This is a genomic window from Pantoea sp. UYEF8, assembly GCF_040546285.1.
Lineage (GTDB): Bacteria > Pseudomonadota > Gammaproteobacteria > Enterobacterales > Enterobacteriaceae > Pantoea > Pantoea brenneri.
The window spans coordinates 1-57,179 of record NZ_JBEPNM010000012.1 but is presented as its reverse complement, the minus strand read 5'-3'; the positions used below and the strand labels follow the sequence as shown (position 1 = coordinate 57,179).

General features: G+C 56.1%; 55 protein-coding genes, 1 other RNA gene and 1 pseudogene (1 of these 57 running past the window's edge). 30 read left to right on the top strand and 27 right to left on the bottom strand.

The features are described 5' to 3' along the window. Together tamB and ABIB18_RS19215 are read left to right on the top strand one after the other, a co-directional pair. On the top strand, positions 1-180 hold the 3' end of the coding sequence (gene tamB / locus ABIB18_RS19220) for an autotransporter assembly complex protein TamB (RefSeq protein ID WP_089561914.1). The gene continues 3,591 nt to the left of window position 1, outside the view; 180 of the gene's 3,771 nt are visible here — the last part of the coding sequence; the start codon falls outside the window, past its left edge; its stop codon occupies positions 178-180. A gap of 2 nt (positions 181-182) precedes the next feature. Further along, positions 183-536: a gamma-glutamylcyclotransferase family protein gene (locus tag ABIB18_RS19215; RefSeq protein ID WP_031376400.1), complete on the top strand. Its 354-nt coding sequence runs from the start codon at positions 183-185 to the stop codon at positions 534-536. 59 nt (positions 537-595) lie between these two features. On the opposite strand, the gene ppa is transcribed toward ABIB18_RS19215, so the two are convergent. The 3 genes from ppa to ABIB18_RS19200 all read right to left on the bottom strand — a co-directional run bounded on the left by ppa (position 596) and on the right by ABIB18_RS19200 (position 2,150). Beyond that, on the bottom strand, positions 596-1,126 hold the full coding sequence (gene ppa, locus ABIB18_RS19210) for an inorganic diphosphatase (RefSeq protein ID WP_031376399.1): 531 nt from the start codon (positions 1,124-1,126) through the stop codon (positions 596-598). 100 nt (positions 1,127-1,226) lie between these two features. Continuing rightward, positions 1,227-1,676, bottom strand: coding sequence for a DUF441 domain-containing protein (locus ABIB18_RS19205; protein WP_031376398.1), 450 nt, complete (start codon positions 1,674-1,676; stop codon positions 1,227-1,229). A 63-nt stretch (positions 1,677-1,739) separates the two neighbouring features. Next, the gene (locus ABIB18_RS19200) at positions 1,740-2,150 is read right to left on the bottom strand and encodes a lysozyme inhibitor LprI family protein (RefSeq protein WP_031376397.1); all 411 of its coding nucleotides are present in this window, start codon (positions 2,148-2,150) and stop codon (positions 1,740-1,742) included. A gap of 171 nt (positions 2,151-2,321) precedes the next feature. Here ABIB18_RS19200 and ABIB18_RS19195 point away from each other — a divergent pair, with 171 nt between their 5' ends. Then, positions 2,322-3,881, top strand: coding sequence for a methyl-accepting chemotaxis protein (locus tag ABIB18_RS19195; protein WP_031376396.1), 1,560 nt, complete (start codon positions 2,322-2,324; stop codon positions 3,879-3,881). A gap of 220 nt (positions 3,882-4,101) precedes the next feature. Here the strand turns inward: ABIB18_RS19195 and fbp are convergent, their stop codons facing one another. After that, positions 4,102-5,109 carry a class 1 fructose-bisphosphatase gene (gene fbp / locus ABIB18_RS19190; RefSeq protein WP_031376395.1) on the bottom strand — a complete coding sequence of 336 codons (1,008 nt, stop codon included), beginning with the start codon at positions 5,107-5,109 and terminating at the stop codon, positions 4,102-4,104. A gap of 168 nt (positions 5,110-5,277) precedes the next feature. Between fbp and mpl the strand changes: the two genes are divergently transcribed. Then, positions 5,278-6,630, top strand: a complete 1,353-nt coding sequence (gene mpl / locus ABIB18_RS19185) for a UDP-N-acetylmuramate:L-alanyl-gamma-D-glutamyl-meso-diaminopimelate ligase (RefSeq protein ID WP_031376394.1) — start codon at positions 5,278-5,280, stop codon at positions 6,628-6,630. Between the two features lie 482 nt (positions 6,631-7,112). On the opposite strand, the gene yjgA is transcribed toward mpl, so the two are convergent. Continuing rightward, on the bottom strand, positions 7,113-7,655 hold the full coding sequence (gene yjgA, locus ABIB18_RS19180; protein WP_031376393.1) for a ribosome biogenesis factor YjgA: 543 nt from the start codon (positions 7,653-7,655) through the stop codon (positions 7,113-7,115). A gap of 114 nt (positions 7,656-7,769) precedes the next feature. Here yjgA and pmbA point away from each other — a divergent pair, with 114 nt between their 5' ends. The 11 genes from pmbA (at position 7,770) to ABIB18_RS19125 (ending at position 17,482) form a co-directional block, all read left to right on the top strand. Continuing rightward, on the top strand, positions 7,770-9,110 hold the full coding sequence (pmbA, locus tag ABIB18_RS19175) for a metalloprotease PmbA (RefSeq protein WP_031376392.1): 1,341 nt from the start codon (positions 7,770-7,772) through the stop codon (positions 9,108-9,110). Positions 9,111-9,177: 67 nt separating this feature from the next. Then, entirely contained in the window at positions 9,178-9,564 is a 387-nt protein-coding gene (gene cybC / locus ABIB18_RS19170; protein ID WP_031376391.1) for a cytochrome b562, read from the top strand. Between the two features lie 295 nt (positions 9,565-9,859). Further along, positions 9,860-10,195: a glycine dehydrogenase gene (locus tag ABIB18_RS19165; RefSeq protein ID WP_031376390.1), complete on the top strand. Its 336-nt coding sequence runs from the start codon at positions 9,860-9,862 to the stop codon at positions 10,193-10,195. A gap of 7 nt (positions 10,196-10,202) precedes the next feature. Further along, entirely contained in the window at positions 10,203-10,565 is a 363-nt protein-coding gene (locus tag ABIB18_RS19160) for an SFCGS family glycine-rich protein (RefSeq protein ID WP_089561919.1), read from the top strand. 2 nt (positions 10,566-10,567) lie between these two features. Then, positions 10,568-10,867: a DUF4312 family protein gene (locus ABIB18_RS19155; RefSeq protein WP_031376388.1), complete on the top strand. Its 300-nt coding sequence runs from the start codon at positions 10,568-10,570 to the stop codon at positions 10,865-10,867. 131 nt (positions 10,868-10,998) lie between these two features. Continuing rightward, positions 10,999-11,775: a DUF4311 domain-containing protein gene (locus ABIB18_RS19150; protein WP_031376387.1), complete on the top strand. Its 777-nt coding sequence runs from the start codon at positions 10,999-11,001 to the stop codon at positions 11,773-11,775. A 12-nt stretch (positions 11,776-11,787) separates the two neighbouring features. Continuing rightward, on the top strand, positions 11,788-12,429 hold the full coding sequence (locus ABIB18_RS19145; RefSeq protein WP_031376386.1) for a DUF4310 family protein: 642 nt from the start codon (positions 11,788-11,790) through the stop codon (positions 12,427-12,429). A 43-nt stretch (positions 12,430-12,472) separates the two neighbouring features. Beyond that, a complete protein-coding gene (locus ABIB18_RS19140) occupies positions 12,473-13,603 on the top strand; it encodes an amidohydrolase/deacetylase family metallohydrolase (protein WP_354475274.1) in 1,131 nt (376 codons plus the stop codon). Then, positions 13,587-14,708, top strand: a complete 1,122-nt coding sequence (locus ABIB18_RS19135) for a DgaE family pyridoxal phosphate-dependent ammonia lyase (RefSeq protein WP_354475273.1) — start codon at positions 13,587-13,589, stop codon at positions 14,706-14,708. The genes ABIB18_RS19140 and ABIB18_RS19135 overlap by 17 nt, the downstream gene beginning before the upstream one ends. Then, positions 14,705-15,445, top strand: coding sequence for a 2-dehydro-3-deoxy-phosphogluconate aldolase (dagF, locus tag ABIB18_RS19130; protein ID WP_031376384.1), 741 nt, complete (start codon positions 14,705-14,707; stop codon positions 15,443-15,445). Before ABIB18_RS19135 ends, dagF begins: the two co-directional genes overlap by 4 nt. 126 nt (positions 15,446-15,571) lie before the next feature. Then, complete coding sequence (locus tag ABIB18_RS19125; protein WP_031376383.1) at positions 15,572-17,482, top strand: BglG family transcription antiterminator; 1,911 nt, start codon at positions 15,572-15,574, stop codon at positions 17,480-17,482. 37 nt (positions 17,483-17,519) lie between these two features. On the opposite strand, the gene ABIB18_RS19120 is transcribed toward ABIB18_RS19125, so the two are convergent. Continuing rightward, entirely contained in the window at positions 17,520-18,419 is a 900-nt protein-coding gene (locus ABIB18_RS19120; RefSeq protein ID WP_031376382.1) for a LysR family transcriptional regulator, read from the bottom strand. Positions 18,420-18,548: 129 nt separating this feature from the next. Between ABIB18_RS19120 and ABIB18_RS19115 the strand changes: the two genes are divergently transcribed. After that, positions 18,549-19,253, top strand: a complete 705-nt coding sequence (locus tag ABIB18_RS19115; protein ID WP_354475270.1) for a pirin family protein — start codon at positions 18,549-18,551, stop codon at positions 19,251-19,253. Between the two features lie 53 nt (positions 19,254-19,306). Here ABIB18_RS19115 and dolP read toward each other — a convergent pair whose 3' ends face one another. The 4 genes from dolP to ABIB18_RS19095 are packed head-to-tail and all read right to left on the bottom strand — an operon-like array spanning position 19,307 to position 22,915. Beyond that, entirely contained in the window at positions 19,307-19,879 is a 573-nt protein-coding gene (dolP, locus tag ABIB18_RS19110; RefSeq protein ID WP_031376380.1) for a division/outer membrane stress-associated lipid-binding lipoprotein, read from the bottom strand. A gap of 14 nt (positions 19,880-19,893) precedes the next feature. Then, positions 19,894-20,481: a DnaA initiator-associating protein DiaA gene (gene diaA, locus ABIB18_RS19105; protein WP_031376379.1), complete on the bottom strand. Its 588-nt coding sequence runs from the start codon at positions 20,479-20,481 to the stop codon at positions 19,894-19,896. A 14-nt stretch (positions 20,482-20,495) separates the two neighbouring features. After that, a complete protein-coding gene (locus ABIB18_RS19100; protein WP_031376378.1) occupies positions 20,496-20,891 on the bottom strand; it encodes a YraN family protein in 396 nt (131 codons plus the stop codon). Beyond that, entirely contained in the window at positions 20,849-22,915 is a 2,067-nt protein-coding gene (locus tag ABIB18_RS19095) for a penicillin-binding protein activator (RefSeq protein WP_069729049.1), read from the bottom strand. Before ABIB18_RS19095 ends, ABIB18_RS19100 begins: the two co-directional genes overlap by 43 nt. Before the next feature lie 62 nt (positions 22,916-22,977). On the opposite strand from ABIB18_RS19095, the gene rsmI reads away from it, so the two are divergent. Together rsmI and rnpB are read left to right on the top strand one after the other, a co-directional pair. Continuing rightward, positions 22,978-23,841, top strand: a complete 864-nt coding sequence (gene rsmI / locus ABIB18_RS19090; protein WP_031377220.1) for a 16S rRNA (cytidine(1402)-2'-O)-methyltransferase — start codon at positions 22,978-22,980, stop codon at positions 23,839-23,841. A gap of 33 nt (positions 23,842-23,874) precedes the next feature. Further along, positions 23,875-24,253: RNase P RNA component class A (rnpB, locus tag ABIB18_RS19085), an RNA gene on the top strand. A gap of 218 nt (positions 24,254-24,471) precedes the next feature. On the opposite strand, the gene ABIB18_RS19080 is transcribed toward rnpB, so the two are convergent. The 10 genes from ABIB18_RS19080 to ABIB18_RS19035 all read right to left on the bottom strand — a co-directional run bounded on the left by ABIB18_RS19080 (position 24,472) and on the right by ABIB18_RS19035 (position 31,241). Then, positions 24,472-25,446, bottom strand: a complete 975-nt coding sequence (locus ABIB18_RS19080; protein ID WP_046289265.1) for a glutathione S-transferase family protein — start codon at positions 25,444-25,446, stop codon at positions 24,472-24,474. Positions 25,447-25,521: 75 nt separating this feature from the next. Then, a complete protein-coding gene (locus ABIB18_RS19075) occupies positions 25,522-25,935 on the bottom strand; it encodes a DoxX family protein (protein WP_069729050.1) in 414 nt (137 codons plus the stop codon). Positions 25,936-26,137: 202 nt separating this feature from the next. Next, entirely contained in the window at positions 26,138-26,422 is a 285-nt protein-coding gene (locus ABIB18_RS19070; RefSeq protein WP_031377218.1) for a YqjK-like family protein, read from the bottom strand. After that, the gene (locus tag ABIB18_RS19065; protein ID WP_031377217.1) at positions 26,422-26,817 is read right to left on the bottom strand and encodes a phage holin family protein; all 396 of its coding nucleotides are present in this window, start codon (positions 26,815-26,817) and stop codon (positions 26,422-26,424) included. The genes ABIB18_RS19070 and ABIB18_RS19065 overlap by 1 nt, the downstream gene beginning before the upstream one ends. Before the next feature lie 2 nt (positions 26,818-26,819). Continuing rightward, a complete protein-coding gene (locus ABIB18_RS19060; RefSeq protein ID WP_031377216.1) occupies positions 26,820-27,125 on the bottom strand; it encodes an ElaB/YgaM/YqjD family protein in 306 nt (101 codons plus the stop codon). 35 nt (positions 27,126-27,160) lie between these two features. After that, positions 27,161-27,535: a DUF1090 domain-containing protein gene (locus tag ABIB18_RS19055; protein WP_069729051.1), complete on the bottom strand. Its 375-nt coding sequence runs from the start codon at positions 27,533-27,535 to the stop codon at positions 27,161-27,163. 196 nt (positions 27,536-27,731) lie between these two features. Beyond that, a complete protein-coding gene (gene mzrA / locus ABIB18_RS19050) occupies positions 27,732-28,079 on the bottom strand; it encodes an EnvZ/OmpR regulon moderator MzrA (protein ID WP_354475265.1) in 348 nt (115 codons plus the stop codon). Further along, complete coding sequence (locus ABIB18_RS19045; RefSeq protein WP_031377213.1) at positions 28,079-28,753, bottom strand: DedA family protein; 675 nt, start codon at positions 28,751-28,753, stop codon at positions 28,079-28,081. Before ABIB18_RS19045 ends, mzrA begins: the two co-directional genes overlap by 1 nt. A gap of 321 nt (positions 28,754-29,074) precedes the next feature. Beyond that, positions 29,075-29,851: a transcriptional regulator ExuR gene (gene exuR / locus ABIB18_RS19040; RefSeq protein ID WP_031377212.1), complete on the bottom strand. Its 777-nt coding sequence runs from the start codon at positions 29,849-29,851 to the stop codon at positions 29,075-29,077. 85 nt (positions 29,852-29,936) lie between these two features. Further along, entirely contained in the window at positions 29,937-31,241 is a 1,305-nt protein-coding gene (locus ABIB18_RS19035; RefSeq protein WP_031377211.1) for an MFS transporter, read from the bottom strand. A 397-nt stretch (positions 31,242-31,638) separates the two neighbouring features. On the opposite strand from ABIB18_RS19035, the gene uxaC reads away from it, so the two are divergent. The 3 genes from uxaC to ABIB18_RS19020 are packed head-to-tail and all read left to right on the top strand — an operon-like array spanning position 31,639 to position 36,000. Further along, positions 31,639-33,054, top strand: coding sequence for a glucuronate isomerase (gene uxaC, locus ABIB18_RS19030; protein ID WP_069729053.1), 1,416 nt, complete (start codon positions 31,639-31,641; stop codon positions 33,052-33,054). Positions 33,055-33,056: 2 nt separating this feature from the next. Further along, entirely contained in the window at positions 33,057-34,505 is a 1,449-nt protein-coding gene (locus tag ABIB18_RS19025) for a tagaturonate reductase (RefSeq protein ID WP_354475262.1), read from the top strand. A 4-nt stretch (positions 34,506-34,509) separates the two neighbouring features. Further along, positions 34,510-36,000, top strand: coding sequence for a UxaA family hydrolase (locus tag ABIB18_RS19020; protein ID WP_069729055.1), 1,491 nt, complete (start codon positions 34,510-34,512; stop codon positions 35,998-36,000). 283 nt (positions 36,001-36,283) lie between these two features. Here ABIB18_RS19020 and sstT read toward each other — a convergent pair whose 3' ends face one another. The 3 genes from sstT to ABIB18_RS19005 all read right to left on the bottom strand — a co-directional run bounded on the left by sstT (position 36,284) and on the right by ABIB18_RS19005 (position 39,963). Further along, a complete protein-coding gene (sstT, locus tag ABIB18_RS19015; protein WP_031377208.1) occupies positions 36,284-37,516 on the bottom strand; it encodes a serine/threonine transporter SstT in 1,233 nt (410 codons plus the stop codon). Between the two features lie 235 nt (positions 37,517-37,751). Beyond that, a complete protein-coding gene (locus tag ABIB18_RS19010; RefSeq protein ID WP_031377207.1) occupies positions 37,752-38,720 on the bottom strand; it encodes a TerC family protein in 969 nt (322 codons plus the stop codon). Between the two features lie 256 nt (positions 38,721-38,976). Continuing rightward, positions 38,977-39,963 carry a Gfo/Idh/MocA family protein gene (locus tag ABIB18_RS19005; protein ID WP_031377206.1) on the bottom strand — a complete coding sequence of 329 codons (987 nt, stop codon included), beginning with the start codon at positions 39,961-39,963 and terminating at the stop codon, positions 38,977-38,979. A 146-nt stretch (positions 39,964-40,109) separates the two neighbouring features. Here ABIB18_RS19005 and ABIB18_RS19000 point away from each other — a divergent pair, with 146 nt between their 5' ends. Beyond that, entirely contained in the window at positions 40,110-41,798 is a 1,689-nt protein-coding gene (locus ABIB18_RS19000) for a chloride channel protein (protein WP_031377205.1), read from the top strand. Here the strand turns inward: ABIB18_RS19000 and ABIB18_RS18995 are convergent. Further along, a complete protein-coding gene (locus ABIB18_RS18995) occupies positions 41,795-42,298 on the bottom strand; it encodes a M48 metallopeptidase family protein (protein WP_046289263.1) in 504 nt (167 codons plus the stop codon). The genes ABIB18_RS19000 and ABIB18_RS18995 overlap by 4 nt on opposite strands. Before the next feature lie 82 nt (positions 42,299-42,380). Between ABIB18_RS18995 and rlmG the strand changes: the two genes are divergently transcribed. Continuing rightward, positions 42,381-43,499 carry a 23S rRNA (guanine(1835)-N(2))-methyltransferase RlmG gene (gene rlmG, locus ABIB18_RS18990; protein WP_354475258.1) on the top strand — a complete coding sequence of 373 codons (1,119 nt, stop codon included), beginning with the start codon at positions 42,381-42,383 and terminating at the stop codon, positions 43,497-43,499. On the opposite strand, the gene ABIB18_RS18985 is transcribed toward rlmG, so the two are convergent. Continuing rightward, positions 43,500-45,521, bottom strand: coding sequence for an oxidoreductase (locus ABIB18_RS18985; protein WP_279810041.1), 2,022 nt, complete (start codon positions 45,519-45,521; stop codon positions 43,500-43,502). Positions 45,522-45,671: 150 nt separating this feature from the next. Beyond that, a pseudogene (locus tag ABIB18_RS18980) lies at positions 45,672-46,379 on the bottom strand (purine nucleoside phosphorylase YfiH/LACC1 family protein). A 108-nt stretch (positions 46,380-46,487) separates the two neighbouring features. On the opposite strand from ABIB18_RS18980, the gene ABIB18_RS18975 reads away from it, so the two are divergent. From ABIB18_RS18975 to ABIB18_RS18960, 4 genes are all read left to right on the top strand, one after another. After that, entirely contained in the window at positions 46,488-47,297 is an 810-nt protein-coding gene (locus ABIB18_RS18975; RefSeq protein ID WP_354475331.1) for a 5'-nucleotidase, lipoprotein e(P4) family, read from the top strand. A gap of 581 nt (positions 47,298-47,878) precedes the next feature. Further along, positions 47,879-48,514 carry a carbonic anhydrase gene (locus tag ABIB18_RS18970; RefSeq protein WP_354475256.1) on the top strand — a complete coding sequence of 212 codons (636 nt, stop codon included), beginning with the start codon at positions 47,879-47,881 and terminating at the stop codon, positions 48,512-48,514. Further along, positions 48,511-49,986 carry a SulP family inorganic anion transporter gene (locus ABIB18_RS18965; RefSeq protein ID WP_089561928.1) on the top strand — a complete coding sequence of 492 codons (1,476 nt, stop codon included), beginning with the start codon at positions 48,511-48,513 and terminating at the stop codon, positions 49,984-49,986. The genes ABIB18_RS18970 and ABIB18_RS18965 overlap by 4 nt, the downstream gene beginning before the upstream one ends. A gap of 277 nt (positions 49,987-50,263) precedes the next feature. Continuing rightward, positions 50,264-51,685 (top strand): GGDEF domain-containing protein, encoded by a 1,422-nt coding sequence (locus ABIB18_RS18960; protein ID WP_069729063.1) that lies wholly within the window; start codon positions 50,264-50,266, stop codon positions 51,683-51,685. A 20-nt stretch (positions 51,686-51,705) separates the two neighbouring features. Here ABIB18_RS18960 and ddlA read toward each other — a convergent pair whose 3' ends face one another. Next, a complete protein-coding gene (ddlA, locus tag ABIB18_RS18955; RefSeq protein ID WP_279810043.1) occupies positions 51,706-52,803 on the bottom strand; it encodes a D-alanine--D-alanine ligase in 1,098 nt (365 codons plus the stop codon). Positions 52,804-53,698: 895 nt separating this feature from the next. Here ddlA and ABIB18_RS18950 point away from each other — a divergent pair. From ABIB18_RS18950 to ABIB18_RS18940, 3 genes are all read left to right on the top strand, one after another. Further along, positions 53,699-55,030 (top strand): gluconate:H+ symporter, encoded by a 1,332-nt coding sequence (locus ABIB18_RS18950; RefSeq protein ID WP_354475253.1) that lies wholly within the window; start codon positions 53,699-53,701, stop codon positions 55,028-55,030. Positions 55,031-55,521: 491 nt separating this feature from the next. Then, a complete protein-coding gene (gene fliB / locus ABIB18_RS18945) occupies positions 55,522-56,739 on the top strand; it encodes a flagellin lysine-N-methylase (protein ID WP_354475251.1) in 1,218 nt (405 codons plus the stop codon). Between the two features lie 377 nt (positions 56,740-57,116). Then, positions 57,117-57,179 (top strand): hypothetical protein (locus ABIB18_RS18940; RefSeq protein WP_223226699.1); only part of this gene is annotated, 63 nt, incomplete at its 3' end.

The window sequence follows — 57,179 nt, the reverse complement described above, 5'->3', positions numbered from 1 at the left end:
AGCCAGCAGGTGCAGGTCAGCGGCTATGTACTACCGGGTCTGCAGGTAAAATACGGTGTTGGCATATTTGATTCACTGGCGACGTTAACCTTGCGTTACCGCCTGATGCCTAAACTCTATCTGGAAGCCGTGTCCGGTGTGGATCAGGCTCTCGATTTGCTCTATCAGTTTGAGTTTTAGCAATGCGAATAATTGTCTACGGCAGTTTACGGCGCAAACAGGGAAACAGTCACTGGATGACGAATGCGCAATGGCTGGGTGATTTCCAGATTGAGGGCTTTGAGCTCTACAGTCTGGGACATTATCCCGGCGTGATTGAAGGCAATGGAGCGGTGCAGTGTGAAGTGTACCGCATTGATGCCTCCACCCTTGGCGAGCTGGATGCGTTACGCACCAAGGGAGGGGAGTACAAACGTCATCTGATTCAGACGCCGTTTGGCAGCGCATGGCTTTATGTTTATCAACGCTCAGTGGCAGGACGCCAGCGTATCATGAGCGGGGACTGGCTAAAGCGTGATGAAGAGCCAGAGGCCTGAACAAAAACACCGTCCAGTTGGACGGTGTTTTTTTTTCGACTTATCGGCTGACAGCAGAATTACTTCTTCTGTGCGCGCTCGTAAGAGGAGATGATTTCGGCTTTAGCAGCTTCGGCATTATCCCAGCCATCCACTTTCACCCATTTGCCTTTTTCCAGATCTTTGTAATGTTCAAAGAAGTGGGTGATCTGTGCGCGCAGCAGTTCTGGCAGGTCGTTCACATCTTTAATGTGATCGTACTCTTTAGAGAGTTTGGTGTGCGGAACCGCAACCAGTTTGGCATCTTCGCCAGACTCGTCGGTCATTTTCAGCACGCCAACCGGACGGCAGCGGATCACAGAACCTGGCTCCAGCGGGTATGGCGTTGGGACCAGCACGTCAACCGGATCACCATCCAGTGACAGGGTGTGGTTGATGTAGCCGTAGTTGCACGGATAGAACATGGCGGTAGACATGAAGCGGTCTACAAACAGGGCACCAGACTCTTTATCAACTTCATATTTGATCGGATCGGCATTGGCCGGGATCTCAATGATTACGTAGATATCTTCTGGCAGGTCTTTACCTGCTGGCACCTGGTTCAAACTCATCGGGCATTCCTTCAGTAGTCGTATGTTGAGTGTCGGCTATTATAGCCAACTGACTCTGAAAGTATGCCCTCTTTTTGGCGTTTCGGAATGCACCCTAACGCTACTTTGCCGCGACAAACAGCGAAACAATCCCGGCTGCAATCAGCGGTCCGACCGGCACGCCGCGGAAAAACGCCACGCCAATCACCGTACCAATCAATAACCCGCCAATGACCGAGGGCTGAACGCTCATAAAGTTAACGCCGCGACCGCCCAGCCAGGCGACAAAAATGCCGACCAGAATCGCCACGATCGACTTCCAGTTGGCAAAGGATTTGAGCAAGGTTGAGGCGGGCAGCGATCCGCTGGCCAGCGGCGCCATCACCGCCACGGTCAGGATAATGATGCCTAAGGTAATGCCCTGCTTCTCTACATAGGGGAAAAATTGCGCCAGCGGCGTAATCTTGATCGCCAGCAGCACCAGAATGGAGATGGTGACGGCGTTGTTGTGAACGAAATAACTCAGAATGGCGAGGCAGATCAGAATAATGGTCGAGGCATAAGCAGCCATGGTTTCTCCCTGAAAATGAATGGATGCGCTGAGGACTTCAGCCAGCGCATAAACGGGTGGTAATCAACAATCATCCGGATTAGCGCAGCTGCCGGTGCTCAGCGATTGCAACATCAGCGCCTGGTTACGCACCAGGCTGACGCTCTGCGCACTCAGCGCCACGCTGCCGAGCGTGCCCTGCGCGCTGAGCTGACTGCGGCTGGCCGCCAGCCAGCTGTCGCGGTAGCTGAGCCAGGCACGCTGGGCCTGACGCAAGCTGTTTTTAGGCTCGCCGGTTAACCGGTTCATCAGTTTGCCATACTGATTATTCATCTCCTGATCCCAGGCTTTACTGGCTGCGGCATAACACTGATTCATCGCAAGGGTGGTCGATGCGCCGTTCAGGCAGTGCGCCAGAGCGGCATCCGCCGGCCGATCCTGCGCCATTGCCACGTCGCTGGCCAACAGCAGGGCCAGAAGCCATCCTGTTTTCATTATTCTTCCCCGGGTAACTGATAAGCGGCGTCCAGCTTGATAGATGTCTCCGTGATGATCAAGTCGATAACCATTCATTAAGGTTAAAGTTTAGCGGAGTGATGGCCGATACCTGTTCCGTTTTAGGGCCGCTGGAAATTTCGCCTTTTCTCATACACGGAAACTATCAAGATGAAACAGTTATCACTTCGCACGGGGTTGCTGGCATTGCTGGCATTTATGACACTGCTGCTGTTGGCGGTGAGTTTTATGGGTATCGTGGCAATTAACAAAGGGAACCGGTCGCTGGATGTGATTAATCGCATTCAGGGAGTTGAGCTGAACAGCCTGTATCAGAGCAACGCGGATTTAATGCGCGCCCGCGCCAACGCGGCGCTGGCGGTGAGAAAAATTGAAATTGGTTTGCTGGAAGAGGGGGCCGGCGTCACTAAGCTGGCACAGGCCGATGTGCTGACATCACAGCAGAACCTGAAGCGTTTTATTGATGCGGGCACGGTCACGGCACACGGCAAAAAGCTGGCGGATGCGGTGGCAGGCAGCTACAAAGCCTATCTTGAGCAGGGCATCCGGCCAATGATGAGCGCGCTGGATAAGCAATATACCGACGAATATTACCAGCTGCTGGAGGGCAACCTGGCCTCACTGGCTGCCCGCTACAGCAAAGCGGTGGATGATTTCGGCCAGTACGCCAATCAGGTAACCGCCGCGCAGCTGGCTCAGGCGGCCTATAACGAAACCAAAATGAAAGTTCTGATCGCCGTCGCGGTGGTGCTGACGCTGCTGTTGCTGGTACTCGCCTGGCAGCTGCTGCGCCGGATGCTGCTTCAGCCGCTTAACAACGCCATTGTGCATCTCGAACAGGTTGCCGCTGGCGACTTATCACAAACCCTGCCGGCAGCCGGTAACAATGAACTGGGACGGCTCAACCATGCGCTGGCAGAGATGCAGCAGGCGTTGCGCGCCTCGGTCAGCCAGGTGCGGGAAGCCAGCCTGCAAATCGACATCGGCAGCCGTGAACTGGCCGCGGGCAACGTCAATCTGTCGCAGCGCACCGAAGAGTCCGCAGCCTCGCTGGAGCAGACTGCAGCCAGCATGGAGCAGTTAACCGCAACGGTGCGGCTCAATGCCAGCAACGCGCAGCAGGCACATCAGCTGGCGAATGCGGTGTCAGATACCGCCGATCGCGGCGCTGAAGTGGTGTGCTACGTGATGGAGAAAATGCATGAGATCACCGACAGCGCCAATCGCATCGGCGACATTCTCAGCGTAATCGACGGTATCGCCTTCCAGACCAATATCCTGGCACTTAATGCAGCGGTTGAAGCGGCGCGCGCCGGTGAACAGGGCCGCGGTTTCGCGGTGGTTGCCAATGAAGTGCGCACCCTGGCGCAGCGCAGCGCCAACGCCGCCAAAGAGATCCGTACGCTGATCGGGGATTCGCAGACGCGGGTCAAAGAGGGCAGCGAGATGGCGACGCGTGCCGGGGAAACCATGGATGAAATTTCAGGTGAGGTGATGCGCGTCACCGCGCTGATGAAAGAGATCTCAATGGCCTCTGACGAGCAGAGCCGCGGCATTGAGCAGGTCAACCTGGCAGTAACGCAGATGGATGAAGCCGCACAGCAGAACGCCGCGCTGGTGGAGCAGGCAACTGCGGCGACCCAGTCGCTGGAGGCCCAGTCCGGTCAGCTACAGGCGACCATGGCGCAGTTCCGCTTGCAGCCGGCCTGAAAGCAAAAAAAAGGGCGCGATATTCGCGCCCTCAGACAGCAGACCAACTCAATGTGATGGGAGCACTCGTCAGTAGCAAAGCATCGCGGGCCACGGATGGCACACGCTGAGCAGCCACGGATGGCATTTTTGCGTCTTTGCGGAGGACGTTTGCTCCCTGAGCCAGGGCCTGTTTAATAACGTCAGGGCGCGATATTCGCGCCCTTTGATTGTCGCCAGATTAGCCCTGGCGGCAATCCGGGAATTCGCCCAGGAAACGCTCAACGTCGTTGACCATCGCCTCGTTACCGCAGTAAAACGGGCAGCGCTGATGCAGCGTGACCGGCGGGATATCCAGAATACGTTTCTGACCATCGCTGGCCTTACCGCCTGCCTGCTCCGCGAGGAATGCCATCGGGTTGCACTCATACAGCAGACGCAGCTTACCTTGCGGATGGCTGGCGGTGCTTGGGTAGAGATAGATGCCGCCCTTCAGCAGGTTACGGTGGAAATCGGCCACCAGCGATCCGATATAGCGGGAAGTGTAAGGACGGTGCGTAGCAATATCCTCTTCCTGACAGAACTTCAGGTATTTCTTCACGCCCTGCGGGAAACGAATGTAGTTACCTTCGTTAATCGAATAGGTATAACCGGTTTCCGGGTAGGTCATGCGCTCGTGGCTCAGGCAGAAAACGCCCAGCGACGGATCGTAGGTGAACGCATGCACGCCTGCACCGGTGGTGTAGACCATCATGGTTGACGAACCGTACACCACGTAACCGGCAGCGACCTGCTTGTTGCCCGGCTGCATAAAGTCAGCTTCGACAACCGGCGTACCCGGCTCACTGACGCGGCGATAGATAGAAAAGATAGTACCGACAGAAACGTTAACGTCGATGTTCGACGACCCATCCAGCGGATCCATCAACACCACGTACTTACCGTTTTCCTCACCTTCAAAGATAACGAACTCGTCCTCTTCTTCAGACGCGATACCGGCGACGATGCCACGGGCTTTCAATGCCGCTTTCAGTTTTTCGTTGGCGAACAGATCCAATTTCATCTGCTGCTCACCCTGAACATTCTCAACCCCACTGGCACCGAGAATATCCACTAAACCGGCTTTGTTAATGTCGCGGTGGATAATTTTGGCACCCAGCTTGATGGCTGAAATCAGCGCCGTCAGTTCACCTGTGGCGTGCGGAAAGTCGTGTTGCTTCTCGACGATAAATTCGCCTAACGTTTTCATAACACATTCCCTGAATCTTCGATGGAGTGGCAGCATGCGTAACAGTCTGCCAACGTATGCGTACGCAGTTTAGCCGATTGAACTTCAAAAACCATAGTCCTAATCCGTTTCTTCCGTCTGCGAGCAGCGTTACACTGTGCGCCGAACTTTTGAGTAATGGATCTCGTTATGCGCATTCACATCCTTGGGATTTGTGGCACGTTTATGGGCGGTCTGGCGATGCTGGCCCGTTCGCTTGGCCATCAGGTGACCGGTTCGGACGCCAACGTTTACCCGCCAATGAGCACGCTGCTTGAGCAGCAAGGCATTGAATTGACAGAAGGTTATGACGCAAGCCAGCTCGACCCGGCACCGGACTTAGTGATCATCGGTAATGCGATGACGCGTGGCAATCCTTGTGTGGAAGCCGTTCTGGAACGCAACATTCCTTACCTCTCTGGCCCGCAGTGGCTGCACGACTTCGTGCTACGCGATCGCTGGGTACTGGCCGTGGCGGGAACCCACGGCAAAACCACCACAGCCGGCATGGCAGCGTGGATTCTGGAGGCCTGCGGGCTGGAACCAGGCTTCATTATTGGTGGTGTGCCAGGAAACTTCGACGTCTCGGCAAAATTAGGAAAAAGTCCATTCTTCGTGATCGAAGCGGATGAGTACGATTGCGCGTTTTTTGATAAGCGCTCCAAGTTTGTCCATTACTGCCCGCGCACGCTGATCCTCAATAATCTTGAATTCGATCATGCGGATATTTTTGACGATCTGCGGGCGATCCAGAAGCAGTTCCATCATCTGATCCGGATCGTGCCGGGGCAGGGTAAGATCCTGCTGCCCGAAAACGATCACAACCTCAGGCAGGTGATGGCGATGGGCTGCTGGAGCGAGCAGGAGAGTATCGGCGAACACGGCCGCTGGCAGGCGAAAAAACTCACGGCGGATGCGTCGCACTGGGAAGTGTGGCTTGATGGCGCCAGAGTGGGCGAGGTGAACTGGGCGCTGGTCGGTGAGCACAACATGCACAACGGACTGATGGCGATCGCCGCAGCGCGGCATGTCGGCGTGAAGCCGGAAGATGCCGGCCAGGCGCTGAACAGCTTCATCAACGCGCGTCGCCGGCTGGAGCTGCGCGGCGAGGTCAACGGCATCAAAGTGTATGACGATTTCGCGCATCACCCGACCGCGATTCTGGCGACCCTGGCTGCGCTGCGTAGCAAAGTGGGCGGAACGGCACGAATTCTGGCGGTGCTGGAGCCACGATCAAACACCATGAAAATGGGCGTGAATAAAAACGAACTGGCACCGTCGCTGGCGCGTGCTGACGAAGTTTTCCTGTTCCAGCCGCACCACATCCCGTGGCAGGTTTCAGACGTGGCTGACGCCTGTATGCAGCCGGCGCACACCACCGCGGATATCGATACGCTGGTCTCGATGATTACCAAAGCGGCGCAGCCGGGCGATTCGATTCTGGTGATGAGCAACGGCGGATTCGGCGGCATTCATCAGAAGCTGCTCGATAAACTGGCTTAACAGAACAAGCGCCCGCCGGGGCGCTTTTTTTTACCTTAACCTGACACCGGCCCGCATTTTATTTCCCGCCAGACTTCGCCGCTCCTGACTTCACACGCCACGGCATCCTTAACGTATCACCGTGCAGCGACAGAAACCTTATCACCGCGCGCGGTGAATAGCCTCCTGAGCTGAAGCAAATGCGCGTGATGTGGCGTCTGTCGTGAGAATGATCGGCAGCGAACTGCCTGAAAGCGCGCCGGGGCGGGATAAATAAGCGGGCCGACAAAGACAATGCCCGATCGTTTACTCACCCGTAGCCTGAGCATGCAGAGAATGGCCGTGCATCCTGGGGTCTGGAAGCGCGCGTCGGACTGCGGCAGAGGATTGGAGATAATCGCGGATGTCCGGCCGCTGCCGGTAAACGCCGGCTGTGATGGCACAGCGGCATCGGGTCGCGTAACGCTGCCTGCAGGCGGGCAAACTGCCCGCCCCGACATCGCTTAGCTTTCGGCCAGCTCGCGCAGATACTGGAAGATCTGTCGCGCAGATTTCGGCGGCTTGTTGCCCGCTTTCTCTTTCTGCGCATTGCGGATCATGCTGCGCAGTTGCTGACGATCGGCCTGAGGATAAAGGGCGATCACATCCGTCATGGCGTCATCGCCCTGTTCAATCAGGCGGTCACGCAACATCTCCAGCTTATGGAACAGCGCAACCTGCTGGTTGTGGCGGTTCTTCAGCTTATCCAGCGCCTGGCGGATTGGCTCGACGTCCATGCTGCGCATGATTTTACCAATCAGCTGCAACTGGCGACGGCGACCCTCTTTCTTAATACGCTGCGCGAGTTCGATTTCGGCACGCAGGCGCTCATCCAGCGGGATCTTATCAAGGGCATTTTTGCCCAGGTCGACCAGTTCGGCACCCAGGCGTTTCAGCTCTTCAGCGTCGCGCTTTATTTCGCTCTTACTGACCCAGATAATCTCTTCATCTTCTTCTTCATGATTATCTGGCACATCGTCGAGCCACTCATCGGGCTGTTTGGTCATTAGTGGACTCCCAAAAAAAGAGGCTAATCCTACCAGTTTATCGGGTGACTGCGAAATTGTTCTCTGACTCTGATAGACTCAAATCATACATACATAAGATTAGACGGCAGGTCGATGAACGTATCTACTCAGGTTGCAGAACAGCGAAAAGTGTTAGAGCAGGCGATTGCGCAGGCGCTCGAACTGGCTAAAGCAAGCACTGACAGCGCGGAAGTGGCGGTCAGTAAAACCACTGGCATCGGCGTCAGCACCCGCTACGGTGAAGTGGAAAACGTCGAATTCAACAGCGACGGCGCGCTTGGCATCACCGTTTATCATCAGAATCGTAAAGGCAGCGCCTCGTCGACCGATCTCAGCCCGGACGCGATTAAACGCACCGTGCAGGCGGCAATCGATATTGCGCGTTATACCTCGCCCGATCCGTTTGCCGGTCCGGCGGATGCTGACCTGCTGGCGTACGACGCGCCCGATCTGGATCTCTATCATCCGTGGGAGATCGATGCCGATCGCGCGATTGAGCTGGCGGCACAGGCGGAACAGGCGGCGTTGCGGGCAGACAAACGCATCATCAATACCGAAGGCGGCAGCTTCAACAGCCACGTCGGTATCAAAGTCTTTGGTAACAGCCACGGCATGTTGCAGAGCTATTGCTCCAGCCGTCACTCGCTCTCCAGCAGCGTGATTGCCGAGCAGGATGGCAACATGGAGCGCGATTACGCTTACACCATTGGCCGCGCATTTGAAGATTTGCAGAGTCCGGAGTGGGTGGGCGCGGAATGTGCGCGTCGCACGCTGTCGCGTCTGGCACCGCGTAAGCTTTCCACCATGAAGGCGCCGGTGATTTTTGCCGCTGAAGTGGCAACCGGTCTGTTCGGCCATCTGGTCGGGGCGATCAGCGGCAGCAGCGTCTACCGCAAATCGACCTTCCTGCTCGATTCAATGGGACAGCAGATCCTGCCAGAGTGGCTGACGATTAACGAACAGCCGCACCTGCTGAAAGGTCTGGCGTCGACGCCGTTCGACAGCGAAGGCGTGCGGACCCAGGCGCGCGACATCATTAAAGATGGCGTGCTGCAAACCTGGTTAATGACCAGCTACTCCGCCCGAAAACTTGGCCTGACCAGCACCGGCCATGCCGGTGGCATCCATAACTGGCGCATCGCCGGTCAGGGCCACAGCTTTGACGACCTGCTGAAGCAGATGGGGACCGGCTTAGTGGTCACCGAACTGATGGGGCAGGGCGTCAGCGCCATTACCGGCGATTACTCGCGCGGTGCGGCCGGTTTCTGGGTCGAGAACGGCGAAATTCAGTATCCCGTCAGTGAGATCACCATCGCCGGCAATCTGCGAGAGATGTGGCGCAACATGGTGACCGTCGGTGATGACATCGAAACCCGCAGCAACATCCAGTGCGGTTCGGTGTTACTGCCTGAAATGAAGATAGCGGGACAATAAGAAAGATGGATTCTGAAAGCAGCCTGATGGCTGCTTTTTTTTCATCACAATAAGAAAGGAAAGAGCGATGCGTAAGCATGTGATTGCAATGTTGTCTGCTTCTCTGTTGTTCTCCAGCGTCAGCCTCTATGCAGCCGATCTGGAACAGGATATGGATACGCTGAATGCCAACCTGAAGATCGTCAAGAAAACCGACGATGCGCAGGAGATGCAGCAGGCGCTGACCAAAATGCGTGCCGCGGCGCAGGATGCGCGTAAGGGTACGCCGGACAAGCTGGAAGGCCAGCCGGCTGACAGCGCACAGGTTAAAGATTTTCACGCCGGTATCGACTCGCTGATTGCACAGATTGATGTGGTCAGTACGCTGGCAAAAGCCAATAACGTCGACGGTGCGAAACGCGAAGCGGCGAAGTTTGACGACATCCGCAACGCTAACCATAAGAAATTCCGTTAACGCCCGCGCCGGTCACCCCCGACCGGCGATTTTTATCATCACTTCTGCTTATTACTCACCGTTTTACCGCTCACCTCGCTGAACGTCACCGCACAGCCTGCGCGCATCCTGATGACATTACACACATTTAACGCATTCTGGGCGCTGAGTCGCATTAAACGTGCAGCCTGCGATCTGGCGCACGCTCTTCACCTCGATTTCCGCTTGGTGCTGGAAATGTTGCGTCTCCACAGAGATCGCTATCAGGGGTAATTTATTTTCAACGCGAATTATCCGGTCTAACAGGAGTAGCAAGGTGAGCAATAACGGCGTTCCGGTGCAAGACGCGCCACCGGAGAAAGTGCAGCAGCTGGCAGACAGGGTAATGGCGCAGATTGCGACGATCTACCAGCAGCACGGCATTGTGCCGAATGCGGTCCAGCAGCAGATGCTGGTGTCACATGTCGGTGCGATGGCATCCCGCTCCCTGAGCGGTGAGCCGCTGCCAGAAGTGGAAGCCGAGCTGTTTGAGGATATCCCGCCGGAAACGCTGCAGCTGGCGCAGCAGGTAGTGGATCTGTTTGGCAATCTGCCACGCGAAGAAGCATGGCTGCTCTCGGTGCATATCGAAGTCGCCCGATCAAACAACTGAAGAGGACGTGAACATGGTAACCGTAGTGATTGGCGATCGTTTAGGTAAAGGGCAGAAAGTTGCGGCAGGTATCGAGAAAGCCGGTGGACGCGCGGTGGTGGTACCCGGCGTGGCGGCAGACATGAAGCTTGGCGACGTGATGAAGGCGGAAAATGCCGATTTCGGTATCTCCTTCTGCGGCAGCGGCGGCGCAGGCGCCATCACCGCACAGAACAAATATGGCTACAAGGCGAAACACGGGATGCGGTCGATCGATGAAGGCGTCACTGCCATCAACGAAGGCGCTACCGTACTGGGTTTCGGTTTCATGGATAAAGAAGAGCTGGGCGAACGGCTGGTGCAGGCCTGGAACAAGAAGTACGGCAGCTGATCATGAAACAACAATACGTTACGCAGGTGACGGTAGAGGGAAAAGGCGACAGCAAAGCGAAAGCCTTTGCGGATGCCCTGAGTCGCGTACAGAACCAGGTTCTGCGCGCGACGCAAAAAATTCTGCTGCGGATAGAGCCCGAGGATGTCCGGGTGCTGAACGCACGGGAGAGCGTCAAAACCGAAAAATTTCTGTTCTTCTTTTTGGCGCGCCAACGGCGGACCTACAGCGTAGAGCTGGAGATCACCGTCAGCGTCACCGTTTTCGACACCGAACAGGTCACGTTCACGGTGACACCTTAAAAACAGTGCCCTTTCATGTCAGAAAGCCGGTTGCCCGACGGCGCGCTGGCCGCAGCTTCGCGGCGGTCAAGGCTACGGCCAGGCGACGGCTGACGCGTGATGGGTAAAAACGACAACAAAGGTACAACAACATGTTTTTAATCATTTTGTTTAAGTCGTTGATCATTGGCGGGCTGGTGGGTGTCGGCGTCGGTGCCGGCGCTGCGCGGATGTTTCACGCGCCGACCACCCAGGGGATGGGCGCCTTTCGTACATTGGGCGAACTCAACTCGTGCGAAGGCGATCCAGCCTCTCACTTCTCCTTTGGTCTTGGCTTCTTCTTTAACGCCTGGGCATCTTCTGTTGCAGCCGGTTCGTTCACGCAGGATGTGGATCACCGCATCATTCCAAACTGGGGCGCCGCGGCGCTGATGATCAAAAACCGCAATGTGGCTGAAACGCTGCACGACCCGAAAAAAATGGCTATCGCCTGCGGCATCATCGGCATGATCGTGGTGGCCTTCCTCAACTCTACTGCCTCAGCCGTACCGGCCGCGCTGCAGGTCACCGCGGTGAAGGTGCTGGTGCCAGCGGCTAACCTGCTGGTCAATACCGTAATGCCGGTGATCTTCTGGCTGGCGGCGATTGATGCGGGCCGCAAATCGGGCTTCTGGGCCACCATTTTTGGCGGCCTGGCGCAGCTGATTATGGGTAACGCCGTGCCGGGACTGGTGCTGGGTATTTTGATCGGCAAAGGCGTGGAAGAGAGCGGCTGGAACAAGGTCACCAAAGTGATGATGACCGCCATCGTGTTGCTGTTTGTCCTCAGCGGTTTCTTCCGCGGCTTCGACATGAAGCTGTTGCAGTCCTTCCAGCTCGGCATTCCTGGCTGGCTCGAGATGATTCATAACTCAGTAAGCGGCAAATAAGAGGCGATGCTGATGAACGAAAATAAAGGCTTCTGGTACGCCGACTGGTCTTTCCCGATCTTTGTTGGCCTGCTCTCATCCGGCGTGTTTGCCGGGACACACATGTACTACCTGTATGGCATTGGCGCTTTCAACGAGGTGGCGTTTGTCTCGATGCTGCGTGCTGGCATGGAGACCGGCGTCTACGGCGCGGTCGCCGCATTCGGTGCCAGCTTTCTGTTCGCCCGCATTATTGAAGGATCGCTGGTCGGTATTCTCGATATCGGCGGCGCGATTCAGACCGGCGTCGGGCTGGGCGTTCCGGCGCTGTTGCTGGGTGCCGGCATCATCTTCCCGGTCGCGAACTTTGCCGCCTCGCTGGTCACCGGTCTGGTCATCGGTGTGGCGATTGGCTACCTGATTATTCTGGCGCGTAAATTCACCATCAATCAGAGCGACTCCACCTACGGGGCCGACGTGATGATGGGGGCCGGTAACACCTCGGGCCGCTTCCTTGGGCCGTTGATCATTCTGTCAGCGATGGCCGCCTCCATTCCGATCGGCCTCGGTTCGCTGCTGGGCGCGTTACTGTTCTACCTGTGGAACAAGCCCATTACCGGCGGCGCTATTCTCGGTGCGATGATCCTTGGTGCGATTTTCCCGATTGCGCTCTGATGTCACCGGCGGTCCGGCAGCGGGCCGCCGCTAAGGAGTCACCATGTTCGACTTAATTATTCGCCGTGCACGCCTCAGCGATGAGCAGGTGGTGGATATTGCCTTGCAGGACGGCAAAATCGCCGCCATCGGCGAGGTAAAGGGCCAGGCGCACAGCGAGCGCGATCTGGCTGGCCGCTGCTACCTCAGCGCCGGCTGGATCGATTCCCACGTTCACTGCTACCCGAAATCCCCGATTTATCATGATGAGGCGGATGCAATCGGCGTCAGTCATGGCGTCACCAGCGTGGTGGATGCCGGCAGCACCGGCGCGCAGCACATTGATGATTTCTATCAGCTGACGCGCACGGCTCAGACCCAGGTTTATGCGCTGATCAACATCGCCCGCACCGGCATTGTCACCCAGAATGAACTGGCTGACATGACGCAGATTGACGGGCAGGCGGTGGTAGAGGCGGTGGCCCGACTGCCCGATTTTATCGTTGGCCTTAAGGCGCGCATCAGCAGCAGCGTAGTGGGCAAAAACGGTGTTCAGCCGCTGGTAAAAGCCAAAGCGATCCAGCAGGCAGCAGGCGGCCTGCCGCTGATGGTTCACATCGGTAACAATCCGCCCGATCTGGCGCAGATTGCCGATTTGCTGACCTCCGGCGACATCATTACCCACTGTTTTAACGGCAAACCCAACCGCATTCTGACGCCGCAGGGTGAACTGAAGGCCGCGGTAAAGCAGGCTATCGCTCGTGGCGTCAGGCTGGATGTCGGCCACGGCAGCGCCAGCTTCAGCTTTGAGGTCGCCCGCGTGGCCATCGCTCAGGGCATTCTGCCTGACACCATCAGCTCCGACATCTATTGCCGCAACCGGCTGGCGGGTCCGGTACACAACCTGGCGCACGTGATGTCGAAATTTTTCAGCGTCGGCATGACGCTGCCGCAGGTGATTAACTGCGTCACGGCCCATGCGGCGGACGCGCTGCGCCTGACGCGTAAAGGCCGGCTGGAGGTAGGTTACGACGCCGACCTGACCATTTTTACCGTCAAACAGCAGACCCGACCGTTTATCGATTCAGAAGGTGAACAGGTGGCGGGTGAGCAGCATCTGGTCCCGCTGGCGGCAGTGGTCGCCGGTCAGTGGATCGCGACAGAAGAAGGAGCAGCAAATGAGCTCGGTATATGAAAAGTATGGCCTGAAGCCGGTGATTAACGCCTCTGGCCGTATGACGATTCTTGGGGTTTCAACCCCGACCTCTGATGTGATCGATACGGTAAAATATGGACTCGATCACTACTTCGAAATGAAGGACCTGGTGGATAAGACCGGTGCCTACATTGCCGGTTTGCTTGGCGTGGAGAATGCGCTGGTGGTTTCCTGCGCCTCAGCCGGCATCGCTCAGAGCGTGGCGGCGGTAATCGTTAAAGATAACCACTGGCTGCTGGATAATCTGCACGCGGCGCCGCTCAGCGTGCCGCATCAGATTGTGGTACCGAAAGGGCATAACGTTAACTACGGTGCACCGGTCGGCAGCATGGTAACGCTGGGCGGCGGACAGCTGGTCGAAGCGGGCTACAGCAATGAGTGTTCGCCAGCACAGCTGGCAGCGGCGATCACCCCACAGACTGCCGCGATCCTCTATGTAAAATCGCATCACTGCGTGCAGAAAAGCCACCTCGACGTGGGGCAGGCGGCGGCAGTGGCGCGTGAACATGGCGTACCGTTGATCGTCGATGCGGCCGCAGAAGAAGATCTGCACTGTTATTACCAGGCGGGTGCGGATCTGGTGATCTACAGCGGTGCAAAAGCGATCGAAGGCCCGACCAGCGGGCTGGTGATTGGCCGTCATGACTATGTTGAGTGGGTGAAACGTCAGACCAACGGCATTGGCCGTGCGATGAAAGTCGGCAAAGAGGGCATTCTTGGCCTGACGCAGGCCATTGAAAACTATCTGACGCAGCCGAAAATCAGCGGCGCGCAGATGGTGGAAAAAATGACGCCGTTTATCAACCAGCTTAACCAACTGAAAGGCGTCACTGCCCGGGTAGTGTGGGATGCGGCGGGACGGGATATCGCCCGTGCCGAGATCGCCTTTGATGAGGCGACGATCCAGCAGCGTACCGGCGATCTGGTGCAGGCGCTGAAAAAGGGTGACACCGCCATCTATTTTCGTGGCTACAAAGCTAACGAAGGGATCATTGAGGCGGACGTGCGTAGCGTCAGCGCCGATCAGTTGCAGACCATTTTTGCCCGTATTCAGGCGCTGTTAACCGGAGAGAAAAACGCATGACGCTGACACCTAATTTTTATCAGGATCGCCTGTGCCTTAACGTGCTGGCAGGATCGAAAGAGAATGCACGCGCCATCTGGCAGGCGGCGGAAGGACACGTGCTGGTCGGCGTTCTGTCAAAAAACTACGCCAGTAATGAGGCAGCGATCGCTGATATGCGGGAATATGCCGCATTGATCGATAATGCGCTGTCGGTCGGCCTGGGAGCGGGCGATCCGGGTCAGTCGCAGATGGTGAGTGAGATCTCGGCCGTACTGCAACCGCAGCATGTGAACCAGGTGTTCACCGGCGTCGCCACCAGCCGTGCGCTGCTGGGTCAGTCGCAGACGGTGGTCAATGGTCTGATCTCGCCCACCGGCACGCCGGGCAAGGTAAAAATCTCCACCGGACCCCGCAGCGCAAAAAGCGACGACGCGATCGTTCCGATCGGCACCGCCATCGCCATGCTGCAGGACATGGGTGGCAGCTCGGTGAAGTACTTCCCGATGGGCGGCCTGCAGACGATTGATGAATATCGTGCGGTGGCGGAAGCCTGCGCCAGACAGGATTTCTGGCTGGAGCCAACCGGTGGTATCGATCTGGATAACGTTGAGCAGATCATTCGTATCGCGCTGGAGGCGGGCGTCAGTAAAGTGATCCCGCACGTCTACAGTTCGATCATTGATAAAGCCAGCGGTGAAACCCGTATTGAAGATGTGCAGCAACTGCTGGCAATCTGTAAAAAGCTGCTGGCCTGAGGATCTTTGCCAGACGCCCGCCGCTAACCGGGTGGGCGTCAGACAACATGGACGTTGCCCCACGATCCCCGTAGGCTGACCGCTGAATCCCGGCTTTTTTCCAACCGCAGCAACAGGTAAACCATCGTGAGATTTCCCAATCAGCGCCTTGCGCAACTGTTTGATGCCCTGCAAAACGAAACGCTGCCCCAGGATGAACTGGCGCGGCGTTTTGCCGTGTCGACGCGCACCGTACGCACCGATATCACCGCGCTGAATGCGCTGCTGGCGCAGCACGGCGCGCAGTTTATCCTGAACCGCGGCGCAGGTTACCAGTTGAAGATTGAGGATGCTCAGCGTTTCCAGCACCTGCAACAGCAGACCGCATCGCCGCTGCGGGTGCCGCGTACTTCGCCGGATCGTGTGCGCTATTTACTGACCCGGTTTCTCACCGCGGCCTATTCGATCAAGCTTGAGGAGCTGGCGGAAGAGTGGTTCGTCAGCCGCGCCACGTTACAAAATGATATGGCGGAAGTGCGGGAGTGGCTGGGTCGCTATCACCTGACGATCGAGAGCAAACCGCACTACGGCATGAAGCTGTTTGGCAGCGAAGTGGCGATCCGTACCTGCCTGACCGATCTGCTGTGGGAGATCGATCAGGCGCAGCCGGACAGCCCGCTGCTGACGATCGAAGCGTTAAACAGCGGCATGCTCGATACGCTGCGTCCGCTGTTGCAAAGCTGCTTTGCCCAACACAACATCCGCATCAGTGATGAAGGCGAACGTTACCTGCGGCTCTACTGTGCCGTGGCGGTTCGGCGCATCAGTGAGGGCTATCCGCTCAACGATCCCGGCGCTGAAGAGATTGGCGACGAGGTGCGGGAAGCGGCGCACCAGCTGATTAACCTGATGCGGCCGCTGGTAAGCAAACCGATCTCGCCCGCTGAGGAGAACTGGCTGCGGGTGAATATCGCCGCGCGCCGTATCCAGGCGATCGCCCCCAGCGCCATCAATGCCGATGATGCCGACGCCCTGGTCGATTATCTGCTGAGTTTTATCAATACCCATTACAACTTCAACCTGCAAAACGACCAGCAGCTGCGTGCCGATCTGCTCACCCATATCAAAACCATGATCACCCGGGTGCGCTATCAGATTCACATTCCTAATCCGCTGCTGAGCAACATCAAACAGCACTATCCGATGGCCTATGACGTCACGCTGGCGGCGGTAACCAGCTGGGGCAAATATACTCCTTACGTAATCAGCGAAAACGAAATCGGCTTTCTGGTGCTGCATATCGGCGTCGGGCTGGAGCGGCATTATGATGTCGGCTATCAGCGCCATCCGCAGGTGCTGCTGGTGTGCGACAGTGGTAATTCAACCTTACGCATGATCGAGGCGATGCTGCTACGCAGGTATCCGCAGCTGCAGGTGACGGCGCGATTGTCGCAGCGGGAATATGAGGCGCGCAGCCGGATTGATGAGGATTTCGTCATCTCAACCATTCGCCTCAGCGAAAAAGAGAAGCCGGTGGTGGTGATGTCGCCGTTCCCGACCGGTTTCCAGCTGGAGCAGATAGGCAAGCTGGTACTGGTGGATCGCACCCGGCCTTACATGTTGGCTAAATTTTTTGATGCTCAGCATTTTCACATTGTTGACCGGCCGATGACGCAGTCTGAACTGTTTCGGCAACTCTGTGACCAGCTGGAAGCGGAAGGGTATGTTGATTCAGCATTTTATCCGTCGGTAGAGGAGCGCGAAGCGATTGTCAGCACCATGCTGGGCGAAGGCATTGCGCTGCCGCACTCGCTGGGGCTGCTGGCGAAGAAAACCGTGGTCTATACCGTGCTGGCACCGCACGGCATTGCCTGGGGAGACGACACCGCCTACGTGATTTTTCTGCTGGCAATCAGCAAAAGTGAATATGAAGAAGCGATGGCGATCTACGATCTGTTCGTGACGTTTCTGCGCGAAAGGGCGATGAGCCGGCTGCGTGACAGTACGGACTTCGCCTGCTTTAAGGCGGTGGCGATCGACTGTCTCAGCCGGTTATAAGAGTGAAGGGATGCTCCCCGGCAGCGCGGGGAGAGAGTCAGTTCTTTTTCGCCAGCAGGCGCGGTATCTCGCGCAGGCACCAGGCTTTGGCTTCACCCATGCTGTCACGACGCCACGCCATAATAATATCCACCTCACGGGTATATTCCGGACTCACCACCCGCAGACGGCCTTCGGCAATATCCTGCTCAACCAGCGAATAGGGCATGGTGGCGACGCCCAGCCCGGCCAGCAAGGCCCGGCGTTTATCTTCCATGCTGCTGACGGTCAGGCGCTGTTGCTTATCCAGCAACTGTACGGTCAGAACCGGGCGCTCACGCGCCGTATCCGCCACTGCAATACCGCGATATTTCACGCGCGTCACTTCAGACTGCGGTTCGGGCTCGTCATGAATCGGGTGGTCGGCGCTGGCGACATAAACACTCATCATGGTGTAAAGCTTGCGGGTGTTGATCTCGGTCGAAGCGCGGAAATGCAGATCGGGGGCAATCACAATGTCGGCCCGTCCCTGTTCCAGCCGTTCCCACGCGCCAGCCAGCACTTCAGTGACCAGCGAAAACTGGGTATTGGCTTTGTCAGCCAGCCGCGTCACCAGCGGAAACAGCGCCTCGGTCGGCACCAGCGCTTCGGTAACGATGGTCAGATGGGTTTCCCAGCCGCGCGCCAGTGCTTCCGCATCGGTGGTCAGCTTATCGGCCGCTTCCAGCAGCACCCGGCCACGCTCCAGCAGCATGCGTCCCACGTTGGTAAACTTGGTGCGGTGGCCGGAACGGTCAAACAGCACCACATCCAGCTCCTCTTCCAGTTTTTGCATGGTGTAGCTGAGAGCGGAGGGCACCCGGCCCAGCTCGTCAGCGGCTGCTGCAAAACTTCCGCGTCGATCAATCGCATCCATAACGCGTAAAGATTCAAGGGTTAACGCACGCTCTTTAGCCATCCCGGTTCTCTGTCAGGAAATTTGAACATGCCAGGCAGATTAACTGGCTAACAATCCGGCGTCCAGACTTTTACCATATGGGCATAAAGTCCGTGGCCGATCCTCGCCATTGGATGCTGGAGGTAAACAATGATAACAACACGCAGTGCGTCCGCTTGTGGTCAGGCCGATTTCGGTTGGTTGCAGGCGCGCTACAGTTTCTCTTTTGGCCACTATTTTGATCCTAAACTGATGGGTTATGCCTCGCTACGGGTACTCAACCAGGAAGTGCTGGCACCGGGCGCCGCTTTTCAGCCGCGCACCTATCCGCAGGTCGATGTGCTGAACATCGTGCTGCAGGGTGAAGCGGAATACCGCGACAGCGAGGGCAACCACATCACCGTACGTGAAGGGGAAGCGCTGCTGCTCTCTGCTCAGCCGGGCGTGAGTTACAGCGAGATCAACCTGAGTAAAGAGCGCCCGCTGACGCGGATGCAACTGTGGCTGGCCGCCTGTCCGGAGCGGGAAAACCCACGGATGCAGAAAATCGCGCTGTCAGAAGGGCAAACCACCCAGTTGCTGGCCTCGCCAGACGGCGCGGACGGCAGTCTGCAACTGCGCCAGCAGGTGTGGATTCATCAGGTGGAACTGGCATCCGGTGAACAGCATTCGATGCAGTTACACGGTCCGCGCGCCTATCTGCAATCGATTCATGGCTCGCTGGACGCTGTCTCTGGTACCGAGTATCAGGAAAAACTCGGCTGTGGTGATGGGGCATTTTTGCAGGAAGAACAGCAGCTCAGGCTGACGGCGAAAACGGCCACCCGGGCGTTAATTATTGATATCCCGGTCTGATGATTCAGCCATAAAAAAAGGCGGCCATGGCCGCCTTTTTGCTGTCTGAGGGTTTACTTCAGCATAGTGAACGCGGTGGTCACGTGCTTAACGCCGCTTACCCGGCTGGCCACATCGGCCGCTGCCTGGGCTTCCTGCGGCGTTACCAGACCCAACAGGAACACTTCGCCATTTTCGGTGGTGACTTTCACATTGGATGATTTCACCTGATCGCTGCCCAGCAGCTGCGAACGGATTTTGGTAGTAATCCAGGTATCCGAAGAGGAGGTTCCCAGCGTCACTTTCTGGCCGATACGAATTTCGTTATAGACCTCGGTTGCGCCATCCACGCCCATGGTGATCTGTTTAGCCCGGTCGGCGATCTCCTGCGAAGGGGCCTGGCCGGTCAGCAGGACTTTGCCCTGATAAGCGGTAGCGATAACGCGGGCATCACTTTTGATTTGTTGATCTTTGGCTAAGGCGTTAGAGACACGTAATTCCAGCGTGCCATCGTCGACCTGGGTGCCGACGGTGCGTGGATCGGTGGCCGTCTTGGTGGCGACAGCGGCGCTGCCGGCAACCACGGCAACACAGCCTTGCAGCAGCATTGCGGTTAACAGGATGGCTACAGCGTTCAATGCTTTCATTGGAGCTCCTTCGGTCATTCCTGGTGTGGAAACAGGGTGTTATCGATCAGATCGCATAAACAGTTGAGGGTCAGCATGTGCATCTCCTGAATACGGGCACTGCGGTGCGACGGGATGCGAATTTCCACATCATGTGGGCCCAGCAGTCCGGCAAGTTCGCCACCATCATACCCGGTAAGCGCAACGATAGTCATATCGCGCGTCACTGCCGCCTCAACGGCTTTAACAATGTCACGGGTATTACCGCGCGTGGAGATGGCCAGCAGTACGTCGCCCGCCTGGCCGAGGGCCCGCACCTGCTTGGCGTAAACCTCGTCATGCAGACGATCGTTGCCAATCGCGGTCAGCATCACATTGTCGGCACTCAACGCCAGCGCCGGCAGGCTGGGGCGCTCAGTTTCGAAACGGTTGATCATGCTGGCGGCAAAGTGCTGAGCATTGGCTGATGAGGCACCATTGCCGCAGCTGAGGATTTTATTGCCGTTCAGTAACGACTGCACCAGCGTCATCGCCGCACGGGAAATGGCATCGGGCAACGCTTCTGCAGCGGCAATCTGGGTTTGGATACTTTCGGTAAAACACGCTTTAATTCTGTCCTGCACACGACCACCTGGTTCTAAACGTCTGCATTAAAGGCATTAGGCAGCCACTCGAGCGCCGTGCCGGTAATGGCGATGATGTCGAAACGGCAATTCACTGTTTCAAAACTGCCGCCGCGTTGTGCCAGCCAGAGAGCGGCAGCACGCAGCAGCTTATGTTGTTTCTCGCGGGTCACGCTGGCGAGGGCGCCACCGTAACGCGCATCGCGCCGGTAGCGAACTTCGACAAACACCCAACAGTGCCCGTCGCGCATAATCAGGTCAAGTTCCCCGCCGCGACAATGGACATTGCTGGCTTCCCATTTAAGGCCTGCCTGCTCCAGATAGCGGCGGGCACGCTGTTCGTGCCCGGCACCAATCTGACGGCGATTTAGTTGGCCGGCGCGATTTCGCCCCGACGATACTGGTTCCATGTCAACTTCCTGTTGATCACACAATCCGCATCGGCGCTGAGCTTGCCGGTATTGCCGTCCAGCGTAAAGCCCGGTGACTGACGCATCTGGTTAAAGTGATTCGCCAGCGTCCAGGCATCAATTCCCATCGCATACAGACGCACCAGCGAATAATCATTGTTAAAGGACTTAGACGCCTGCTGCATCAGACCCGGATTGTTGCCGGAGAGCAGCGGAATATCACTGAACTGCAGGCCATCCATCTCCAGCCGGAAGTCGGCACCGGCACCCGCCTGGGCACTGCGGGAACTGGCATACAGCGCGATGTTGCTGCGGCTACCGGTACGCATGGTGATCATCGGTTTAATCAGCTGCAGCTCGCCTTGTGTTGAGACGATATAGACCGCATCGACCGCGCCGTCACCGCTGGGGCTGGCGACGTCTGGCGTGCTCTGCTGCGGAGCCGGAATGTTCACGCCCGCAATCGAGACGCCCTGCGGCTCGGCAGGTGCGGCGTTAACCGGCGTGCCGGATAAACTGATGCCTGCGCCACTGTTGATGCCCTGTTTCAGCTCAGCGGTGGAACCGAAGCGCTGCTGCAGCACGGTGCTGCCGCCCAGCGTCTGCCACTCCTGAGTAAATGCGTTAGTCACGCGATCGCCCAGTCCACTGCGTGGCACCAGCAACAGCGGCTGACGCTTGCCCTGATCCCAGATATGGTGCGCGGCATCGCGCGCTTCGTCTTCAGGAGAAAGCGCAAAATAACAAATATTCGGATGGTTCTGGATCTTTTCCGGCTCGTTAAGCGCCAGCACATTTAATGGCGTCTGGCTGTTAGCGACCTGCTCAACGTCACTCTTCAGCAGTGGGCCAACCACGATGGTGGCGCCATCCTGCTGTGCCTGCTGCATCACCTGCTGAATCGGCTGGCTGCTGGTGTCGTAGACTTTGATCTGCGCATTGCTGGCCGGTTGTGCGGCGGCTGGCTGCGTCGCCGCGGGTTGGGTTGCAGCAGGCTGTGCGGCGGCCGGCTGTGGCGTTGCCGCATCGGCAGGCTGCGCTTGCGGCGCGCTGATTGGCGCAGCAGAAGGACTGACGACCGCATCAGCAGAGGCGGGCTGTGCACTGGCGGTAGCATCCGCTGTCGCGGGCTGGGTAGCCGCCGGCTGCGGCGCTGGCGTCAGTGCGCCATTTTTGGCGTCATTAAAGCCTTTCTGAATCGCATTGGCGAACACCTGCGCCTGGCCGTTCAGCGGCAGCAACAGCGCAATGATGCTGGTGGAGGCTTTAGTGTAGTTCTGCATCTGACTCAGCTGAGTCGGTAAGGTTTTGGCTGCCGGGTTCTGCGGATAACGGGTCTGCCAGTCTTTAATGGCGGACTTCAGCATCTCAGCATCCTGGGTATTGGCACGCCAGACCGCGAGCAGATCCAGCCAGCCCTGCAAAACATTTTCGTCGGCGTTGATCACCAGATTACTGACTTCCTGCGGTGGCATCTGCGTCAGTGCCTGCCAGGTGGCGTCAATATTACTTTGATGATCCGGGCCTTTCAGCAGCGGCTCCTGCGCAATATAGGTACGCAGCAGCGAGAGCGAAGGGCGGCCCTGGGCGATAGCAATCTGCAAACCGTAATAGCGGGCCAGCTGATCCTGCGACAGCGCGCTGGTTTTCACCTGCTCTAAACGCGACTGCGCCTCTTTGACCTGCTGTTTTGACAGCTGCAACTGCGCCTGCAACAGCAATAGCTCCTGCTGCTGGGTGTCTGAAAGCTGTTGCGGCAGCTGGCTGAGCTGCTGGGTCGCCTCAGGATACTTTCCTTCCTTCAACAGGGCGCGGATTGCAAGTAATTGCCAGTCGGTCTTGCTATCATCGCTGCTCTGCTGCGCTTGTTGCAGATAATAGGCTGAGCTGGCGGTAGCAGGCCCCTGAATATTGACGGTTGAGGTTTGCGGCCCCTGACCGCTACACGCGGCTAAAATCAGCCCGGCAAGAATGACAGGCAGAAAGCGTCCTGCTTTACGACGAACGACTTTTGAAGGAAGCATACTGTATCCAGTGATGTTTTTTTCAAGATGCTCAATATTAAATCGGCAATTCGGATGAAACAATGAAACAACTCGATCGGGCAGAGATTTCTGCCAGCACGCTCTACATCGTTCCAACCCCGATTGGTAATTTGGGTGATATCACCCAGCGGGCGCTGACGGTGCTTTCGAGCGTCGATCTGGTCGCTGCGGAAGATACACGTCATACCGGGCTGTTGCTACAACATTTCGCCATCACTGCGCGACTCTTCGCACTTCACGACCACAACGAGCAACAGAAGGCCGAGCTGCTGCTGACGAAGCTGCAAGAGGGGCAAAGCATAGCCTTAGTTTCCGATGCAGGCACGCCGCTGATTAACGATCCCGGCTACCATCTGGTGCGACGCTGTCGCGAAGCCGGGATTCGGGTGGTGCCGCTGCCAGGCGCCTGTGCCGCTATCGCCGCCCTGAGTGCTGCCGGATTGCCGTCCGATCGTTTCTGTTACGAAGGGTTTCTGCCGGCCAAAACCAAAGGCCGATGCGATACCTTACGTGCGCTGGTGCAGGAGCCACGTACCCTGATCTTCTACGAATCGACCCACCGTCTGCTGGACAGTCTGCAGGACATGGTGACCGAACTGGGCGCGGACCGGTATGTGGTGCTGGCGCGCGAGCTGACCAAAACCTGGGAGTCGATTTACGGTGCGCCGGTCGCCGAGCTGCTGGCGTGGGTGAAAGAGGATGAAAATCGTCGCAAAGGCGAGATGGTGCTGATTGTCGAAGGCCACAAGGCCGACGAAGAGGCGCTACCGCCTGACGCACTGCGCACGCTGGCGCTGTTGCAGAAAGAGTTACCGCTTAAGCGAGCCGCTGCCCTGACCGCTGAGATCCATGGCGTGAAGAAAAATGCGCTCTACAAATATGCGCTGGAGCAGCAAGAGGCGTGACAAATGGCGGCGAATGCCCTATCATCCCGCGCCGAAGCTGACCAGACAGTCGCCGCTTTGTCGTCGTCCTCACTTGTGGGGAGACGGGCAGAGGGGAGGAAAGTCCGGGCTCCATAGGGCAGGGTGCCAGGTAACGCCTGGGAGGCGCAAGCCTACGACCAGTGCAACAGAGAGCAAACCGCCGATGGCCCAGTAATGGGATCAGGTAAGGGTGAAAGGGTGCGGTAAGAGCGCACCGCGCGACTGGCAACAGTTCGTGGCACGGTAAACTCCACCCGGAGCAAGGCCAAATAGGGGTTCACAAGGTACGGCCCGTACTGAACCCGGGTAGGCTGCTTGAGCCAGTGAGTGATTGCTGGCCTAGATGAATGACTGTCCACGACAGAACCCGGCTTAACGGTCAGCTTCGACTACTTCTAAAAACCCCGCTTCGGCGGGGTTTTTGCTTTGCGGACTAAGTGCAGACAGTGCTGAATGACTGTCCACGACGCTTTTTATAAGAGAAGGCGGCTCAACGGTCAGCTTCGACTTGTTACTAAAAACCCCGCTTCGGCGGGGTTTTTGCTTATTAGCCGCTGAGGCATCAGTTCCCACCCGTTGAGATGTGAGTACCGAAAATACCAGACGGAATTAACCGCGGCCGTGCGGCTCATCCCAGTCAAACGCCGGTCCCAGCGAAATCACGCCGTTCGGGTTGATGGTCTTATGGCTGCAATAGTAGTGATGGCGGATATGCGGCAGGTTAACCGTCTCTGCAATGCCGGGCATCTGGTAAATATCGCGCAGGAAACCGCTGAGATTAATGAAATCGCCGATGCGATGACGATCGCATTTAAAATGGGTCACGTAGACCGGATCGAAACGCACCAGCGTGGTCCACAGGCGCAGATCCGCTTCGGTCAGCCGATCGCCAGTCAGGTAGCGGTGCTGACCGAGGATCTGCTCCAGCCGTGACAGCGAATGAAACAGCGCGGTGACCGCTTCATCATAGGCCGACTGGGAGGTGGCGAAGCCCGCCTTGTAGACGCCGTTATTCACCGTGTCGTAAATCCAGCCGTTCAGCTCATCGATTTTTTCACGCAGGGCAGGCGGATAATAGTCACCGGCTCGGGCCCCAACCGCATCAAACGCGCTGTTGAACATCCGGATGATATCGGCCGATTCATTGCTGACGATGGTGTTCTGCTGCTTGTCCCACAATACCGGCACCGTTACGCGGCCGCTGTAGTGTGGATCGGCGTGCAGATAGAGCTGATAGAGAAATTCATTTTGATAGAGCTTATCGCCGGTTGCCTGCTCAAATTCATCATCGAAGGTCCAGCCATTTTCCAGCATCAGCGGATGCACCACTGACACATCAATCATGCTATCCAGCCCTTTAAGCTGACGCATCAGCAGGGTGCGGTGCGCCCATGGGCAGGCCAGCGAAACGTAGAGATGATAACGGTCACGCTCGGCGGTGAATCCCGCTTTGCCGTCCGGGCCGGCGCTGCCATCGGCCGTAACCCAGTTGCGCCAGGCAGAGGCTGAACGCTTGAAGCGTCCACCTGTCGATTTGGTGTCGTACCAGGTGTCATGCCAGACACCGTCAATTAGCTGTCCCATATTGCCTCCAATGCAAACAGGGCGAGGTTATTTCCTCGCCCTGTTAAGTCTGTCTGTGATGATGCTTATCTGAGTTTAGCGTGCAATCGCCGACTGTGGTTTTCTTTTGCTCAGCAGACGGTCGATGCTGTAAGCGCCCGGACCTACCAGACCTAACACCAGGAAGCCGCCGGCAATTGACAGGTTCTTCATGAACATCAACTGGTTGACGCCTTCGGCAAAGTTACTGTGGAACAGAAACGCCGTCAGGATGGTGAAACCGGCAGTAAACAGCGCGGTAAAACGGGTCAGGAAACCGAACAGAATCGCCAGGCCGCCGCCGAATTCGAGCAGGATAACCAGCGGCAGCATCACGCCAGGCACGCCCATCGCTTCCATATATTGCTGGGTCGCCGCATAACCGGTGATTTTGCCCCAGCCCGCGGTAATGAACAGGATTGGCATCAGGATGCGAGCCAGTAACAAACCAGTATCTTCGAATTTTTTCATCATTTACTCCAGCGCTATAAATATTGCAGGACCGTTGCCCGCAGGGTTTATTCCTGCTGAAAGCTGTGCTGCCATTCATTGGGTTGATAGCTGGAGATGATAGTCGCGGCGCGGAAAGGTTGTAAGCGATATAAACTGTCGATGTTTTTCAGAAATTCTGAAGAAGAGAGGCCGGTCTTTTCAGGACCGGCTTTAAGCAGGATTAACGCGGCGGCAAGGCGGATTTGATCATGCGCCAGGTGCTCCAGGCGCCAAACCCGCGTTTTGCCCAGCGTAACAGCATGTTGGGACTGCGAATCGAGTAGATCGCCAGCGCGCTGCTGCCGATCGCCAGATAGCGACGTAAACTGAGGAAAGTAAACCAGCCGCGGTCGTAATGGGCGGTCCCTTCCAGCCAGTCACGACGCGCAGCGCTGAGATCAAGCCGCTGCTGCTGCACATGCTTAAGCAGTTCATGGATGCGTTCTTCACGCTCGCGGCGGCTCATTAACGCTGATCCTCAAGTAAGCTGCGGTCAGTATCCAGCTCTTTGCGCGTGTGGCGCAACAGCGTGGACTGACGCGATTTACGTAGCGTCCAGAGTCCGAGGATAATCGCCAGCAGGAACAGCGCCCCGGTGGTGATACCGATGGCCATCAGGCGATACTGTGCATCCACTGCCCAGATGATCAATACCATCAGACTCATCAGGCCAAAAGCGGTGAACAGCATCGTCAGGCCAACCATCAACAGCAGCTGTATCAGGTTAGCTTTCTCTTCTTCCAGTTCCACCACTGCCAGACGAACGCGCGTCTCAACCATACCAACCAGCGTGGTAACGATACGCTGACCAATGTTAATGACCCCTTTAGCCGGGCCGTGGTTATGCTGTGAATCTGCCATAATTAACGACGCGAAATGAGGATGCCCAGTGCGACGCCAATCGCAGCACCGATACCGACACCATGCCATGGATTTTCACGCACGTAGCCTTCTGCTTTCTGCGCGGCTTCGCGGGTGGTGGCAGCGATGCGTTCGCTTGACTCGCCTAAGCGCTCACGTGAGCTGTCCAGCGCCACACGCGCTTTGTTACGCAGCTTATCCAGCTCGCCTTTGGATTTCTCAGTGCTGCTGCTCAGCACCTCTTCCAGGGTGTCAGCAAGGTTTTTCAGTTCAGCACGCAAATGTTCCGATGATGTGTCTTTAGACATAAAATACTCCTTTAACATCAGTAGATTAATTCCGATTAATAGGGCTCCGCCTGTAACTTCTTCAGCTCCCGGCGCGCGTCATCCAGTTTTTGTTCTCGTTTAGCAATCTTCTCCTTGTCGTGGCCCTCATCACGCTCTTCCCTGAGTTCGTGTTCGCGCTCAGCAACTTTTTGCTTCTGAGCGTTAATTCTTTCCAGATGCGCAGCCTCAAGCTTCTTGTCAGTACAGTCGGCACGCACCTCGGTCAGTGCACGCTCCAGACCGTTGACGCGACGCTGATTGTTATGCTTCTGCGCCATCTCAATCTCACGCTGAATATCCTGCTCTTTCTGCTGACACAGCGATTCAGCCGCCAGCAACGATCCTGACAGTGAAAACAGCGCGATTCCCAGTAATACTTGATATTTCATCAGGCTTTGTACCTTCCGTTGTTACCTGACCCGTCACCACGCCGCGAATCCGCTTGCGCCACGTGCTGAGAATCAACTCTCGGTTAAGCATAGACATCAGCGGTAAAAAGTTCAAAGAACACCGGGAGATAGAGTTCACTTCAGACCGTGCCAGCCTGCGCCACGGTCTGAAGTGTTAACAGCGAGGAAAAGGAGATTACGCCAGCGACAGGCGTTGAGACTGTTCGTGTTGCGCCACAATAAAGCCCTGAGGCAGCAGACGGCGCAGAACTTTTTGCGCCGCCAGACTCTGTTCTTCACTGTCGAAATGAATGATCAGCGCGTCGCCGGCCGGGGTAATGCTCTTAATGCGAATCCCCTGGGCGCTCAGCTGTTGATAAAGGTAGAAGCCGTCGGGCAGGGTAGCACCCGCGTGCGATACGCGAATCTGCACCACCGTTTCATGGCGCATCAGCGTCGGTGCAATGCCAATGGCAATCAGCACAAAAACGCCAGCAATCAGCCACGGTAACCACCGTTTAGGAATAGCCTGTAGCAATTTCATTACTCAGCTTTCCCGTTTTGATCCGCCTGTCGTTTACGCCACAACACCACCAGCGATCCCACCAGGCCAAACACCAGCAGCGCCAGCGGCAGCATCATCAGGAAGAACATCAGTTCGTCCTCATAACGGCGGAAAATCGGCGTTTTGCCCAGTGCAAAGCCCAGCACGGTTAAAATGACTACCCAAAGGAAGGCGCTGACCCAGTTAAAAAACTGAAAGCGGGCATTGCTCAGGCCCGACAATCCGGCAATGGTTGGCAGCAGGGTGCGGACAAAGGCGATAAAGCGGCCAATCAGCAGCGCCGATAAACCGTGCCGGTGAAACAGGCTGTGGGCGCGCAGATGATATTGCGCCGGCAGGTGTGATAACCATTTTTGCACCGTGGGCGTATTGCCGAGCCAGCGCCCCTGAATATAACTCACCCAGCAACCGAGGCTGGCGCCGGTCGTCAGGACCAGAATGGTAAGTGGAAAACTCATGGTGCCTTTAGCAATCAGCACGCCGACCAGAATCAGCAGACTGTCGCCGGGCAAAAAGGCGGCGGGGAGCAGGCCATTTTCCAGAAACAAAATCATAAACAGCACGCCGTAAATGGCCCATACCAGCGTGGGGTCGGAAAGCGTTTCGTAGTCCTGTTGCCACAAGGCATGCAGCAACGCTTGCAAAATATCCATCAATCTTTCCTGAACATCATTGTTAAACATGTCCCACGGGACTTGAGCACAGACTGGCAGTTAGTTGTAAATTTTAGGCGCGCAGCCTGGGCAGGATTTTCCGGATCCTTCCAGAATTGATCGTTAAATCAGCGACTTTATAAACCCCTGTCGCAAAGGGTAAGAAAAGGGCGATAACTGTAACAAAAATCACCCATCCGAAACAGGAAAACTGATCGGTGAACAGGAGTTTTACCTTGTGAAACGGTGTGTAAAAAGGAGCTTTACATGACCTGACACTATTGCAGATTAACTGACCATGCTGAGCGCTTTTCAAACCCGTTAGCGGGCGTTATTTGACCCGTCTGGCAGGATGACCGGATTTTCCCCGAACATGTAACGATCCACGTTAAATTCGAAATCATCCGCCGTGGCATTGAACAGCATCTGTTTAGTATTTTCCAGATGTTGCCACATCGCCAGTTTACTGGCGGCCGGATCTTTGCGCATCAGGGCTTTAAGGATCTGATCGTGGTCATCGCACCAGCTGAGGATGCTGCGCTGGTCGATGTGCTCGTGGAGTTTGAGCCAGTAAGGATTGTGCAGGCGATGCAGCCACATTTTTTCAACGATGGCGGCTAACGCGCTGTTCTGGGTGGACTGGGCAATACGAACGTGGAACTGCATATCCCATTCGGAATCACGGAAATGATCTTCCTGCCGGGCTTTTTCCTGAATCGCCATCAGGTCGATAATATCCTGGCGGGTCACCTGCGTGGCGGCGAACTCGGCCACGTTACTTTCGATCAGCTGACGTGCCTGTAATAACTCGAACGGGCCAAAAGTGGCGAACTCCAGCTGACTGCTGGTCGGTGCAATGCGGTTCTGCTGCTGGCTGGCCATCACGTGGATACCCGAGCCCTTGCGTACCTCAACATAGCCTTCGACTTCCAGCATGATGATCGCTTCACGGACCACGGTGCGACTCACTTCCATCTCTTCAGCAATCAGGCGCTCGGCCGGCAGTTTCTCGCCGATCGGGTAGATTCCGGCTTCAATGCGGCGTTTCAGCTCGCTGGCCAGCTGTTGATAGAGTCGACGGGATTCAGTGAGGTCCATAGCACAGTCCAGGTAGCAAACAGAGAGTTGTTATACCACTTTGCGTCGTGCGAGGAAATGGGCTGGCTTGCGCCAGCCCGAAAGACTAACTGCGAGCCACTGCGGCCTGCGGTGCGGTTACGGTTGGCGTAAGCTCTGAAATCGGTTTGTTTTTCAATACCGTCCAGATCACTACGGCACCCAGCAGGTCGAATACCGCCAGTGCGGCAAACAGCGGACTGAAGCCCAGCGTATCGGCCAGGGCACCCACCACCAGCGCAAACATGGTGCTGGCTGTCCAGGCTGCCATGCCGGTTAAGCCGTTAGCGGTCGCCACTTCATTGCGGCCGAAGACGTCAGAGGAGAGGGTGATCAGGGCGCCAGAAAGTGCCTGATGAGCAAAACCACCGACGCACAGCAGGGCGATGGCCACGTACGGGCTGGTAAACAGGCCGATAGTACCCGGCGCAATCATCAGCACCGCACCCATGGTGACCACCAGTTTACGTGAGACGATCAGATTGACGCCGAACCAGCGCTGAAACAGCGGCGGTAGATATCCGCCAATAATGCAGCCAAAGTCGGCGAATAGCATCGGCATCCAGGCAAACAGCGCAATCTCTTTCAGATTGAAGCCGTAAACCTTAAACATGAACAGCGGGATCCAGGCGTTGAAGGTCCCCCAGGCCGGTTCAGCCAGAAAACGCGGCAGCGCAATGCCCCAGAACTGACGATTGCGGATAATTTCCAGCGCCGACATTTTGCGGGTGTTACCGGTCTGATGCTGCGCTTCCTGACCGGAAATGATGTAGTCGCGCTCTTCATCACTGAGTTTAGTCTGCTGTTTCGGGTGTTTGTAAAACACCAGCCAGCACAGGGCCCACGCCATGCTCAGCACGCCGGTAATGATAAACGCCATCTGCCAGCTGTGGGCCATAATCGCCCACACCACCAGCGGCGGTGCCAGCATCGCCCCGATTGACGAGCCGACGTTGAAATAGCCGACCGCCACCGAGCGCTCTTTGGCCGGGAACCATTCGCTACTGGCTTTCAGACCCGCCGGGATCATCGCCGCTTCTGCCGCACCTACCGCACCGCGAGCCAGCGCAAAACCACCCCAGCTACCGGCCATCGCAGTGGCGGCACAGAAGATAGCCCACAACACAGCAAACACCGCATAACCGACTTTGGTGCCCAGCAGATCGAGCACATAGCCCGCCACAGGCTGCATCAGCGTATAACAGGCTGAATAGGCTGCGACAATGTAGGAGTACTGCTGCGTAGTGATATGCAGTTCAGTTTGTAAGGTGGGGGCCGCCACCGCGATGGTGTTGCGGGTCAGATACCCTAACACCGTGCCGAGAGTCACCAGTCCAATCATGTACCAGCGTAACCCTTTGATTTTACGCATCCTCTACCTCTTCCAGTTCTGTATGCGGTCATGCCGCTGTTGTTATCTGGAGCGGGACAGCTCGTGATGCAGCTCTGCTCACGCCCGCAGGTCCTGTCTGAGCGACCGTTACTGACCTTGCCGTTTGTGAGTCAAAACACCCTCACGATGGAGCGAGAGCCTAACTTGTTATACAACTTTAAAAGTTGAGAGCCATCACAAAAACCCTTTCTGCGCTGTGGGATACTGGAAACCTGCGAAATGACAGCCATTTAGCACGCTACAGGCGACAAAAGTGTCCATAACCGCCGGCAGACAACGTCGTTTATGTGAGCAGGATCGCAAATAAATCCGCAGCGCGCTGAAATTGGTATGATAACTTTGAACCATTAGCGGTTCAGTTGATGAGGAAGTTTCTATGTCGCGTTTTATGACCGAGGATTTTTTGCTGGATAACGAGTTCGCCCGTCGTCTCTATCACGACTATGCGAAGGATCAGCCGATTTTCGACTATCACTGCCATTTGCCGCCGCAGCAGATTGCCGAAAATTATCGCTTCGCTAACCTTTACGATATCTGGCTGAAAGGCGATCACTACAAGTGGCGGGCGATGCGCGCCAACGGCGTACCGGAGGCGTTCTGTACCGGCGGCGCCAGCGATCGTGAAAAGTTTGATGCCTGGGCGCGTACCGTGCCGCATACCATCGGCAACCCGCTCTATCACTGGACTCATCTGGAATTACGCCGGCCTTTCGGGATTACCGATACGCTGCTGTCGGAAAAAACCGCGGATAGCATCTGGCATCGCTGCAACGAACTGCTGGCGCAGGACAGCTTTACCGCGCGCGGCATCATGCAGCAGATGAAGGTGAAAATGGTCGGCACCACCGACGATCCGCTGGACGATCTGCGTCATCATCACGCACTGGCGCAGGACAGCAGCTTTACTGTCAAAGTGCTGCCGAGCTGGCGGCCGGACAAAGCATTCAATATTGAAGCGGAAACCTTCCTGCCGTGGATTGAGACGCTGGAGCAGCTGACCGACATCAGCGTGCAGCGTTTTGACGATCTGCGCAGCGCGCTCTATCAGCGGCTGGATCACTTTGCGGCTCACGGCTGTAAAGTCTCCGATCACGCGCTGGATGTGGTCTGTTATGCCGAAGCGGATGACGCTACGCTGGATGGGATTCTGGCGCGCCGCCGCAGCGGCACGGCACCCAATCCGCAGGAGACCGCCCAGTTCAAAACCGCGGTGCTGGTGTGGCTGGGCAGTGAATATGCCCGTCGCGGCTGGGTGCAGCAGTATCACATTGGCGCGTTACGCAACACCAACCCGCGTCAGTATCAGCTGTTAGGGCCGGATGTGGGCTTCGACTCGATTAACGATCAGCCGCTGGCTGAACCGCTGGCCCGGCTGCTGGGCGCGCAGAATCTCAATAATGCGCTGCCAAAAACCATTCTCTACTGCCTTAATCCGCGCGATAACGAAGTGCTGGCGACCATGGCCGGTAACTTCCAGGGTGAAGGTCAGGCCGGCAAGATGCAATTTGGTTCCGCCTGGTGGTTCAACGATCAGCTTGATGGCATGCAGCGGCAGATGACCCAGCTGGCGCAGATTGGTTTGCTGAGTCGCTTCGTCGGGATGCTGACCGACAGCCGCAGCTTCCTCTCTTACACCCGCCACGAATATTTCCGCCGTCTGCTGTGCCAGATGATCGGTCGCTGGGTGGAGCAGGGCGAGGCGCCAGCGGATGAAGCGCTGTTAGGCGAGATGGTGCAAAACATCTGCTTCAACAATGCCCGTGATTACTTCGGCATTGAGCTGGGAGCTTGATAATGAAAAGGCTCAATCGGCACGACTTCCCGGGTGCGGTTTATCGCGATCGGGTGATCCAGTTTGGTGAAGGAAACTTTCTGCGGGCGTTTATCGACTGGCAGATTGACTGGCTTAACCAGCACCAGGGCACCGATGCCGGGATCGTGGTGGTGCGGCCGCGTAACCGTGAGGTCAGTGACAGCCTGAATCAGCAGGACGGGCTTTACACTACGCTGATTCGTGGCCTGAACGATCAGGGCGAGTCGGTGAGCGAAACCCGGCTGATTCGCAGCCTGAACCGCGAGATCCAGCCTTATCAGCAGTTCGGCGATTTTATGGCGCTGGCGCACAATCCCGATTTGCGCATGGTGTTTTCGAATACCACCGAGGCAGGTATCATTTTTGACAGCAGCGATCGGCTCACCGACCAGCCTGCCAACAGCTTCCCCGGTAAACTGACCCAGCTGCTGTGGGCGCGCTATTGCCACTTCGAAGGCGCCAGTGATAAAGGCTGGCTGGTGGTGCCGTGCGAACTGATTGACCACAACGGCGATACGCTGCGCGATAGGGTGCTGCGCTACGCTGAGCACTGGCAGCTGCCCGCCGAATTTAACCGCTGGATTAACCAGCATTGCGCCTTCTATAACACGCTGGTGGATCGCATCGTCACTGGCTTCCCGGCTGAAAGCGCGCAGATTGAGGCGGCGCTGGGCTATCAGGATCGCTATCTGGTGGCGGGCGAAGTCTACTATCAGTTTGTGATTCAGGGACCGTCGGCGCTGTTTAGCGAGCTGAAACTGGACGCGCTGGCACCTCAGGTGCGGCACGTTGATGACATTGCGCCGTATAAAGCGCAGAAGGTGGCGATCCTCAACGGCGCGCACACCGCGATGGTGCCGGTGGCCTTTCTCGCCGGACTGGAGAGCGTAGGCGAGGCGATGGACGATCCGGCGATTGCCGGCTTCGTGGATGCGTTGCTGCGCGACGAAGTGATCCCGACGCTCGATCTGCCCGCGAACGAACTGCACGCCTTTGCCGACGCGGTACAGCGTCGCTTCCGCAATCCGTTTATTCGCCATGCGCTGTTGTCGATTGCGCTGAACGGCATGACCAAATTCCGCACCCGTCTGCTGACGCCGATGCTGGCTGCACAGCAGCAGAGCGGCGAGTGGCCGACCCGCATCACTTTTGCACTGGCAGCGCTGATCGCTTTTTATCGCGGCGAATCGGCGGATAAAAGCTGGCCGTTGCAGGATGATGCACACTGGTTACAGCGCTACGCCGAAGGCTGGACGGCGCTGCAGGCCGATCAGCTTTCGCCAGAGCAACTGGTGCGCAGCATCCTGAGTGATGCGCAGCACTGGGGCGAAGATTTAACCCAACGGCCCGATCTGGTGGCTGTGGTGACCCGACACCTGCAAAACATCATCGCCCACGGAATGCGTGAGGCGCTGAGTCAACTGAGATAACGCTATGCAAGACGCAATTAAAATACATTCCCGCGACAACGTCGCCGTGGCGTTGCGTGACTTAGACGCCGGCGTCACCACAGAGCTACTGGCGCATTCGGTGGCGCTGCAACAGGCTATCGGGCGCGGGCATAAGTTTGCCCTGCAGCCCATCGCTGAAGGCGAGCTGGTGATCAAATATGGTCTGCCGATCGCCCACGCCACTCAGCCGATTGCTGCCGGAGAGCTGATCCATTCACAGAACGCCCGCACCAACCTCAGCGATCTGGATCACTATCAGTATCAGCCGGACTTCGTGGCCATCCCGCCACAGCCGGGCGATCGTGAGGTGCAGATCTACCGTCGCCCTAACGGTGAGGTCGGTATCCGCAATGAATTGTGGATCCTGCCGACCGTAGGCTGCGTTAACGGCATCGCACGGCAGATCCTGCAACGTTTCCTGAAGGAGACGCAGCAGGCGGAAGATATTGATGGCGTCTTCCTGTTCAGCCATACCTTTGGCTGCTCTCAGCTCGGCCAGGATCACGAAAACACCCGCACCATGCTGCAAAATATGGTGCGTCATCCGAATGCGGGTGCGGTGCTGGTGATTGGTCTGGGCTGCGAAAATAATCAGGTTGATGCATTCCGTGACACCCTCGGCGCGTTTGAAAGCGACCGGGTGGAGTTTATGGTCTGTCAGCAGCACGACGATGAAGTGGAAGCCGGGGTGGAACGTCTGCATGCGTTGTATGAAAAAATGCGGCATGACCAGCGTCAGCCTGGCAAGCTCAGCGAGCTGAAATTTGGTCTCGAGTGCGGCGGGTCGGATGGGTTTTCAGGTATTACCGCCAATCCGCTGCTGGGACGCTTCTCAGACCAGATGATCGCCAATGGCGGCACCACCGTGCTGACCGAGGTGCCGGAGATGTTTGGTGCCGAACGCATTCTGATGAGCCGCTGCCGTGACGAAGCGATTTTCGGCAAAACGGTGGCGATGATTAACGACTTCAAGCAATACTTCATCGATCATCATCAGCCGATCTACGAGAATCCATCGCCGGGTAATAAAGCGGGCGGCATCACGACGCTGGAAGAGAAGTCGCTCGGCTGCACCCAGAAAGCCGGACAAAGCCAGGTGGTTGATGTGCTGAAGTATGGCGAACGGTTAAAAACGCCAGGCCTCAACCTGCTGAGTGCGCCGGGCAACGATGCGGTGGCAACCAGTGCGCTGGCGGGTGCCGGCTGTCACATGGTGCTGTTCAGTACCGGACGCGGCACGCCGTATGGCGGTTTTGTCCCGACGGTGAAGCTGGCGACCAACACGCCGCTGGCCGAGAAAAAACCACACTGGATCGATTTTGATGCCGGACGGCTGATTGATGGCATGAGCATGGATCAAATGCTGGAAGATTTTGTGGATACCATTGTGGCGATTGCCAATGGCAAACCGACCAACAACGAAAAGAATGACTTCCGCGAGCTGGCGATCTTTAAAAGCGGGGTGACGCTGTAAAAAAGCGATCTGCTAAAGTGCGGGTTGCTTGAGATCGTTGCTAAAGTCCGGCTCAGTGGCGGTGAGACTGATCCTGCGAAGGGAACACAGTCCGATCGGAAAGTCGCAAAGGCCGTCATTCATGACACGTTCGGCCCGTGCGATTGCGCACCTCATCCCTGAGGTGCGCCCTGGCCGGGCTAGCGCTTTGCGTTGTTCAAAAACGCGCCCGGCGTTTTTATCCGGGCGGCGGGACGCTTTGCTCTTCGGACTCCGCCACCCGTTCTTTGAGCTATCAGAAAGATTAAGCCCGGCTGGTTTCGCGTTCGGCTTCGGCCTGACAGACCGCGGCAGTAAACAGGATGTCGGTCGAGGAGTTGAGTGCGGTTTCCGCCGAGTCCTGCAGCACGCCGATAATGAAGCCGACCGCGACGACCTGCATCGCCAGATCGTTGGGGATGCCAAACATATTACAGGCCACCGGGATCAGCAGCAGCGAACCGCCCGCCACGCCGGACGCGCCACAGGCACACAGCGAGGCGACCAGGCTGAGCAGAATCGCGGACGGGACGTCAATGTTGATCCCCAGCGTATGCACCGCCGCCAGCGTCAAGACCGTAATGGTGATTGATGCGCCCGCCATACTGATGGTCGCACCCAGCGGAATGGAAACCGAATAGGTATCCTCATCCAGTCCCAGACGTTTCGCCAGCGCCATATTCACCGGAATATTGGCGGCTGAACTGCGGGTGAAGAAGGCGGTGACGCCGCTTTCGCGCAGGCAGGTAAACACCAGCGGATAGGGGTTACGGCGAATTTTAGAGAACACCAGCAGCGGGTTAACCACCAGCGCCATCAGCAACATGCAGCCGATTAACAGCGTCAGCAGATGGGCGTATTGCCACAGTGCGCCAAAGCCGGTAGAGGCAAGAATCGATGCCACCAGACCGAAAATACCGATCGGCGCACAGCGGATAACGCACCGCACCAGCCAGGTCACCGCGTGAGAGGCATCATTCAGTAAGTTGCGGGTGGAGTCACTGCTGTGACGAAACGCCAGTCCGAGACCAATCGCCCAGACCAGAATACCGATATAGTTGGCCTGCATCAGCGCGGTGATCGGGTTCGCCACCATGCTCATCAGCAGACCACGCAACACTTCGGTGATGCCGGACGGTGGCGTGATTTCGGTGCTGCCTACCGCCAGCGTCAGCGTCTGCGGCACCAGATGGCTGAACACCACGGCCACCACGGCGGCGAAAAAGGTACTCAGCAGATAGAGCATGATAATCGGCCGGATATTGCTTTTCTGGCCCTGCTGGTGATTAGCGATTGAGGCGATCACCAGCATCAGTACCAGCAGCGGTGCCACCGCTTTCAGCGCACTGACAAACAGTTCGCCCAGTAGTCCAACGGCCAGCGCCGCATCGCGAGAAATCCAGGCCAGCGCCACACCGGCAACCAGCCCAATCATGATTTGCTTCACCAGGCTGCCTGCGAACAGCGCGCCCAGACGTGAGGAGAGAGTTTTCTGCATAGTGTTTTCTATATTTTGTCGCGGATGTAGTTTTAGCGGCGATGTTTTGCATCGGCTAAAGCGGTTTGCCCGGCGGAGTATAAGGAAAAGATCGGATGAGAAAAGAGATAATTCTGCCAGTGTGGCCGCTGTCGGGTTTTTATTATGCTGGATATGGGAAGTGTGACAGAGGTATGAAATGTCGCTGCACGCAGCTGCAAAATAAAACAGGGGCATCGGCTGCCCCTGCAGGTAATTATGGCGCGATTTTTTTCTGGTCTCTTTTGCGGTTAACCCAGGCATTGATCAGCAGCGTTGACGCCAGGATCAGGCCGACGACGCTGAGCGAGATGCCAACCGGAATATGGTAGAGATCGACAATCAGCATCTTAAAGCCGATGAACACCAGCACGATCGCCAGGCCATATTTCAGCATCGAGAAGCGCTCGGCCACGTTTGCCAGCAGGAAGTACATGGCGCGCAGACCGAGAATTGCGAACAGGTTAGACGTCAGTACGATAAACGGATCCGTGGTTACCGCGAAGATGGCAGGAATACTGTCGACGGCGAAGATAACGTCGCTCAGTTCCACCATAATCAGCACCAGCAGCAGCGGTGTCGCAAACAGCACGCCATTTTTGCGGGTGAAGAACTTCTCACCTTCAAGTGCGTCGGTCATGCGCAGATGGTTACGCAGCCAGCGCACTACCGGCTTGTCGCCGACCGCATGATCGTCCTCTTTCGCCAGCGCCATTTTTACGCCGGTAAACAGCAGGAACGCCCCGAAGACATAGAGGATCCAGCTAAACTGCGTCACCAGCCAGCTGCCCGCAAAGATCATGATGGTACGCAGCACGATGGCGCCTAATACCCCGTAGATCAATACGCGGCGTTGCAGGTTCGCCGGAATCGAGAAGTAGCTGAACAGCATCAGCCAGACGAAGACGTTATCCACCGCCAGCGCTTTTTCCAGCACGTAGCCGGTCAGAAAGGCGAGGGTCTGGGTGTTGGCGACCTCACGTCCGGCGCTGCCTTCCAGATACCACCAGAACGCGGCGCTGAACAGCAGTGAAACCGACACCCAGATCAGCGACCAGACGGCGGCCTGTTTGAAAGTCATGGTCTGCGCGCCGCGGCGTCCCTGCAACAGCAGATCGATGGCCAGCATGATCAGCACCACAACCGCAAAGCTGCCCCAGAGTAATGGCGTACCCACAGTTTGCATATTCGTATCCTGTCTGAAAAATAAAAAAAACGGCTGAAGTCAGAAGACGTCAGCCGCTTATTTTTGGTGTAAGCAAACCTCGCCTTCCGGCAAGGTCTCACTTACAACACAGAATAGATTCCGGGTTGCCTGATGACCGGATGCTTACGCAACGTAGTGACGATCAATCAGCTTACAAGTTACTCCCCTTTGCAGGAGCGTAAGTTACGGCTTAGCCGAACAGGAATCAATCGTTGTTGTTAATATTTAGAAATATTTACACTGCTGGCTGATCGGCCGGAAAAATCACCCCGGTCTGGCGGCGAATTTCGGTCAGCAGCGCGGCGGTAATACGTGAAACCTCCAGTGCCGGATGGTCCACCTGGCGCTGTTCAACCAGCCGGACAAAGGTTTCGGCTTCATACAGCATGGTATTGATATGCTGCGGCTGGCTCAGCGCCTGCTTTTCCGCACCGCGCGGAATAAACGTCAGCTTCTGACACTCGGAGAGTTTCTCAATCACCAGCGCGCCCGCTTCGCCCTGAATTTCACTCGGAAGTGAGGAGTCACTCACCTTAGAGTGCAGGATGGTCACGTCAAAATCGCCGTAGCTCAGTACCACGACACCGTGAGCATCCACGCCGCTTTCCAGCAGGGTGGCGCTGGCCTGCACCCGCTGCGGCGCACCCCACAACGCAACCGCCGACGCCAGGCAGTAATAGCCAATGTCCATAATTGAGCCGTTGGACCAGCGCGGATCGAAGGTGTTGGGGTTCTCGCCGTTGAGATAGCGCGGATAACGTGAGGAGTACTGACAGTAGCTCAGCAACGCTTTACGCAGCCTGCCAACCTCAGGCAGCGCCTGTTGCAGCCGGAGGAAATTAGGCAGGCTGGCGGTTTTAAAGGCCTCAAACAGCACCACCTGATGCTGGCGGGCACAGGCGATCATCGCCTCCACCTCCTGCAGATTAGAGGCCAGCGGTTTCTCACAAATCACATGTTTGCCGTGCGATAAAAACAGCAACGCCTGCTGACAATGCAGGGCATTAGGGCTGGCAAGATAGACCGCATCAATCTGCGGACTGGCGGCCAGCGCCTCCAGCGAGGTAAAGGTCTGCTCGCAGGGATAATCGTGGCTGAACGCCTCGGCCTGCTGCTGACTGCGTGAATAGACCGCACACAGTTTCATCGCCCCGGTTTCATGGGCGGCATCAATAAACTGGCGTGTAATCCAATTTGTTCCCACAATGGCAAAACGAATCACGTCATCTCTCCGGCAGAAGTAAAGCGGCAGAGTAACATCTCTCCGGCCGGGTGCAATGGGGCCAGCCGGGCAGGCATTGATCCTGCGATCCGCATTCCAATAATATGATGACGCGATGATTTTCAGGGATAAACCAGGGAGCGCAGGTGAAAGCAAGCAAGCACGCATTAAACTGGACCACCTTACTGATTGCCATTCCGGTCGGATGCGCGGCCTCGCTGGTGACGCTGGCGTTTCGTGGCGTTATCGAGCTTATTAACCATCTGCTGTTCGCCAGCGGCGGCGAAATTACCGAGTCGGTACACCTCTGGCCGTGGATTTTCTGGCCGCTGCTGGTGGGCGGCGGCGGGGTGCTGGCGGGTTATTTTCTGCGCTACGCTGTAGCAATCGAGCAGCAACAGACGGTTAAAACCGACTACCTTGAGGTGATAAATGCCCGTCTCGATGCCGTTCCGACCAAAACCTCGCTTTTTCGCGCGTTATCTTCCATTGCCAGTATCGGCAGCGGCGCGTCGATAGGGAAAGAAGGGCCGATGGTGCAGCTATCGGCACTGTGCGGCAGCGCGATTGGCCGGCTGTTACCGGCGTCGCTTAACCTGAAAAACAGTGACGTGGTGGCCATGGCAGCGGCGGCAGGTCTGTCGTCGGTCTATCACGCGCCGCTGGCGTCAGCGATTTTTGTGGCGGAGATTGCCTTTGGTATTTCAGCGCTGCAGCGGCTGATACCGCTGATTATCGCCTCGGCCGTGGCGGTGATGACCATGTGGTCGCTGGGTTTTCGCAATGCGCTTTATCCGCTGGCAGAAGCCAGTTTCCAGATGGATCTCAGCAGCCTGTTGATGACGGTGGTGATCGGTTTGGTTGCCGGTCTGGCCGGCTGGCTGCTGATTAAGCTGATTGCCCGCAGCAAGCTGCTGTTCAGCCGGGTGGCGTCGCTGCCGCTGCGGCTCGGCGCGGGCGGCGTCGCGGTCGGTTTACTGGCGCTGATTTCCACCGACATTCTCGGTAACGGCTACGAGGTGATCGTTAAGGTGATGGCGGGCCACTATCTGCTGCCAGGCCTGCTGCTGTTGCTGGTGCTGAAGACGCTCGCCACCAGCCTGTCGGTCGGATCGAATGCGGTCGGCGGTCTGTTTACTCCGTCGTTGCTGATTGGCGCGCTGCTGGGGGTGATTATCGCCAGCGTCGGGGCGGCGCTGCATTTGCCGCTCGGCAATGCGCTGCTTTATGCCGCGATTGGCATGGCGGCGGTGCTGGCTGCCGTCAGTCAGGCACCGTTAATGGCGATGCTGATGGTGCTGGAGATGACGCTCAACAGCAGCCTGCTGTTCCCGCTGATGATCGCCTCGGTGCTGGCGTCGATGGTGGTCTACCGGCTGCAATCGACCAGCACCTACCCGGTAGTGAGTCATCACTTCAACCGGTCCGAAGCCAAATACGATTTCGATAATATGCGCATCGCTGAGCTGATCATTGCCGGTGCGGCGTTGCAGCCCCACGAGTCGGTCGGCCAGGCGCTGGCGGTCAGTTCGCTGAAGCGAGAACGCTACGTCTATGTGATCAATGACGTCGGGGCGTTTCTGGGCGTGGTATCGATCCATGAGATTTCACGGCGGGTACTGGCGCAGGAGATCACGCTCGACTCACCGGTGCAGTGCGTGATGGATGACGAGTTTCCGGTGGTTTATCAGAACCAGAGTATGCGTGAGGGCTGGGAAGCGTTTGCGGCGGTGACGCTGGAGCGGTTGCCGGTGCTGAACAATCCGCAGGAACGGCGCTTTCTCGGGGCGCTGACCAAAACCAGCCTGATCCAGAAAGCGCAGGAGTTTCTTTAAGCCGCGTTGCCGCGCATCGCCTGATCGGTCATCCACAGGCGGGCATCAAACTCAAGCTGGTGGTAATCCGGCTCCATATGGCAGCAGAGCTGGTAGAACGCTTTGTCGTGATCCTTCTCTTTCAGGTGCGCCAGCTCATGCACCACGATCATCCGCAGAAAGGGTTCCGGCGCGAGGCGGAAAAAGGTCGAAATACGGATTTCGGCCTTGGCCTTCAGGTTGCCGCCCTGCACCCGCGAAATGGCGGTATGCAAACCCAGCGCGTGCTTCATTACCTTAATCTTGTTATCCCAGATCACTTTACTGATCGGCGGCGCGTTGCGCATGTAGCGGTTTTTTAGCGCCAGCGTGTAGTCGTACAGCGCTTTATCGCTCATCACGTCGTGCGTGTCGGGATAACGTTGCTGCAGAAACGCGCCTAAACGCTGATGGGTGATCAACGTCTGAACCTGCTCAAGAATGGGGGCAGGATAACCCTGCAGGTAGATCAGTGAGGACATTAGGGATTCCCGGCGAAAGACAGTATACTGCGCCCCCTTTTTGGGGCGAAAATCAATCAAAGTGTACCACGCCGGAGAATTCATGAACCAACTTGAACTGAACGATCGCACACTGATCCTGCATCGTTTCCCGCAGATGCGTGACGAAAGTCCATTACAAGCCTGGGATGCGGCTGATGAATATCTGTTGCAGCAGACGCTGCCCGATGGCCCGGTGCTGGTGGTTAACGACAGCTTTGGTGCGTTAACCTGCGCGCTCAATCCGCGTACCGTCTGGCACATCAGCGACTCCTGGCTGAGCCAGCAGGCGACACGTCAGAACCTGGCGTTAAACGCGCTGGATGACGGCGAAGTCCATTTCCTCGATAGCCTGGCTGCGCTGCCAGCCGCTCCGGCCGCGGTGCTGATCAAGGTGCCAAAAACGCTGGCGCTGCTGGAACATCAGCTGCGCGCGATCCGTCAGGTGGCGACGCCAGAGACGGTAATCCTGGCCGCGGCGCGTGCCAAAGAGATCCATAATTCGACGCTGCAGCTGTTTGAACAGATTATCGGTGAAACCCGCACTTCGCTGGCGTGGAAAAAAGCGCGGCTGATTTACAGCCATTTCACCCAGCCCGCGCTGCGTGACGCTGAGCCAACGCTGGTCTGGCCGCTGGATGGCACGCCTTATCAGATTCACAACTACGCCAATGTGTTCTCACGTGCGTCGCTGGATATCGGGGCGCGACTGTTTGTGCAGCATCTGCCGGAAAATATTGAGGGCGAGATTGTCGATCTCGGCTGTGGCAACGGCGTGGTAGGGCTGGTGGCGCTGGAGCAGAACCCGCTGGCCGAGGTGCATTTTCTTGATGAGTCCTACATGGCGGTCGCCTCCAGCCAGCGTAACGTTGAAGTTAACCGGCCTGAGGATGTGAGCCGCTGCCAGTTTCGCGTCAATAACGTGCTGAGTGGTTATCCTTCCGATCGTCTGCACGCGGTGCTGTGCAACCCGCCATTCCATCAGCAGCATGCGGTTACCGATCACCTGGCGTGGCAGATGTTCCGTGATGCAAAACGCTGTCTGCAATATGGCGGCGAGTTGCGCATTGTCGGCAACCGCCACCTCGATTATCACCACAAACTGAAAAAGCTGTTTGGCAACTGCACGCTGGTCGCCTCGAACCAGAAGTTCGTGGTGCTGCGTGCGGTGAAGATGCGCTAATCAGATGCTGAGCGCCAGCTGCGTCGCCTGCGCGATAGCGCGGCGCGCATCCAGTTCCTGCGCCACATCCGCACCGCCAATCAGTGTGACCGTTTGACCTCTTTCCCGCAGCGCAGCTTCCAGTTCGCGCTGCGGTTCCTGCCCGGCGCAGATAATCACGTTATCGACCGCTAGCAACAGCGTTTCGCCGTCGCGTCTCAGATGCAGCCCGGCATCATCAATCGCCAGATACTCTACGCCGCCCCACATCTGCACGCCGCGCGCCTGCAGGCTGGTGCGATGGATCCAGCCGGTGGTTTTAGCCAGCGACGCGCCCGGTTTACCGGCCCGGCGCTGCAACAGCCAGATCTGTCGGGCAGCGGCAGGCGGCTGCGGCGTTATCAGGCCGCCACGCTGGCTCAGGCTGCGATCGATGCCCCATTCGCGATAGAACGCGGCCAGCTCATCCTGATGCGGCGGCTGTGACAGATATTCCGCGGTGTCAAAACCAATTCCACCCGCGCCAATAATGGCGACGCGCGCGCCAACCGGGCGCTTATCGCGTAATACCTCGAGGTAGCTCAGCACGCAGGGATGGTCGATGCCGGGGATCGCCGGGGTGCGCGGCTGAATGCCGGTCGCCAGGATCACTTCATCGGCCGCGCTGAGCTGGTCAGCCCCGACCTGACAGCCGGTGATCACCTTTACGCCTGCCGCCGCCAGCTGATGGCGGAAATAGCGCAGCGTTTCGCTGAACTCCGCTTTACCGGGGATCTGCCGGGCAATATTAAACTGGCCGCCAATGTCGGGCGCGGCATCGTAAAGCGTCACCTGATGGCCGCGCTGCGCCGCCTGCAGTGCAAACGCCATTCCGGCGGGACCGGCTCCGACCACCGCCAGACGGCGTGGCGCAGTGGTGGCAACCACCGGCATCAGTGACTCATGGCAGGCGCGAGGATTGACCAGGCATGAGGTGATCTTGCCGGCAAAAACCTGGTCGAGGCAGGCCTGATTACAGGCAATACAGGTATTGATGCTGTTATCGTCGCCGCGCTGCGCTTTACTGACAAAGGCGGCATCGGCCAGAAAAGGGCGCGCCATCGACACCATATCAGCGCAGCCTGACTGCAACAGCTGCTCGGCAACGGCGGGGTGATTAATACGGTTGGTGGCGATCACCGGCACCTTCACCTGCTCACGCAGGCGCTGCGTCACCCAGGCAAACGCCGCACGCGGCACGCAGGTGGCGATGGTCGGAATGCGCGCCTCATGCCAGCCAATGCCGGTGTTGAACAGCGTCACGCCACACTGCTCCAGCTCGGCCGCCAGCTGCAACGTCTCTTCCAGCGTGCTGCCGTCTTTGATCAGATCCAGCATCGACAGGCGGAAAATAATGATAAAGGCCTCGCCCGTGGCGGCACGGACCGCGCGGGTGATCGCCAGGGCGAACTGCATACGCTGGCGGAAGTCACCGCCCCAGCGATCGGTGCGCTGATTGGTATGCTTAACCAGAAACTGGTTAATCAGATAGCCTTCCGAACCCATGATCTCCACGCCATCGTATCCTGCCTGCTGCGCCAGTCGGGCGCAGCGGGCAAAATCCGCAATGGTCTGTTCGATATCGGCATCGCTCATCGCCTGAGGCGTAAACGGATTAATCGGGGCCTGGCGAGCCGAGGGCGCGACCAGATCCGGTTGATAGCTGTAACGACCAGTATGCAGGATCTGCAACGCGATTTTCCCCTGATGCTGGTGCACGGCGGCGGTAATCGGCCGGTGCCAGTCACACTGTGACGCGTCGGTGAGCATTGCGCCGTGTGCGGTTGTCACGCCTTGTGGATTCGGAGCGATGCCGCCGGTGACGATCAGCGCCACTCCCTCACGCGCCCGTTCGCCATAGAACGCGGCCAGCCGCGCAGCACCCTGCGGATGTTCCTCCAGTCCGGTGTGCATCGACCCCATCAGAAAACGGTTTTTAAGTTGGGTAAAGCCAAGGTCCAGCGGCGTAAACAGCGCGGGATAGTGTGGATTGAGCTGGGTCATAATCACTCACTGCGAAGTGGTCGGATGAGTCAACTCTAGCGGCTTCCGGGTTAAAAAAAAGTGAAACAGTGTCAGGGTGTGAGTGAAATCAAAAACATCTGACCCGGCGACGGGCCGGGCCGGGCAACTTCGCCCGTGCCAGCCGTGCGATTAACGACACCGGATCCACGAGTAGCGGCAATGATAGCCGTTGCCGAAGTGGGTATTATGGCGATAGCTCGAGCCGCTCTCCGCCATGCAGTAGGTACAGACGTTGACGTTTTCGATCTGCTGCGGCGGCACGCCGCTCTGGATCAGCATCTGCGTCGCCAGCGCTGGCAGATCAAACCAGACGCCCTGCTGCCGGGCGTTCGCCTGCGGACGCTGTGCCAGTGGGTTGATCGGCTGGTTGTGCTGCCAGCGAAGCCAGCCAGCAAGGGACGGGCGCTGCTGCATCTCAGCCAGCTGCGGTTCGGCCAGTTCGTAACAGCAGGGACCCATTGCCGGACCGATGGCCACCGTCAGGTTTCGTGGATCGCTGCCCTGTTGCTGTAGCTTTTCTACCGCACGGGTCAGGACGCCCGCCAGCGTGCCCTTCAGCCCGGCATGCACCGCCGCCACGGTTTTACACTGCGAATCGGCGAACAGCACCGGTAAGCAATCAGCGGTCTAGACCGCAACCGGGCGGCTGCCGGTGCTGATGATGCCATCTGACTCGCAGCTTTTTGGCGGCGTATTTTCAATATCGGTCACCACGGTGGCGCTATGACGCTGATGGCCATAAGCTGCATCGGCAGGCGGGGGATCGCCAGCCGCCTGAAAGGCGTAATCCAGCCAGTCGAGCGAGTCGAGCAAGGTTGAGCGCGGGGTCACGGCCATAAGAATCTCCTGTCATAACGGCGTGCGTTGAGCTCCCCACAGCTTACGTTAACTGCTACATTTTTGAAGCTTTCCCACCCCGACCTTTCTCACCTTAAGGATGACATGATGAAAACCTCAGCAAAACTCGCCGCGTCCGGACTGGTTGCGCTGCTGTTAACCGGCTGCGCAACGTCGTCGCACCAGACGGCACAACAGCAGCTCGGCCAGCAATCGGTGCTGGCGGTGAACTGGTTCCAGCAGTCAGGCGAATATCAGGCTCTGACCTGGCAAGCCTTTAACAGCGCGCGCCTCGCGTTTGACCAGGCACCGTCACTGACCGGCAAACCTAAAGCGGTGATTGTCGATCTGGATGAAACCATGCTGGATAACAGCGCATACAGCGCCTGGCAGGCGAAGAACGGCCAGCCGTTCAGCAGTAAAAGCTGGTCGGCCTGGACTCAGGCACGACAGGCTAAAGCGGTGCCGGGCGCGCTGGAGTTTGCGCGTTATGTCACTCAGCACGGTGGCACGCTGTTCTATGTGTCGAATCGCGATCAGCAGGACTACGCCGCAACGGTTGCCAATATGCAGCAGCTGGGCTTTCCCAACGTCAGCGACAAAACGGTCCGCCTGAACACCGACAGCTCGAACAAACAGGCGCGTTTCGATGCCATCAAAAATGAAGGCTACAACGTGGTGCTGTACGTCGGCGATAACCTTAACGACTTTGGCGGTGCGACCTGGCATCAGGGCAATCAGCAGCGTCGTGATTTTGTGAACCTGAACCATCAGCGGTTCGGCACGCAGTTTATCGTGCTGCCTAATCCTCTGTATGGCGACTGGGAGAGCGGAATGGCGGAAAATTACAATAAACTGACGCCGGAACAGCAACTGTCGGTGCGGGAATCACGGCTGCAAAGCTGGAACGGTAAATAATTCGTCAAGAAAAAGAGCCTGACCTGTTCAGGCTCTGCTAACAAACGGTCCTGATTTACTTTCATGTGTCACTATTTTGCTGCAAATTAAATAAATCATCTCTTGCTCCATTCTTATATTAAACCCGGCACGTTTCACTGCCTGTCAGGCTTAAAGGCGGTGAATTATGCTAATGGTTAATTTTCATAATTAAGAGTATTCCTGGTAAATAGCCAGCCGTCTGGTATGGCAGTATTTACCCCCGCTAAAAGTAATTGTATTTATTTGTCATGGGTAACTTTAGTTATTTAACGTTTTAATTTTAGTTAATTGATTTTAAGAGATTAAATATCTTAATCGCTATTTTATTCAGTCCCGTCGCGCTTAATTAAATTTACTGGTCATTGACCGTAACTGACATATTGTTGACAAAAAGTCACGCCTGATGGCACGCCAGAATATGGGTCGTGCATTAGTAATGATTAGCGTCTATAACCTTTTTCTGTGACTGGCTTCTTATTTCACTGACGGCTCGCGCTTTATTTGTGAGTCGATACACTTCGTGGTTGGCCGGGATGCGACCTCCCGGTAGTAGAGAGAAGATGATTGTGACGACACTTAAACCCTTATTAGCGAAAAATCGCAGTTGGGCATTACAGCGCCGCCAGCGTAACCCGAATTATTTTGAAAAATTCCTGCATCAACAAAAGCCTCACTCATTATGGATTGGCTGCTCGGACAGTCGCGTACCGGCAGAGGTGTTAACCGGCTCCCATCCTGGCGAACTTTTTGTGCATCGCAATATCGCCAATATGGTGGTTGAGGATGACGACAATTTGCTCAGCGTATTGCAATACGCGCTCTTCTTTCTCGGTGTGAACCGGATTGTATTAAGCGGCCACTATGGCTGCGGTGGCGTAGAGGCCGCGCTGAATCTGCCCGGCAGCGTGCTGGAACATCAGGACTCGGCGCTGGCGCGCCGTATCAGCACACTGCGGCAGGCGATTGAGGCTGGCCTGGCGGAAACTCCCGCAGCCGAAGAGAGCCAGAGCGATCTGCTTGACCGCCTGGTTGAGGCCAACGTCAAGGCACAATTCGCCCGACTGGTGAAAACCGAACCGGTCCGGCAAATCTGGCAATCGGGCCAGCCACTGGAGGTGTTTGGTTGTGTTTATGACCTGCGCACCGGCCATCTCAAAGAGTTGATTCAGCAATCTGCAGAGGAACCTTCACCATGAATCTCGATACCCTACGCCGTGATATCCCAGCGGGGCTGGTGGTTTTCCTGGTCGCTTTGCCACTCTGTCTTGGCATTGCGCAAGCCAGCGGATTACCGCCGTTTGCCGGCCTGCTGACCGGGGTGATTGGCGGCCTGGTCGTCACTTCCCTGAGTCCGTCACGGTTTGCTGTCAGCGGCCCGGCGGCCGGTCTGGTCACAATTGTGGTGGCCTCGATGGCCTCGCTCGGCAGCTTTTCCGCCTTTCTCACCGCGCTGATTATCGCCGGTGCCTTGCAATGCCTGTTTGGCCTGATGCGCGCCGGGCGGTTTATCTCGCTGGTGCCGGGTAGCGTGATTAAAGGCATGCTGGCAGCGATTGGCCTGTTACTGATCATGCAGCAGATTCCGGTCGCGCTGGGCGCGGCAGGAGATGCCGAACTGATTTCGCTGGTCACAGGCGAGATGACTTTCTCGCTGCCGGCGATGCTGGTGGCGGGCATCGGATTGGCTATCCTGTGTTTGTGGACCACCGCGCCGGTGAAACGCATCAAGGCGCTGGCGTGGATCCCGGGGCCGCTGATTGCCGTGCTGATTGGCTGTCTGGCGACGGTAGTGGGCGGGCGCCTCTATCCTGAGATGGCGGGTGGGCTGGCGCGCATCTCACTGCCGGCGTTTGACAGCGTCTCTGCGCTGGTGGCGGAACTGGAGACGCCAGACTGGATGGCGTGGCAAAACCCGCAGGTATGGGTGGTGGCGCTGACCTTAGCGCTGGTGGCCAGCCTGGAGACCTTGCTGAGTCAGGAAGCGCTGAAAAAGCTTCGTCCACAGACGCCGGCACCTTCGCCAAATAGAGAGATGTTTGCCCAGGGGATCGGTAACCTGGCCGCCGGCTTTCTGGGCGCAATGCCGATTACCGCGGTGATCGTCCGCAGTTCAGTGAACGTCAGCGCGGGCGCACAAACCAAACTGTCGATTTTCATTCACGGCGTACTGCTGCTGATTTGCGGAATGTGGTTTAGCGAGATGCTGAACGCCATTCCACTGGCCAGCCTGGCGGCAGTGCTGCTCTATACCGGCTACAAGCTGGCAACGCCGCGTCTGTTTGTGGAACAGTTCCGCATGGGCGCTCAGCAGTACGTGCCGTTCCTCGCCACCATCGTGGGTATTATTACCCTGGGAATGCTGGTCGGTATTGGTATCGGTATCGCCACGCAGATCCTCTATAGCATCTACAAAAGTCATCGCAACGCGCTGCAGCTCACCCGTTACGACGACCACTACGTGCTGCGCTTTCAGCAGAACCTGACCTTTATGCATAACCCGAAGCTGCAGGGGCTGCTGGATGAGATCCCCGAGAACAGCGTGGTGATCGTTGATAACGACAACGCCGAATATATCGATCCGGATGTCAAAGCGGTGCTGAAGGATTTTGGCGATAATGCAGATAAACGCGGAATTCGCCTCAGTCAGTGGCCGGTTGCGGTAAAATAGCCTTAAGCGCAACGGTTAACACGTCAGAGCAGCAAAAATCGGATATCTCGGATATCCGGTTTTTTTATTTACGGGGCATAATTGGCCCCATTCCCGCTGCCGCCTGACGTGTTTCACCCGTAAGGGGGCAATTTGCCCGCTGATTTCAAAGTTAGCCCATGAATAGTGGTTTTATCGCAGGATGACTTTGGTGGCGCCCAGGATTAAATCATTCTGACGCCACGCCCATTTCAGGTTGGCGTGGACAGCCCGTCTCTCTGCGACAAGGTCCGGATGTATGCACGTTAAGCTGTTTGAAGAACACAATGTTAAGAAAAATGCACTCTCGCTGTTTTTGATTACCTTGCTGTTCTGCTTTATCGGTGGGCATCTGCGCATTCCACAGGAGCTGTCGCTGTTCTGGCCGGTCAATGCGATCGTTGCCGGAGTGATTGTCCGCAACCCTTTCCTGCATCAGGCTCGCTATTATTTCACCTGCTTTAGCGCAATGGTGTTTAACGATGCGGTTTTTTCCGGCTGGACGCTGGCAGCCTTTACTCTCAACGTTGCCAACCTGCTGTTTATTCTGGTCGCCGTATCGTTGCTGGTGAAGCATCTCCAGCATGACTCCGGCAGCGAACGCATCACCAGCGTGTTACGCATTTTCCCGGCCTGCCTGCTAGCGGCGCTGGTCTGTGCGGCCTGGGGGGCACTGGCGCAGCAGGCCAATTTTGATGCGGCGCTGGCGACCGCCTGGGGCGACTGGTTCAGTGAACAGTTCTCAACCGGGCTGATGCTGTTGCCGTTCTTACTGACGCGCGACTGGCGAACCCTGTCGCCACGTCAGCTGTTGCAGGTCCGTAAGCTTTCACCGGTGATCGCGGTGGTCTTTTCGCTGGTGGTCGGTGCGATGATGGGCGGCGCGGGCAGCCTGACGTTCCCGGTACCGGCGCTGGTCTGGTGCGCTATCGTATTGCCGATGACCCTCACCAGCCTGGTGATTTTACTGACCGGCATCACCGAGATCATTCTGGTTTCTCACGGCGTGATGAACATTCAGGGCAATGATAATCTGCTGCCGATCAGCCATCTGACCTCGGCGCGGCTGGGCGTAGCGACAATTGCCATCAGCCCGCTGATTGTGGCCGCGAGCATGGATGCGATCCGTCAGCTCAATCAGCGACTCGCGCTGCGGGCCAATTACGATTTCCTGACCCAGCTGCTATCGCGATCCGGTCTGTATGAGAGTCTTCGAACCGAACCGTTCAGCCCGTCGCGTAAAGCCGGTGTGATCCTGCTGGATGTCGACTATTTCAAAACCATTAATGACAATTTTGGTCATGATGCTGGCGATAGCGTACTGGAAGAGATCGCCCGCCGTATGCAGCGGGTGGTGGGCAAAAAAGGGCGTATCTGCCGGTTTGGCGGGGAAGAGTTTGTGGTGGTGCTGTTTGATCAGGATCCGGAAGCGCTCTATTTTCTCGCCGAGTCGATTCGTCAGACAATCGCGAAAGAGAAATTCTGGCTGCAGGGCAGTACGGTCACGGTGACGGTCAGTTCAGGGCTGGCTCATGGCAGCGCTGGCGATGCGAGTGACTGGCCACGGATGATTAACCGGTTGATTTCGGCAGCCGATAAAAACCTCTATCTGTCGAAACGCAATGGCCGTAATCAGACCTCGCCGGTTAATCATCGCGCCATTACCAGCGACGTGGCCTGAAACCACGTCGCTGAGAGCGATTAGCTGACGCTGCTTTTCAGGCTGCTGGCTTGCTGGTGACGTTCCATTGCCAGCTCGATCAGGCGGGTAATCAGATCCTGATAGCTGAGTCCGGCTGCCTGCCACAGTTTGGGATACATGCTGATATTGGTGAAGCCGGGCAGGGTGTTGACTTCGTTGACGATAATCTCGCCTTCATCGGTCAGGAACACATCGACCCGTGCCATACCGAAACACTCCAGCGCACTAAACGCCCTGATGGCAACCTCACGAATCGCCTCGCTGACCGCCGCAGGAATCGCCGCTGGTACCACCGTCTGCGCGCCAGTTTCAGAGATGTATTTGGTGTCATAAGAGTAGAACGCATCATGCACCACGATCTCGCCGCAGGGGCTGGCCTGCGGGGCATCATTTCCCAGCACGGCACACTCGATCTCGCGACCTTTTATCCCGGTTTCAATCAGCACTTTACGGTCAAAGGTAAAGGCCAGTTCCAGCGCCGCCTCAAAGGCGTCCGCACTGTCGACTTTGCTGACGCCAACCGAGGAGCCCTGATTGGCAGGTTTGATAAACAGCGGCAGGCCAAGGCGGGCGATCACCGCGTCGGCATCCAGTGTGGCGCGCTGAGACTGGGTGACGCTCAGCCACGGGGCGACTTTCAGGCCGGCATCGCGTAACAGGCGCTTGGTAAAGTCTTTATCCATGCTGACCGCAGAGCCCAGCACGTCAGAACCGACAAACGGCAGCGAGGCCATGCGCAGTAAACCCTGCAGAGAACCATCCTCGCCCAGCGTGCCGTGTACAATCGGGAAAATCACATCGATCTGCGACAGCGGATGCGCATCGCGACGGGTAATCAGCGGTTGCTGCTGGTTGCCGGGCACCAGCGCGACATCTTCAGCCGCGCGATTCAGGGCAATCAGAGCCGGATTTTCAGCATGCAGTAAGAAGTCCGAAGCATCATTAAGACGCCAGTGCCCCTGCTTATCGATACCCAGCAACACTACCTCAAACCTGGTTTTGTCGATCGCATCGAGAATATTTTTGGCCGACTGCAACGACACTTCATGCTCAGCCGATTTGCCGCCAAACACGATCCCTACCCGCAACTTTGTCATCAATTTCTGCCTGCTGAAAAATCAAAACCACAAGATAGCACGCAGTTCTCCGATGAAAACAGGGCAGCGCGGCAGAATGTTGGCTGGGAAGGGGCAGGCACAAAAAATAACAGGATGGATGGCGGACTAGCCAACCCGAAGAGGCGCTAAGGCGGGAATTTATGCGGCGCTGCTGCTTAAGACAGTGAAACCTCAGGCTGCTGAAGCCTGTCCGGCGTCAAGCACAGCAACGGGCGGTTTACCGGCATGTCGGGTTTTATCTTTGTGGCGGAAACGGACTGACTGCCGATCCCTGCGATCGCTGTTGGTAAGAAACGCCTCATCATCCGCTTGAGATAAGGGTTAACCGTAACACTCTGCCTGGCCGCAAGATCTCGCTGCTGACCACCAGGTAGGAAGCTAACGTCTTATGAATTTTCCACTCTGATGGCCTGACTGTCATATTTTAACGGTGGTTGAGAAGCCATCTGATCTAGCCAATCGGCCAGACGACAACATCATTAAATAACTCCAGCGGTAGAGTGATGTTGCAATTTTCAACCGTGTGAGCGCCGTCAAATTCATATCATAGAGATTTAAATATACTAGAATGGTAGTACGGTTTTTTGTGAACAGAAACCACCACCTTGCGACAACACATCCCTGGCTTAGATAACCACTTTTACCTTGTCCGCTTTACGCGATTGATGATGAGGAACAGTCACTATTCATAATTCAGACCTTAATTTCATTGGGTTATTGTTTGTGATGATGATGATTACAGTGAGCGAGTAATTAAACGGACGGATAGAGGTTATCGCAAAGGTAATAGATGAATGAAGTAATTTTCAGCAATGTTCTGTTCAAAATTTCAGTTTAAAAATACTCTCATCCTGTCACTATCTTGAGGCTCTATATGCTACCTTTTTTATCACTTTTTTGGGTGCTGGCAGGAATTGTTATCCTGGTTGTGCTTAACCTGAAATATAAAGTCCATAATATATTTTCTTTACTGATTGCCGGAATATTTGTCGCCATTATGGTCGGCATTCCGTTAGAAAAAGTGGTTGCGGTTATTCAGCAGGGGATTGGTAGCATTATGGGCCACCTCGCGCTGATTATTATATTCGGGGCAATCATTGGAAAATTCATGACGGAATCAGGGGCCAGCCAGCAAATTGCCGATACCGTTATACGCCATTGTGGCACCCGCTATCTCTCCATCGGCCTGATGTTTATAGGGGTGATATTCGGCATCGCAATGTTTTATGAAGTCGCATTCCTTATTGCCATGCCATTAGTGATGAACATCGCGGTAAAAGCCAACATTCCTTACATGAAACTGGTGATCCCGACGGTAGTGGGTGCCACGATGGGACACAGCCTGTTCCCCCCACAGCCTGGCCCGATTGCCTTAATCAGTGCGTTCAATGCCGATATCGTCCAGGTTTATCTTTATGGCGTAGTGGTAATTTTGCCCGCCTTATACTGTGCCGGTATTTTATTACCGAAGTTTCTGCCAGGGATAAATCGCATCCCGCTAAACTCAGTTATTAAGCCGATTGAGGAAATCGATTCGCAGCAGCTTCCCTCGTTTAAAATCAGTATCCTGATCCCGTTGATTCCGGCCATCCTGATGATTCTGGCTTCGGTGGTCAGGCCGCTGGCGGGTGAAGCGTCGATCCTCACCCAGGTGTGCAAATTACTTGGCAGTGCAGAAATCAGCATGCTACTGGCAACCTTTACCGCGATTTGGTTTCTCGGTGTTAAACGCGGCATGACGGCAGATGGCATTACGCAGCATGTCTCAAAGTCGATTTCTCAGATTGCCAATGTGCTTTTTGTCATCAGCGCCGGCGGCATTCTGAAGCAGGTGATTATCGATTCTGATGTTGGCGACAGCATTGTTCAGCTGATGAGCCACGTTCCGTTCTCGCCCTTTATTATCGCCTGGTTAATCACTGCCGTTATCCGCATTCTTACCGGGCAAGGCGCAGTTGCCGCAATCACCTCCGCCGGCATTGTCGCGCCGATGATTGGCGCCTTCGATCTCAATCCCGCCTTAATGGTGCTTGCTGTCGCCTGTGGCAGTAACACAATTACCTTGATGTATGACGGCGGCTTTTTGCTGTTTAAAGAAACGTTTGGCATCTCTATGAAGGACACCTTTAAAACCTGGGGATTACTGGAATTAATTAACTCGGTAGTCGGGCTGGGGATGGTGATGCTGATTAGTCAGTTTATCTGATGTTGGGTTGCAAATCCCAACCGGATTGTCGTGAGTTAATATTCACTTCCCGGCCAGCAGGTGACTTCTTAACCAGTTGGCCGGGAAAGGTGTCGGCGGCCGCTGTAACGCCTGTTATGCATGACCAGAACAGTACGGAAAAAGTCATCACATCGAGCATATTTAACGGCGACACGAAAAACCCATCTGGAAATAATTTGCTGGAATAACCCGGTTTAAACAGGCTGGGAGACCTTTTCTGGCGGCATAATATAAAAGACCTTTTTGCTTAACTTTTTGAAATGTCGGGTAATCTATGCTGACTTTTAACCTGCACTGAAGATAGATTGTTGCGTTCTATACAATTCTGTTGGCCGATATTAAACGGTTCGCATGAGATTTCATTATGCTTTTTATTCTGGTAATTGCGAAATGTAATGTGAGGTTATGTCGCTTTAGGAAAGTACCGATGTCATGATATTTTCTGTTTTTTATATAATGAAAAATTCGCTATGCAAATTCATAAAATCATCATTCCCGCTTTCTTTAACAGGTTTCAGTGTGTAGGGCCAGAGTGCTTAATATTGTGCTGTAGGGGGTGGGCCGTAATTATTGATGAGAAAACGCATCAAAAATATATCTCATCTTCACATTCCAAAATTTCAAAGATAGCCAGGGAAAACCTTATTATCAGGAATAAAGGGGAGGGTGATTACTCAATTATTAAGATGAATCAAAAGGGGGAGTGCCCGTTCCTCAATGAAAATAACCTTTGTATGGTACACCAGGATTTAGGCGAGAGTGCGCTATCGCATACCTGCAGTTCCTACCCACGGCTTAGAAACTGTTTTGATGACCAGACTCGCCATATTATGTCGCTCTCATGCCCGGAAGTCGTTCGGCTTGTGCTTTTTGATCCGGAGGCGATGGTGTTACAGTTGCAGGAACGACAACTGACAGAGAATGAAACTCACCTTGTTGAACAACGCCCAACTGTCACGCAGGCTGAAAAGGTGGTCCATCTTTTCGCCTGGAATTTAATTAAAGCGCCTGCTGTTAAAATTGAAGAGAATTTAATGGCGCTGACACAATTTATTTTATATCTGCAAAGCATCAACTTCGATTTGCAGAGTCATTTAACCGATGTTGAAAACGTCTATGAAGCATTACTGGCAGAGTTACAAGGCGGTATATCTTTGCTGGGGCCAGGCAATCTGCCCCGTACAAACGCAATACGGTATCTGGCGCTATCCGCAATGGGCAAGTTCTTCGCTAAAAAAACTGTACGAGACAGTCTCATTATTAATGAACATCAAACCGTTATAGAATACCTGGGGTACACAAACCAAACTGATCCCACTGAACTTGATGCTAAATTCGAAAATATCAATCAACAGTGGCAGATGTTATGCAGGGAATCATGTCTGTCAGAGCCCTATGTATTACGAAACTACCTGCTGTATAAACTCTATAGCACTTATTTTCCCGCTAACAATATGGCAACCATCATGCACCAGTTGTATCGCATTGTTCTGGATTTTTTCTATATGAAGACCGTACTTAGCGTAAAATCGATGCAGGACGATATCGACCAGAAGGCTGTGATGAAAACCCTCGCGAGCTTTTCAGCTTATACGATGCACGATGAAAACATTAATAATCGTATGGACGCTGCGATTGATATAATTAACAGCGATGACAAATTCTCTTGTCTTCTACTGATTGGATAAAACCTTCTGTAGAGAATCAGTAATCGTTCGTTATTGCCGGCGGAGCATAATTCAGGGGTGAGTTTCCATCAGCAAGCCTTTTCGGGCGGTCATTGCCCCGCCTGAAACGGTCAATGTCATTGACTGTACTGACATCGCCAGACGATTGAAATCAACACACTCCAGCTGGTTCATTTGATATTGTCAGAGCTATTTTGAAGTGTGCCGCTGAAAGGCCAGTGATTCGGTTTCTGGAGCAGAAAGCCTGCTCCTTGAGGCTGAAGCCGGGTTTACGATCAGGCGTAATCCGATACGCGCAACCGGCTAAAGTTGGTGCCTGAAAAAACACAATTTAAGCGTCTGAAGGGCTTTGTTGAATAAATCGAACTTTTGCTGAGTTGAAGGATCAGATCACGTATCTTCCCGACAACGCAGACCGTTCCGTGGCAAAGCAAAAGTTC

Bases quoted from the DNA above. Each gene is read 5' to 3' on its own strand.
- ABIB18_RS18960 (WP_069729063.1), top strand. From the start codon at position 50,264: ATGCACGTTAAGCTGTTTGAAGAACACAATGTTAAGAAAAATGCACTC.
- ABIB18_RS18970 (WP_354475256.1), top strand. From the start codon at position 47,879: ATGATTGTGACGACACTTAAACCCTTATTAGCGAAAAATCGCAGTTGG.
- dolP (WP_031376380.1), bottom strand. From the start codon at position 19,879: ATGAAAGCATTGAACGCTGTAGCCATCCTGTTAACCGCAATGCTGCTG.
- exuR (WP_031377212.1), bottom strand. From the start codon at position 29,851: ATGGACCTCACTGAATCCCGTCGACTCTATCAACAGCTGGCCAGCGAG.
- ABIB18_RS19035 (WP_031377211.1), bottom strand. From the start codon at position 31,241: ATGCGTAAAATCAAAGGGTTACGCTGGTACATGATTGGACTGGTGACT.
- ABIB18_RS19055 (WP_069729051.1), bottom strand. From the start codon at position 27,535: ATGAAATATCAAGTATTACTGGGAATCGCGCTGTTTTCACTGTCAGGA.
- dagF (WP_031376384.1), top strand. From the start codon at position 14,705: ATGACGCTGACACCTAATTTTTATCAGGATCGCCTGTGCCTTAACGTG.
- ppa (WP_031376399.1), bottom strand. From the start codon at position 1,126: ATGAGTTTGAACCAGGTGCCAGCAGGTAAAGACCTGCCAGAAGATATC.
- ABIB18_RS19115 (WP_354475270.1), top strand. From the start codon at position 18,549: ATGATAACAACACGCAGTGCGTCCGCTTGTGGTCAGGCCGATTTCGGT.
- ABIB18_RS19155 (WP_031376388.1), top strand. From the start codon at position 10,568: ATGAAACAACAATACGTTACGCAGGTGACGGTAGAGGGAAAAGGCGAC.
- ABIB18_RS19205 (WP_031376398.1), bottom strand. From the start codon at position 1,676: ATGGCTGCTTATGCCTCGACCATTATTCTGATCTGCCTCGCCATTCTG.
- rlmG (WP_354475258.1), top strand. From the start codon at position 42,381: ATGAACCAACTTGAACTGAACGATCGCACACTGATCCTGCATCGTTTC.
- mpl (WP_031376394.1), top strand. From the start codon at position 5,278: ATGCGCATTCACATCCTTGGGATTTGTGGCACGTTTATGGGCGGTCTG.
- ABIB18_RS18985 (WP_279810041.1), bottom strand. From the start codon at position 45,521: ATGACCCAGCTCAATCCACACTATCCCGCGCTGTTTACGCCGCTGGAC.
- ABIB18_RS19140 (WP_354475274.1), top strand. From the start codon at position 12,473: ATGTTCGACTTAATTATTCGCCGTGCACGCCTCAGCGATGAGCAGGTG.
- pmbA (WP_031376392.1), top strand. From the start codon at position 7,770: ATGAACGTATCTACTCAGGTTGCAGAACAGCGAAAAGTGTTAGAGCAG.
- ABIB18_RS18950 (WP_354475253.1), top strand. From the start codon at position 53,699: ATGCTACCTTTTTTATCACTTTTTTGGGTGCTGGCAGGAATTGTTATC.
- ABIB18_RS18995 (WP_046289263.1), bottom strand. From the start codon at position 42,298: ATGTCCTCACTGATCTACCTGCAGGGTTATCCTGCCCCCATTCTTGAG.
- ABIB18_RS19080 (WP_046289265.1), bottom strand. From the start codon at position 25,446: ATGGGACAGCTAATTGACGGTGTCTGGCATGACACCTGGTACGACACC.
- ABIB18_RS19020 (WP_069729055.1), top strand. From the start codon at position 34,510: ATGCAAGACGCAATTAAAATACATTCCCGCGACAACGTCGCCGTGGCG.
- ddlA (WP_279810043.1), bottom strand. From the start codon at position 52,803: ATGACAAAGTTGCGGGTAGGGATCGTGTTTGGCGGCAAATCGGCTGAG.
- ABIB18_RS19135 (WP_354475273.1), top strand. From the start codon at position 13,587: ATGAGCTCGGTATATGAAAAGTATGGCCTGAAGCCGGTGATTAACGCC.
- ABIB18_RS19060 (WP_031377216.1), bottom strand. From the start codon at position 27,125: ATGTCTAAAGACACATCATCGGAACATTTGCGTGCTGAACTGAAAAAC.
- fbp (WP_031376395.1), bottom strand. From the start codon at position 5,109: ATGAAAACGTTAGGCGAATTTATCGTCGAGAAGCAACACGACTTTCCG.
- ABIB18_RS19095 (WP_069729049.1), bottom strand. From the start codon at position 22,915: ATGCTTCCTTCAAAAGTCGTTCGTCGTAAAGCAGGACGCTTTCTGCCT.
- ABIB18_RS19045 (WP_031377213.1), bottom strand. From the start codon at position 28,753: ATGGATATTTTGCAAGCGTTGCTGCATGCCTTGTGGCAACAGGACTAC.
- ABIB18_RS19200 (WP_031376397.1), bottom strand. From the start codon at position 2,150: ATGAAAACAGGATGGCTTCTGGCCCTGCTGTTGGCCAGCGACGTGGCA.
- cybC (WP_031376391.1), top strand. From the start codon at position 9,178: ATGCGTAAGCATGTGATTGCAATGTTGTCTGCTTCTCTGTTGTTCTCC.
- yjgA (WP_031376393.1), bottom strand. From the start codon at position 7,655: ATGACCAAACAGCCCGATGAGTGGCTCGACGATGTGCCAGATAATCAT.
- ABIB18_RS19025 (WP_354475262.1), top strand. From the start codon at position 33,057: ATGAAAAGGCTCAATCGGCACGACTTCCCGGGTGCGGTTTATCGCGAT.
- mzrA (WP_354475265.1), bottom strand. From the start codon at position 28,079: ATGAAATTGCTACAGGCTATTCCTAAACGGTGGTTACCGTGGCTGATT.
- ABIB18_RS19075 (WP_069729050.1), bottom strand. From the start codon at position 25,935: ATGAAAAAATTCGAAGATACTGGTTTGTTACTGGCTCGCATCCTGATG.
- ABIB18_RS18965 (WP_089561928.1), top strand. From the start codon at position 48,511: ATGAATCTCGATACCCTACGCCGTGATATCCCAGCGGGGCTGGTGGTT.
- ABIB18_RS19010 (WP_031377207.1), bottom strand. From the start codon at position 38,720: ATGCAAACTGTGGGTACGCCATTACTCTGGGGCAGCTTTGCGGTTGTG.
- rsmI (WP_031377220.1), top strand. From the start codon at position 22,978: ATGAAACAACTCGATCGGGCAGAGATTTCTGCCAGCACGCTCTACATC.
- fliB (WP_354475251.1), top strand. From the start codon at position 55,522: ATGCAAATTCATAAAATCATCATTCCCGCTTTCTTTAACAGGTTTCAG.
- sstT (WP_031377208.1), bottom strand. From the start codon at position 37,516: ATGCAGAAAACTCTCTCCTCACGTCTGGGCGCGCTGTTCGCAGGCAGC.
- ABIB18_RS19100 (WP_031376378.1), bottom strand. From the start codon at position 20,891: ATGGAACCAGTATCGTCGGGGCGAAATCGCGCCGGCCAACTAAATCGC.
- ABIB18_RS19215 (WP_031376400.1), top strand. From the start codon at position 183: ATGCGAATAATTGTCTACGGCAGTTTACGGCGCAAACAGGGAAACAGT.
- ABIB18_RS19150 (WP_031376387.1), top strand. From the start codon at position 10,999: ATGTTTTTAATCATTTTGTTTAAGTCGTTGATCATTGGCGGGCTGGTG.
- ABIB18_RS19070 (WP_031377218.1), bottom strand. From the start codon at position 26,422: ATGAGCCGCCGCGAGCGTGAAGAACGCATCCATGAACTGCTTAAGCAT.
- ABIB18_RS19145 (WP_031376386.1), top strand. From the start codon at position 11,788: ATGAACGAAAATAAAGGCTTCTGGTACGCCGACTGGTCTTTCCCGATC.
- uxaC (WP_069729053.1), top strand. From the start codon at position 31,639: ATGTCGCGTTTTATGACCGAGGATTTTTTGCTGGATAACGAGTTCGCC.
- ABIB18_RS19065 (WP_031377217.1), bottom strand. From the start codon at position 26,817: ATGGCAGATTCACAGCATAACCACGGCCCGGCTAAAGGGGTCATTAAC.
- ABIB18_RS19195 (WP_031376396.1), top strand. From the start codon at position 2,322: ATGAAACAGTTATCACTTCGCACGGGGTTGCTGGCATTGCTGGCATTT.
- ABIB18_RS18975 (WP_354475331.1), top strand. From the start codon at position 46,488: ATGAAAACCTCAGCAAAACTCGCCGCGTCCGGACTGGTTGCGCTGCTG.
- ABIB18_RS19120 (WP_031376382.1), bottom strand. From the start codon at position 18,419: ATGGCTAAAGAGCGTGCGTTAACCCTTGAATCTTTACGCGTTATGGAT.